Consider the following 57,671-nt stretch of genomic DNA (forward strand, 5'->3'; position numbering starts at 1 on the left):
GCCGTACAAGATGGTGAATTAGATAGCAATGAACAGCAAATTTTGTTTACGATTGCTGAAACATTAGGTATGAGCCGTTTCCAATTTGAACGAATGATCGCAATGGTTATGGCGGCGCAACAATTCCGTTCGGGGAATTTTTATCAAGAGTACCATTATCAACAAAACGACTCTCAACAATCGCAACAAGGCTCTTATGGTGGATACCGCCAAGCTAACAGTGCGCCAAGTATTGAGGCGGCTTATAATGTATTGGGCGTGAGTGCTTCTGATGATCAGAACACGGTAAAACGGGCTTACCGCAAATTGATGAATGAACATCATCCAGACAAGCTCGCAGCCAAAGGCTTACCTGACGAGATGATGGAATTAGCTAAGGAAAAAGCTCAACAAATTCAAGCCGCCTATGATTTAATTTGTAAATATAAAGGTTGGAAATAACTCACTTTTGCAACGGATAACTCAGCGTTATCCGTTATTTTTTATGATGATGACACCTAAAGTAATTTTAGCCCCAATGCAGGGGGTATTAGATCCTTTTCTGCGTAAACTTTTGACTACGGTAAATGATTATGATCTCTGCATTTCAGAATTTGTACGCGTGGTTGATCAGAAACTCCCTCGCAAAACTTTTTACCGTCTTTGTCCGGAACTTTATCAAGCCGGCAAAACCGATTCAGGAACGCCTGTACGTGTGCAACTTTTAGGGCAGTACCCGCAGTGGTTGGCGGAAAATGCCGAGCTGGCGATTGAGTTAGGCTCACACGGTGTTGATCTAAATTGCGGTTGTCCGTCCAAAACGGTTAATGGCAGTAATGGCGGTGCTTCGCTCTTGAAAGATCCGGAGCTGATTTATCGAGCGACCCAAGCGATTCGCCAAGCCGTGCCGAAAGAGCAGGTGGTTTCGGTTAAGGTGCGTTTAGGTTGGGATTCTGCCGAGCAATGTTTTGAAATTGCTGATGCAGTGCAGCGGGGCGGCGCAAATGAAATTACCGTTCACGGGCGTACCAAAACCGATGGTTATCGTGCAGAACGGATAAACTGGCAAGCCATTGGCGATATTCAAAAAAGATTGAATATCCCAGTTATTGCCAATGGCGAAATATGGGATTTTGAATCTGCAAAAAAATGCCAAGAAATTACCGCTTGCCAAGCGTTAATGATTGGGCGAGGTGCATTAAATACACCGAATTTAAGCCGAGTAGTGAAATTTAATCAGCCAAAATTAGCGTGGCGTGAGGTGCTTAAATTGCTGTTCCAATATGTGAATATGGAAAATGAGCACGACTCCGGTTTTTATCACGTGGCACGCATTAAACAATGGTTGCATTATTTGGATAAAGAGTATCCGGAAGCAATTGCTTTATTCCAAATTCTAAAAACAGAACACGGCTATGCAGGCTTAAAAAGACATATTGAGCAAGCGGTCGAAAAAGGACAATAAAATGCAAAAACAGATTTTTAGTGAACAAGAGATTCAGCCTACTTCTTTTCAAGCAAAACAAGAGTTTACGGAAGAAGAAGTTGTCATTGAAGAGGATAATTTAGAGAGTGAGTATCAGTCTGCAACCGCAGAATTGATTATTGAAGAAAGTCTAAAACCTTCCCGATTTTGGGTTAGATTGTTGTTAGCGGCACTGGCATTATTTACCGTAGCAGTGATTGCTCAAAGTATTCAATGGTTATACGACAGTTTTCAAGCGCATCAATGGATCGATTTCGCTTTTGCTATTGTATTTTTCTTAGTCAGTCTAACAGGCGTTGGTGCAATTGTTAATGAATGGCGAAAGCTTGTCTTTTTACGTAAACATCAGCAGAATCAGCAACTTAGCCAACAATTTTGGCTAGAAGAATCGGCTTCAACAAGCGGTGAAAAAACGAAAGCATTTTGTAATCAGGTATTGGCAAATTTAGAGCATATTCCGAACATTGAGCAATATCAGCAACGTTGGCTTAATCAGTTAGAGGATGGCTACAATGGTAAAGAGGTGGCTTATTTGTTTAGTGAAAATGTATTATCGCCGCTTGATAAACAAGTCAAACAATTGATTTCAAAAAGTGCAACAGAGAATGCGATTATCGTGGCAGTAAGTCCTTTAGCACTAGTTGATGTTCTGATGGTTGCGTGGCGAAATATCGCATTAGTGAATAAAATCACGCGTATTTATGGCATGGAATTAGGCTACTTTAGCCGTCTAAAACTGTTTAAAATGGTTTTGACCAATATGGTTTTTGCTGGCGCGACAGAAATCGCCACCGATGTAGGTGCAGAATTTTTCTCACAGAACTTAACTGCAAAATTATCTTTAAGAGCAGCGCAAGGCATTGGCGTGGGGTTACTTACGGCAAGATTAGGGATTAAAGCCATGGAGTTTTGTCGCCCTCTGGCTTTCCAAAAGAATGAAAAACCGAAAATTGCACACCTTCGTCAAGAGATATTAGGAGCCGTGAAATCAACAATTTTTAGTAAATCAATGGAAACAGAAAAAATAAAATAATACAGTTAGAAAAGCTCACATATGTGAGCTTTTTTGTGATAGAGATCACAAATCTTAAAATAGGAATAATTATCATTTGATTTTATTGGGTATCTCTTTTTATAATTAGCGTTATTTCATAATTACGAGAAAGGATACATTATGCTTAAATCTTCAAAGACAGTTAATATACCTGTGTTTAAATATTCAGCTATTGCGCTTACTTTATTCACTTTAAATTCCCTATCTTCAGCACAACAGAATACAATGTCCTTAGATACGATTAATATTAGTGAAAATTTAGATAGTCGAACGAGCAATACTCCTAATATTATTAAAAAAAATGTGAAAAATATCCAAACAGAGCTTATCAGGGATACTCGCGATCTTGTTCGTTATGCTACGGATATCGGGATTAGTGATAATGGACAGCGATTAAAAGGATTTGCAATAAGAGGTGTAGAAGGTAATAGGGTCGGGATTAGTATAGATTCTGTTTCACTGCCTGATTCTGAAGAAAATTCTTTATATGCTCGCTATGGAAATTTTAATAATTCGCGTCTAGCTATTGATTCTGAATTAGTACGAAATATTGATATTGTAAGAGGCTCTGATTCTCTAAATTTTGGTAGTGGATCTTTAGGTGGGCATGTTAATTATCATACGCTAGAAGCTTATGATCTAATCGAAGAAAATAAGCATTTTGGTGGTTTATTTCGTTCAGGATATAGTAGTAAAAATCGTGAATGGACCAATACTGTTGGTTTAGCTTATGCCAATGAAGTCATTGATACAATATTTGTTTATTCTCAGCGTTATGGGCATGAAATGAAAAGTGCAGGAGGAAATACTCATGTACAAAGTGAAGGATATTATGATACTCCGAGAGATATTGCGCGAAGAGCTGAAATTGGAGCGGCTAGAATTACTCCAGATCCTTCAACACATAAAAATCATAGTTATTTAGCAAAATTAGGCTGGAACATTATACCAGGGCATCGTTTAGGTCTCTCTGTAAGTGGACAAAATAATAGTAATTATATTGATGAAAAATCATATTCATTAACAACTTATTGGAGAGAGGCTGATGATGAGCAAAAACGTTTAAATGCTAATGCTCATTACGAATTTGCACCAGAGTCTACTTTATTATCACTTATCCGAACAGATATAGATTATCAAAAAACAGAAAATTCAGCCTTAAATTATAAAGGGAGCTTTGATAGAACAGGTGGTAATTGGCGAGAAGGATTTTTGTATGAAAAAGGTGCTTTACAGAACAGGGATCACCGAAATAATAAAACGGAATTCTATCGAATTTCAACACGTTTAGATAGCCAGCCTTTGCAAATATTCGGAGCTGAACACTTATTGCGCTTAAGGGCTTTCGCCGCACGTAGGGATTTTGAAAATATCAATAATGATGAGATTATTGATATAGATGGGCGCGTGAAGGGGAAAGAAACTTATACGATTCAATATCCGATGAGAACTCAACTATATGGCGTAGATCTAAAAAATGATATCACTTTTAATGATATTTTTTCTGCTCATATAGGTTTTGGTTATCATTATGAGAAGGTAAAACCTCAGCATTTAAATCCTCAAGTCCCTTGTGGAAAAAGTAGCAATTTTGGTCGGTTATGCGCAAGTGTTGATATGCATGGGAAATCATTTAAAAATTGGAATGGGCTTCTAGGATTAGATGCTCATTTAGATCCTAATTGGATGATTGGGTACCAATGGAGTACGGGATATCGAACACCTACGGCATCAGAAATGTATTTTACATTTGAAAGTGCTTATGGGAATTGGGCTGCGAATCCCCACCTAGATTCAGAAAAAAGCTCTAACCATAGTATTTTTCTGCAAGGTAAGGGTAAATATGGTAGCTTGGATTTGACGCTTTATCAGACTCGTTATCGGGATTTTCTCTTTGAACAAGAAACATCGATTACTCGTAATGATCCAACTTGTGATTGGTATGCTGCATATTATACAGGGTGTACAGGAGAAAGAACGGATTATTATCAACAGATGGTTAATTTGGATAGAGCGCGTATTAATGGTATTGAAATAAAAGGTAATCTTGATCTTCATCAATTTATAGGATTTTCGAAAGGTTTTAAATTGCATGGGGCTTTGGGTTATAGTAAAGGTAAGTTATCCACATCAGATAGTTTACTTTCTATTCAACCATTAAAAGTAGTCGTAGGTCTAGATTATGAGCATCCAAGTGAGACATGGGGGATATTTTCTCGTTTAACATATCTAGGAAATAAAAAACCAAAAGATGCACAAGTCTCAGAACTTACAGAACGTTGCGTTCTATCTGAATTTGATTATTGGGTTGGGAATCAAGTGTGCAAAAAAACAGAAAGTTACTTAAAAACAGAGTCTTATCGTTGGTTAAATGCGAAAGCATTTATATTCGATTTGTTTGGTTATTATAAACCAACAAAAAATATTACTTTAAGGGCTGGTATTTATAATTTATTGAATCGTAAATATCATACTTGGGATAGTTTGCGAGGATTAAATCGTCGCGCGACTGTGAATAGTATTGATTGGGATAAAGGACAAGGATTAGAACGTTTTTATGCACCAGGGCGTAATTATTCTGCTTCAGTAGAAGTTCGTTTCTAATATTAATTGAGAATAGGCGGAGATAATACTCCGCCTTATTACTTTAATGATTATAGGTCATCAATTACGACATAAATTTTTGAAACAGGGCCATGAACCCCAACAACTTTAATCAATTCAATATCTGCCGTTGCACTTGGACCAGAAATGATATTGACACAAGATGGCATACGTTCGCCGGCTTGCGCTTTTTCGTGAAGAATTTGAGCTAATTGGGCTACACGTGGTAACACGGTACTTTTACGAACAACAACAATCGATTTTTCAGGTAGTAAGCTTGTTGAACGACCGTTATCTTTAGTTGCAAACAAGACGATACCACCTGATTCAGCTAAACCGTATTCGCCATAAACGATACCAATGTTAGCCACAGCGGATTTCGCAATGTTTTCTTCGCCTTTTGAGAAATCCCAAACATAGCTATCAAATTTTTCTGTTACGGCAGAAGTAATCCCTAAATTTTCAAGGCGAGCATCGTTGTTTAATACGATGCTGCTTCCACCATATTTTTCACAAACGTCGACAACAGCTTGGGCAACATCAGCCTCTTTGGTTTCAACAACATCAACTAAAAGTACTTTGGCAAAATTCATGAATTCATTGCAAAGTTCATTTTGCGATAGATGTGTTAAACGTGTCGTTGGATGGTCATTCACAGGTGCTTCCATCGGTGCAGGAACTAACTGACGAGGTCTTCCCATTTTTGCCGCAAGTTTATTTAAAAAATTTTCTCTATTTTCTAGGTTCATTTTTTTATTCCTTTATTATTCTCCACCAAGCAGTGGAGAATATGTTTAATTATTTACGGTTAGCAAACCACTCACGGAAGCTTTCGCCTTCAGGTGTTGGCAGATCACGTGCTTTTGTCCATTCGCTTAAAGCACCCATTTGAACAGGCGCTTTACCATTCTTGATAAATTTACCCATCAATTTAGCACCAACTTTCACGCCCATATTCCATACGGCAGGGTGTGAGTTGGCAAAGGTAAAGCCTTTAATCTCTAATTGTTCAAGTTTTGGTGTTAGCCCTTGATCGACCATTTTTTCACGATGTTTGAGAATCAGCTGAGCCAGTGGAATTTTTACCGGACATACACTATTACACGCATTACATAATGAACATGCATAAGGCAATTCTTTAAATTCCTCATAGCCACCTAATAATGGCGAAATAACTGCACCAATCGGACCCGGATAGATAGAGCCATAACCATGTCCACCAATTTGGCGGTACGCTGGGCAGGTATTCAAACAAGCACCACAACGGATACAACGTAAAACTTCTTGGAATTCGCTTTCTAAAATAGCAGAACGACCATTATCCACAATAACAAGATGGAAATCTTCAGGTCCATCAACTTCGCCTTCTAAACGAGGGCCCGTTAGCCAAGTATTGTAAGCGGTTAATTTTGCACCTACCGCACTACGACATAGCATAGTGATCAATACGTCCACTTCTTTAAATGTTGGGGCTAAACGTTCCATTCCCATCACAGCGATATGGGTTTTAGGCACTGTTGTTGCTAAACGTAAGTTACCTTCATTTGTGACCAAACAAACAGAACCGGTTTCAGGTACAGCAAAGTTACAGCCTGAAATACCGATATCTGCTTCTAAGAAGTCTTTACGCAATACTTGGCGAATAAAGGCGTTCATCTCTTCCGGTTGTTCAGAACCTTCATAGCCTAATACTTCGTGAAGTTCTTTACGGATACGATGACGATCTTTATGAATTGCCGGCACAACAATATGCGAAGGTTTATCGCCTACGATTTGTAAGAGATATTCCCCTAAATCGGTTTCAACCACTTTCATGCCTTCTGCTTCTAGCACGTGGTTCAAACCAATCTCTTCCGTTACCATGGATTTTGATTTCACGATGGTTTTGGCTTTTTTCTCAAGAGCAACTTTACGAATATAAGCGGTCGCTTCTTCGGCAGTTTCTGCAAAAAAGACGTGCCCACCGTTTTGTGTCACTTTTTCACTTAATTGGTAAAGATACGCATCTAAATTGGCTAAAACGTGGTTACGGAATTGTTTTGAAAGATCTCGCCATTCTTCCCAGTTGCCTAATTCATCAACCATTTTTTGGCGGTTAGCCCCGATAGTTTCTTGCGCCTTAACCACCGCTTTGCGCATAATTTCGTTGTGTACTTGTTGTTCTACACGTTGTTTAAAGGGGAGCGTGCTAGTTTGTAAATGAGACATATTAGGCTTCTCCTTCTTCTTGCATTAAAACTTCCGCAATATGCATAACTTTTACATTTTTACCTTCGCGGCTTAAGCGACCGCCAATGTTCATTAAGCAACTTACATCAGCCCCGACTAAATAATCCGGTTCTACTTCGCTAATATTTACGACTTTTTCCGTAACCATTTCACCAGAAATTTCAGCCATTTTGACCGAGAATGTTCCCCCGAAGCCACAACAGGTTTGTTGATTGTGAATTGGTAATAATTCTAAACCTTTTACATTTTGAAGAAGTGTAAGCGGTTCATTTACAACGCCTAATTTACGGGTAAGACTACAAGAAGGGTGATAAACCGCTTTACCGTTTAAACGTGCGCCTACATTAGTAATTTTAAGTACGTTCACAATAAAATCGGTTAAATCGTGAAATCTTGCCGCCACTTTTTCCGCACGTTTAGCCCATTCACTTTCGCCAAAACGGTTAAAGTATTCAGGGTAATTTTTAATTGCATATACACAAGAACCCGCTGGTGCAACGATAGGATAGTCATTAACCTCAAAGGTTTCGACAAGGCTTTTCATTCCTGCGAGTGCTTGTTTGGTGTAGCCACTGTTAATGGCAGGTTGGCCGCAGCAACCTTGTTTTTCAAGGAAAACAACATTACAGCCTAGTTTTTCAAGTAATAAAACACTGTTTTTTGCGACACCGGCTTTTACCACATCAGCAATACAGGTTACATAAAAATTTACATTCATTTGAGTGTTCCCACTTTTAAATAAGAATAAGAAAAAATCGTATTTATTTAGCCAGATAGAAGAAAAGGAAGTATTGGCTACTTCCTTTTTATTTAAGTGGTAAATGCTTGATTATATTTAACCGCTTGTATGGTCTATTTTACCATAGCTTAGGTTATTTGGATTTACCACTTTATTGTTACTATACGTTGAAGAACATTGGGATTATGGTTAATGCAACGATAGCTGCAATAATGCCATAAATCATCATTGGTACAACGGTTTTCTTGATAATCGCACCCTCTTGGTTTTGAATGTTCAACACAGAGTTTACCGCAACGATATTGTTGATACACACCATGTTACCCATTGCACCACCTACAGATTGTAATGCAAGAATCAATGAGGTTGATAAGCCGGTAATTTCCGCTGTTGATAATTGAACACTACCAAAAGTTAAGTTAGATACCGTGTTAGAACCTGAGAAGAACGCACCTACTGCACCTAAATAAGAAGCAAAGATTGTCCAATATTCGCCGGTTGCTTCTGCAAAGCTCTTACCAATGATTTTTACCATTGAACCGTCGCCACCTACTAACATTAAGTTTACCATGATTAACGCACCGATAAGGGCGATAAATGGGTTACGGACTTGTTTGAGGCTGGTTGCAAAAATATCTTTTACATTGCTTGCTGATACAGAGAACAGTGGAATTGCGATTAAAACGGTAACCACGAATGGAATTAACGCTGGTACATAAAGCAATTTATAACCGGCATTCATGCCTGTACCAAAAATATTTTTTAAGCTAAAGATTAGACCTTCACTGATTTCAAATTGACCTAATGAGCCTAATTGCGTTGATACCCAAGTTGTTGCGTTGTTCATCATTGCTTTAAATGGTAGCTGTTGTACACGAGTTACAATTAAGAACGCAATGAGTAAACCGGTTGGTAATAATGCTTTTGCAACTTCTTTGGTTGTAACAGAAGTATTGTCTAGGGTGTTTTCTACTTTTGCTAAACCTACGCCTTTGTTTGCCAAGAAAATAGAGACAAACATACCAATTGCACCACCCACTAATGACGGGAATTCATAGTTTACTTGAGCAAGTAAGAAGTAAGGTACAACGCAAGCGAAGATGCTTAAATAGATAAAGACGATATTTTGGCGAATTTCTTTCCAAGTAACAATGAAGCTTAGTGCCATTACCGGAATAACTAATGCTGCAAATGCGTGAATGGTTGCTGTCATTGAACCAATTTCAAGGATTTTATCTTCACCCAAATTTAATGGACCGAAACCGAACCAAGTTGGAGTACCTACCGCGCCGAAAGAAACCGGTACAGAGTTCATAATCAAGGCTAATACCGCCACTTTAATCGGGTTAAAACCTAAACCGACAAGAATAGGTGCCGCAATTGCTGCTGGTGTACCAAAACCACTCGCACCTTCAATCATAAAGGCAAATGCCCAACCGATGATCATCAACTGAGCAACCGGATTTGGGTTAATGTTACCCAACCATTTACGTAACGTATTTGTTACACCGGAAGTTTCTGAGAAACGGTTAAATAAAATCGCACCGAAGATAACAGTAATTGGCGTTAACACATCTACAACTGCAGAAGCAATTTTTGCGCTAATTACAGTAATGTCTGTTGCAAAGAATAATAAATGAATAATCAATACCACTGCTGCAATCCAAGGAAGAGCAACATAAGAAGGTAATGCATTGCGTTTTACCATTAAATAAATGAGTAAAACAATTGGAAAGATACTAAGAAAGAGAGCCATAGGGTTCACCATTAAAAATTAAAATCACTTCTTTGATAGCGAGAGCTAATCATCGCAAATTGTAAACAAGTTATTAAAGAAAGAAAGCATAATGTTAAAGAATTGTGATGTAGATCACGAAAAAATAAGTAAATTGTTTAAAAATTAAGTTAAGAAAATGTAACTTAATTATAAATAGGTAGGTGAATATAGCTCTATTATGAGTCTAATAACCAGCTTTGTTTAAGCCCACAATGTGGATTTGCTTCAACGGAAGAAGGGAATATCTTGACGGAAGAACAACAATGGGCGAAACTGGCATTTATTCGTGATATTGTTGAAGAAGTTTGGGGAAAATAACCCACTTTGCTTTAAGGCGCACAGTTTGTGCGTCTTTCCATTTTTAGAAAAGGTATGGAATGAATTTAACTCTCCCTCCACTCAGTTTATATATTCATATTCCTTGGTGCGTTCAAAAATGCCCCTATTGTGATTTCAACTCACACGCTCAAAAAGGTGTCATTCCCGAAAAGGAGTATATTCAGCACTTACTTGCAGATTTATCGCAAGATTTAACCGCTTACAAAACGGCAATTGGCGAAAGAAAAATCCATTCTATTTTTATTGGTGGCGGCACGCCAAGCCTTTTTTCCGCAGAGGGAATTCAATACCTATTAGCGGAAATTCAAAAAAGAATTGCTTTTGAAGATCAAATCGAAATCACATTAGAAGCAAACCCAGGAACGGCTGAAGCCGAGCGCTTTTTAGGTTATGTTCAAGGGGGGGTTAATCGTATTTCAATGGGAATTCAGAGTTTTGAACCGGAAAAATTGTTGAAATTAGGGCGAATTCACAACCGAGAAGAGGCGATACAAGCGGTCGAATTTGCTAAAAATGCCGCAAGTTTGGGGCTGCGGAGTTTTAATTTAGATTTGATGCACGGTTTGCCTAATCAATCGGTTTCGCAAGCACTCTCTGATTTAAAACAGGCAATAGCGCTAAATCCACCGCATCTTTCTTGGTACCAACTGACTATTGAACCTAACACTATGTTTTATTATCGCCAGCCAACCCTGCCGGACGATGATGAATTATGGGATATTTTTGAGCAAGGTCATCAGCTTTTAACTTCGGCTGGCTATGAACAGTATGAAACATCAGCCTATGCGAAAAAAGGTTACCAATGTCAGCATAATTTAAATTATTGGCGATTTGGTGATTATCTTGCCATTGGCTGTGGAGCGCACGGGAAAATCACGTATCCGACCGGCGAGATTTATCGTTTCAGCAAGACGAAGCACCCTAAAGGGTATATGCGAGGAGAGTACCGCTATTCTCAAGAACTAATTGCTTTAGAAGATCGTCCTTTTGAGTTCTTTATGAACCGTTTTCGCTTACTCGAAGCAACGCCTAAAACGGATTTTGAACAACTTACGGGGCTCACGCTTAAATCTATTGAGCCGATAATTGCTCAAGCAATTGAGAAAAATTACCTCACAGAAACGACACAGTACTGGCAAATTACGCAACACGGTAAACTCTTTCTTAATGAGTTATTAGAAGGGTTCTTGGTTTAAATTGCAAAAAAACATAAGAAAACGACCGCTTGTGTAGTAATATACAAGCGGTTGTTTTTATTTGAGAGATAAATATGAATACATTAAAAGCTGGCGATAAAGCTCCTCAATTTACCTTATTGGATCAACACGAAAATTCTGTTTCATTAAATCAGTTTACAGGAAAAAAAGTGCTGGTTTATTTTTATCCTAAAGCATTAACTCCAGGCTGTACAACACAGGCTTGTGGTTTGCGAGACAGCAAAAGTGAGCTGGATGAACTCAATGTGGTGGTATTAGGCATTAGCCCGGATTTACCGAAAAAGTTAGCTCAATTTGAAGAGAAAAAAGCATTAAATTTTACCCTTCTTTCTGATCCTGAACATCAAGTTGCAGAGGCTTTTGGCGTTTGGGGCGAAAAGAAATTTATGGGTAAAACCTATGATGGTATTCATCGTATCAGCTTTCTGATTAACGAAGCTGGTGTTATCGAAGCGGTATTCGACAAATTCAAAACATCGGAACATCATCAAATGGTGGTAGATTTTGTGAAGGGGCTAAAATAATGGCAAATAAAGCGATTTTTTTAGATCGTGATGGTACGATCAACATTGATCACGGCTATGTGCATAAAATTGATGATTTCCAGTTTATTGAAGGCGTAGGGAAAGCACTAAAACAGTTGCAAGACAAGGGCTATTTATTGGTTATTGTCACAAACCAATCAGGGATCGCCCGAGGCTATTTTTCTGAAGAGCAATTTCATCAATTAACGGAATGGATGGATTGGTCGCTTGATGAAGATTACGGTGTGGTATTAGATGGCATTTATTATTGCCCTCATCATCCGGAAGGGAAAGGCGAATATCGAGAAGTATGCGACTGCCGTAAGCCAAATGCGGGTATGTTTTTACAAGCGATCAAAGATTTAAATATTGATCCAGCAAAATCTTATATGGTGGGCGATAAATTAGAGGATTTGTTGGCGGCGGAAGCTGCCGGCGTGAAGACGAAAGTGTTAGTCCACACGGGTAAAGCCGTTACCGAAGAAGGAAAGGCAAAAGCAGATCTTGTGCTAGACAGCCTAGTGGATTTAGTGAGATATGTTAAATAGAGAGAACCATGAATTATAATGATAAATCGCTTTCTGCTTTAAAACTTGGGCAGAAAACCGAATATAAAAGTGAATATGATCCTAATTTATTACAGCCGGTACCTCGCAAATTAAATCGTGATGGATTAGGTATTACCGATGTTCAGCCATTTAATCAAGGGGCGGATATTTGGACTTGCTATGAACTTTCTTGGCTTAACCTTAATGGATTGCCACAAGTGGCGATTGCAGATGTTGCGGTGGATTTTCAAAGCGAAAATTTGATTGAGTCGAAAAGTTTTAAGCTCTATTTAAACAGCTTTAACCAAAGTAAATTCGACTCATTTGAGCAAGTCGAGCAAGTGTTAGTGCAAGATTTGAGCCGTTGTGCAAGCGGTCAAGTTTCTGTAAAAGTTCGCAAATTATCAGAATACACCCAACAGCCTATCGTAGATTTTGATGGCGAATGTATTGATGAACAAAATTTACAAATTGATAGCTATCAATTTTCAAATGAGCATTTAGCAGGAATTGCTGAGGGCGAAGTGGTTGATGAAACCTTAGTAAGTCATTTACTGAAATCGAACTGTTTGATTACCTCACAACCGGATTGGGGAAGTGTTCAAATTCATTATGTAGGCAAAAAATTAAATCGTGAAAAGTTATTGCGTTATCTCATTTCGTTCCGTGAACATAACGAATTCCACGAGCAATGTGTTGAGCGAATTTTTACTGATTTAATGCAGTTTGCTCAACCGGAGAAATTGACTGTTTATGCTCGTTATACTCGCCGAGGCGGTTTAGATATCAATCCGTTCCGTTCTAATTTTGAGCCTTTGCCGAAGAATTTAAGAATGGCTCGTCAATAAAAGCAGGCATCACAAATAAAAGAAAAGAGTTAATTTCGATTTGAAATTAACTCTTTTTTGTTTATATGAGGTTACTTATTTGAAAATCACATCATTTTTCGGATCATAATCTGACGCTTTTAATACTTTTTTCTCTTCAAAGAATTTTTTAAGCATTTCAGCATCAATGAAACCTGTGTTTACATAGGTTGGGTGATTTTTCATGATTGGGTATCCATCTCCACCGGCTGTTAAGTAATCAGGAATTGAGATTTTATAAGTTTTATTCATATCTAATGGCTGACCTCCAATTTTGACATCAGAGATCGTTTTTGCTGTGCGATCTACAACCATTGAGATATTCGCAAACTGAGGATAACCGCCAGTATCGGTTTCTTTTAAGGCTACTGTAGTTAAGAAATCAACTAACTCTTTACCTTTTAGATCTAAAGTTGAAATCATATTACCAAATGGCTGAACCGTTAAAATGTTTTTATAGGTAATTTCGCCTTCTGGTAAAGATGCTCGGATACCACCACCATTCATGATACCGATATCTGCTTTCACACGTTCCATTTGAGATTGTGCAATTAAGCGACCAAGGTTTGTCTGTACAAAGCGTACAGATTCACGTTTGCCGTCAAAGAAACCTTCTGTATTACCAACTTTAACGCCTAATGTTTTATCGCCTTCGTCTTGGTATTTTTTCAATTGAGCATAGAGTGCTTCGTCTGCTTTAATTTCATTTGCGTAAAGTTTGTATTCTTTTGTGCCATCTTCTTTTTTGATGGTTTGTTTTAAGTTAATTGGAATTAACTCATATTTAACCAAAGTGGTTTTTCCGTTTTTGAATTCAAAGTCAGCACGACCAACATATTTACCCCATTCGCCGGCTTGCATAATCCAAGAACCGTTTTGGAAATCTGGTTTACATGCCATTGTTGGTTTATATTTCTCAATAAATTGACCTTTCTCATCAAAACAAACGGTATCATGTGTATGACCGCCGACAATTAAATCAAATGCAGCCGGTTTTAGTGTACGAGCCATGGTGACATCTCCTGGTGCGTTTGTACCGTGTTTTGCGTCTAAGTACCAACCCATATGTGTTAAGGCAATACGTACATCAGGTTTTTCTTTTTTATTGATTTGTTTTAAGACTTTATTTGCGGTTTCAATTGGGTTTTTGAAAATAACATTTCCTGTTACATCCGGGTTACCTAGTTTTGCGGTATCTTCCGTTGTTAAACCTACAACAGCAAATTTCAAACCGCCACGTTCTAACGTGATGTATGGTGTAACAAGCGGTTTGTTTGTACGTTTGTTATAGACGTTAGCAGAAAGTAATGGGAATTTTGCCCATTTTTCTTGCATGTCTAAAATTTGTAATGGTACATCAAACTCATGGTTACCTAAGGTCATAGCATCGTAGCCAATCGCATTTAATCCTTCAATATCAGGACGCGCATTTTGCATATCTGATTCAGGTACACCGGTGTTAATATCGCCTGCATTTAAGACGATGACTGAACCGCCTTGTGCTTCAACTTCTTTACGAACTTGGTCAATGACCGTTTTTTGTGGCGCTAAACCATATTCACCTTTGTCATTATTCCAGAAATGACCGTGAATATCGTTCGTATGTAATACGGTAAAGTTGTAAGTTTTATCAGCTTGATATGCCATTGCTGACGTTGAAGCTGTTAATGCTAATGCAAGGAGTGTTTTTCTAAATTTCATAATGTACCTTTTGGTTGAAAGAAAAAATAACAAGGAGAAAAAGATTAGAAAAGTAAAATGAGTAGCCAAGTAATAACAAGGAGTACCATCGCCATAAATACGGCAGCGGAGCCAATATCTTTAGCTCTTCCTGAAAGCTCGTGATAATCAGAGCCAATGCGATCGACAACCGATTCAACCGCGCTATTAAGTAATTCAGCAATGAGAACTAAAAATACGCTACCGACTAAAAGGAGCTTTTCAATAACGCCATTGCCCAACCAAAATGCTAAAGGGATAAGAATAATAGAACACCAAATTTCTTGGCGGAAGGCAGCTTCGTGAATATATGCGGCTTTTAAGCCTTTTATGGAGTAACCAGCGGCTCGAATAATACGAGCAAAATCAGCTTTGTTTGCAGGTTTCATAGTGTTTAAAAAGAGTAGTGAATAAAACGGGCAGTATTTTAGCTTAAAGGGCGTAAGAACGGAAAGAATATGTGACTTAAAATTGCAAAAAAACGTAAAAAAGAGAAATTTGCAAAAAAAGTATAAGTTCTAATCGTTTACCTATTCCATAAAGCGCATTTTTCGGATAATCTCATAATTCTTCTTTTTCGGGGGATAAATGCTTGCATTTATCTAAATAAGGTCTTATTAAAGTTAAGTATTATGAGCAATTCATTTTCTTCAAAATTACTCGGTGGCAATCTGGTATTGCGCATTTTCATCGGGTTAGTCTTAGGGATTATCCTTGCATTAGTCAGTCCTGAATGGGCTCAAAACGTTGGGGTATTAGGTCAATTTTTCGTAAAATCACTCCGTGCGATTGCGCCAATTCTCATTTTTGTCTTGGTAATGTCTACCATAGCAAATAAAGAAATTGGGTCAGACAGCAAAATTAAACCGATTTTAGTGCTTTATGTGTTAGGGACATTTGTGGCAGCATTAACCGCTGTTATTTTAAGTTATATGTTCCCAACTACATTGGAATTAGTTGCAAGCCCAGATAATTTAGCTCCTCCAGAGGGAATTGGCCAGATTATCAAAACCGTTGTGTTTAATTTAGTTGATAACCCTCTACAAGCTTTAGCGAATGCAAACTTTATCGGTATTTTAGCATGGTCAATCGGTTTAGGTATTGCATTGCGTCATGCTGCTCCTAGCACAAAAACATTCTTGAGTGATTTTGCTGATGCAGTTTCTGCGGTAGTTAAAGTAGTTATTGCCCTTGCGCCTATTGGTATCTTTGGTTTAGTGGCAGATACGTTTGCAACAAATGGTGCAGATGCGTTTGTGGGATATGCACGTTTATTAGCCGTTTTACTTGGCGCAATGGCAATCGTAGCGTTTATTTTAAATCCATTGATTGTTTGGTGGAAAATTCGCCGCAATCCATTCCCTCTCACATTTATCTGCTTACGTGAAAGTGGCGTAACGGCATTCTTTACTCGTAGCTCAGCTGCAAATATTCCAGTAAATATGGGGCTATCAAAACGTTTAGGTTTACGTGAAGAAATCTATTCGCTATCTATTCCACTTGGTGCGAATATCAACATGGCAGGTGCGGCAATTACGGTAACAGTATTAACGTTAGCGGCAGCTTATACGCAAGGTATTGTGCCTGATTTCTGGTCTGCATTATTACTAAGTATTGTTGCTTCAATTTGTGCATGTGGTGCTTCAGGGGTTGCTGGTGGTTCATTATTATTGATCCCATTGGCATGTAGCTTATTTAATATTCCAAATGATATTGCTGCCCAAGTTATCGGTGTTGGTTTTATCATTGGCGTTATTCAAGACTCAGCTGAAACAGCATTAAACTCATCAACAGATGTATTGTTTACGGCTGCAGTGAGTATTGCTGAAGATCAAAAAACAGCATAATAATAAAATAATCCCTATATTTTAGGGATTATTTTAGAATACAAAATGTAAACTTCATATTAAAATAGCATTGATTCTAATCAAAGGAGGATTATATGGGTACATTTGGTTATGCAATGATGACAGTGGTTGCGACACTCGCAATGATCTGTACTTTCGCATATTTTATTTTCTAATACAGAGGTGCGGAAACGCACCTTTTCTTTTTCTCCTTTCTTTGACAAATTATTCACTTTTTATAGTAATGGGTAACTCATGCGTAAACTCACTTTTTCTCAATTGACTTTTAATGTTAATAACACGCCTGTTTCAGAAAAATTTGACGATATCTATTTTTCAACTCAAGATGGTTTAGCGGAAAGCTATTATGTTTTTCAAGAGGGCAATCAATTGTGGGAGCGATGGCAAACACATGCAAGACCTTGTTTTGTCATCGCCGAGACGGGGTTCGGAACGGGGTTAAATTTTTTAGCTGTAGCTGAAAAATTCCAACAATTTCGTCAACAATTTCCAGAACATAGTTTAAAACGCCTCTATTTTTTATCTTTTGAGAAATATCCATTAACTTCAACACAATTAAGCGAGATACATCAGCATTACCCACAATTTGCAACATTATCAGAAAATTTAACCGCTTGTTGGCATCCGAGACAAGTAGGGTGCCAGCGTTATCATTTTGATAATATTTATCTGGATGTTTGGTTTGGCGATATTCGTGAAAATGCTGAGCAATGGGGAGATTATTATCACGAAATGGTCGATGCTTGGTTTCTAGATGGTTTTTCACCAGATAAAAATCCGGAAATGTGGAACGAAACGGTTTATCAACATATGTTCCAAACCACTCAAAAAGAAGGGACTTTTGCAACCTTTACCGCAGCAAGCCATGTCAGAAAAGGGTTACAAGCGGTCGGATTTGAGGTAAAAAAACGCAAAGGTTTTGGTAAAAAACGTGAGATGTTGTGGGGACAAAAAACATCAAGCTCGATAGAACAAAGTGTGAAATTTCCTTATTTTTATCAAAAATCTGCACAAGATTGCCAAGATATTGCGATTGTGGGGGGCGGAATTGCGAGCCTTTTTCTCGCATTATCCTTATTAGAAAAGGGAAAACAGGTTACTCTTTACTGTAAAGATGAAAATGTCGCTAAAAATGCCTCGGGCAATTTGCAGGGCGCGATTTACCCACAACTAAGTGATGACGATGAAAGAAATGTACGCTTTTATATTCACGCCTTTGATTATGCATTACAGCGGCTACAACAGCTTAAAACAGATATCTCATTTGAGCACGGATTAACCGGCGTTGCGTTATATGCTTATCACGAAAAAGTTGCTCAAAAATTAGAAAAAATGGCAACACAGACAGACGATGAAACACTCTTTAAATTGTGTAATGCGGACGAACTCAGTGAAAAAATAGGTTTAAATGTGGTGCATGGCGGAGCCTTTATTCCCTCTGGGGGATGGTTATCGCCCGTGCAATTTGTTCAAAATACGTTTGCCTATTTACAATCAAAGGGGGTAAAGATCGTTTTAAATCATGAAGTTACCCAACCTGATTTTAAAGAGGGAAAATGGATGTGGCAACATGAAGGCAAAACATTTAAACATGAAGTGTTAGTGTTAGCAAATGGGCATACCTTAAAAGATTTTGCACAGGCTAAAGGTATTCCTTTGTATCCTGTACGTGGACAAGTTAGTTCTGTGCCAAGTAATGAGCAATTAGCACAGTTAAAATGCGTGGTTTGTTATGATGGCTATATTACCCCTATTTCTCAAGCCGGACGTCATTGCATTGGCGCTAGCCATCTTAGAGATAGTGCAGAAACGCATTTTAGTTTGCATGAACATCATGAAAATATTGCAAAACTCCAGAAAAATTTGACCGCTTGTGAATGGACGCAACAGATTGATGCTTCAGAAAATCAAGCAAAAGTTGGAATTCGAGCGGCTTTACGTGATCGTAGCCCCATTGTTGGCGCTGTGCCAAACTGGGACGTGCAAAAAGAGCAGTATCAGAATTTATATAATGCGCTTCGCCGTAAAGAGAACGTTGAACTTGCAGCTTCTTTTCCGCAACTTTATCTAGTTAATGGGTTAGCATCTCGAGGATTAACTTCTGCGCCATTACTTGGTGAGCTTTTGGCAAGCTTAATCACGCATGAACCGCTTCCTATCAGTGAAGATATTTGGCAGATCTTAAATCCAAATCGGAGCTGGATTAGAAAATTATTAAAAGGTAGCCGAGTAGAGTAACGTTCAAAAAACAAACGATCAACATCGAGTTTATGATTTGAGTGTATTTTTTGCTTGCGATCTCCAAAAAGATAGATTACTTTTGTACTAGTTTACTAGTTCATTATCTTCGAGGTTCAAAATGAAAACATGCAAAACATTACTTGTCTCAGCATTAGCCATTTTTAGTTTAAATAGTCTGGCTCAAGAATTACCAAATGTAGCTATTACTGCGATTGTTGAGCACCCGGCTTTAGATACAATTCGTAAAGGGGTGGTTGATCAGCTAGAAAAAGAAGGCTTTGTGGATGGGAAAACGGTCAAAATCAACTTCCAATCAGCACAAGGCAGTACCGCAACAGCGGCACAGATTGCACGTAAGTTTGTTGGAGATAAAGCTACTGTCATTATTCCAATCTCAACACCTTCAGCACAGCCTGTTGTTGCAGCAACGAAAACCATTCCTATCGTATATTCAGCGGTGACCGATCCTGTTGCTGCTAAATTAGTGAAATCTTGGGAGCCAAGTGGCACCAATGTAACGGGAGTATCCGACCATAAACCGATGCAACCGCAGTTGGAATTAGCACAAAAATTAGTGTCTAATTTACAATCAATTGGTTATGTATATAGTGCCGGGGAAGTGAATTCTGCGATTGTCTTAGAAGAATTAAAAGAGGTGGCTGCGAAGGCGGGGATAAAAGTTGTGCCGGTTGCGGTACAGCGTAGTGCCGATATTGGTACAGCGGCTCGTAGCTTAAATGGCGAAGTACAAGCCATCTATATTTCAGAAGACAATGCTGTAGTATCCGCTTATGAAGCATTGCATAAAGCAGCATTGGAGATTAAAGTTCCAGTGATTGCTTCTGATAGCGATACGGTCAAACGAGGTGCTTTAGCCGCTTATGCGGTAAACCAATATGATATTGGTGTTGAAACCGGGAAAGTTGCCTCTCGTATCTTAAAAGGAGAAAAAGCCGGAAATATTCCAACTCATGAAGTGAGTAAAATGTCTCTTTCTCTTAATCAACAAACGGCAAAAGAGTTTGGTATTTCTATTCCAGAGCCTTTAAAAATAGAAGCAAAGGATATTTTTTAGAAATAAGTAAGTGAATTTTTGGTGTAATAGACAAAATAGTTGCTAAAAAGTGGCTTAAAGCCTTATAGTACCGGCATTATGTAGCAGTTGCACAAAATATATGTATGGATGCCACGCTGGCGTCTATTTCAGAGTAGCTGATAAAATACATGACAGCATGACTATCATTTCGCAGATGTAAAATTATTTATCTATATTGTGTTTATGACGGACGCCAGCGTGGCGTCCCTTGTATTAGAATATGGGTAAAAGAAAACCCCATTACGAGTACCATCATAATGGGGTTAAAGAGAAAGTAGAGTTGTGGCGTCCCTAGTGCTATTAAGCACGTAGTGTAGATATAAGCCTACTTCCTCATCCACTATCACCCCGAATGGTATCTCAGGCACGTTTTCCGTAGCCCGCATTCACAAGGTTTGGAGGTCAAATGGATAACCCATTATATTACGTTGGCATTGATATTGCCAAAGCTAAATTTGATGTTGCCATTAAATTACAAAACGGCAAACATAAGCATAAAGTGTTTAAAAATAATCCGGAAGGATTTCAATCACTTATGCAGTGGCTCAATACATTTGGTGAAACTTTTCACTGCGTAATGGAAGCCACCAATATTTATCACGAAGCCCTAGCTGATTTTCTGTTTCAACAGCAAATCACCGTTAGCGTAATTAACCCTAAATGTAGTGCAAATTTCACGAGAACCGATAATTTACGCTCTAAAACCGACAAAATCGACGCCAAAATGCTTGCCGATTATGCCGATGAAAAGCGTCATAAATTACCGATTTATCAGCCAATTTCCCCTGCTCAACGGGAATTGTTGCGTAAAAATCGCCAACTTGACCACCTGAAAAAACAGTTGGCACAAGAAAAAACACGGCTAACGATGTTGATTGATAGCGATTGCATTGCTTCAACACAGCAGATGATTGCCTTCATCAAAGCGCAGATTAATGCTTTGGAGAAAACGATTAAACAGTGCGTTAATGCAGATAACACATTGAAAAACAATGTAAAATTGCTTTGCACTATTCCTGCTATTGGCTTTGCAACCGCCGTTCAACTGATTGCCCATTTAGGTGATGGCAATCGTTTTAAAAATGCAAAAGCTGCAGCCACTTTTACAGGCTTAACCCCGATGATTAAAAGTTCGGGGAAAAGTTTAAATACCGTTATTGGTATCTCAAAAATCGGGCAATCCGACATTCGCAAGGCGCTCTTTTGTCCTGCAATGAATTTTGCCTTTGGCTGCTACAAAAATAGCGTATATCGCTCGTTTGTATTGCGGTTGCTTGAGTGTGGTAAGCCTAAAATGGTAATTATCACTGCTTTAATGCGTAAATTAGTCACTATTGCACAGGCTGTATTGCAAAAACAGACGGCATTTAATTTAGATACATTTATGAAATAAAATTTGTTGTGTCTTATGGTATCTACTATATCGTTTTATCAAATTTAAGGAATTGTGCATTTGCTACATAATACCGTATAGTACAAGGCTTTAATCCCTCTTTTTGAAATATGAACAAAATAACTGTCCATTTTGCCAAAGTACAAGAATAAAGAAATATAGCACATCAAATAATATTCAACGATATTTCGTCATAAATGCTATAAAACATCTTCCTTCAAGAATAAATTAGCTCCAATTAAAATTTGGGCAGATTACGCTTCTGGAAAACAAACCTTTCAACAACGCGCCGTTAAATATCATTGTTCAGTCAGAACTTCAAATATAATTGATAAAGCTCCTAAAACGTCTTTAAAGCATCCTTTAAATAGAAATATTATATCGCAGTTACAAAAAGGGCGGTTAGATACGTTAAAATACGTTCGATTTGTTATTTAAGAGTAATAAAAAAGCCTTTCTAACTAAGCTACACAAGGATTTTGCGAGCGGTTACGAAAGGCTATGATATGAATAATGGTGCAACTAGCTGGACTCGAACCAGTGACCCCCACCATGTCAAGGTGGTGCTCTAACCAACTGAGCTATAGTTGCTTTAACGCTTTGTATTATAGTTTAATAGATTAAATATGCAAGAGGCATATTGTTATATTAGTATAATAATACAGCAATCATTTAAGTGTTCGTTCGTTTATTAGGCTTTTTTCGCTTTTAGGTGTGCGACTTTATGTGCACGATAAATTGCGTTAATGGCGTGGATCAAAGCTCGAGCTGATGATTCAACAATATCGGTTGCCAAGCCTACGCCGTGGAATTTACGACCTTCGTGTTCCACCACAATATCTACTTGCCCTAATGCTTCAGCGCCTTCGCCCTTAGCTGTTAGGTTATAATGCGACATTTTTAAGTCTAAGCCGGTAATTTTTAAGATGCTATTAAATACCGCATCTACCGGGCCATTACCGCCATTTGATACCTGACTTAATTTCACACCATCAAGCTCAACTTGAACAAAGGCAGAAGCTGGTAAGGTGCTGATAGTTTGTGAGGTAATCACATCTAATTTTAAGCGATCTCCATCGCCAGCTTGCATATCAATGAAAGCGAGTGCTTCAAGGTCGTAGTCAAAGACTTGTCCTTTTTTATCCGCTAATTCTAAGAAAGCGGTATAGAGTTTGTCTAAGTCATAATCGCTATCTTGATAGCCCATTTCAGCCATATGGTTGCGTACCGCAGCACGTCCTGAGCGAGCGGTTAGATTTAATTTCTCTTTCTTCAAACCAATCGTTTCAGGCGACATAATCTCGTAGGTGTTTTTATTTTTTACCATACCATCTTGGTGAATACCCGATGAATGTGCAAAAGCATTAGCGCCCACAATCGCTTTATTTGGTTGAATTGGCATATTACAAAGCTGGCTGACCATTTGGCTTACACGATGAATTTCCTGGGTATTGATACGAGTATCTAAGCCGTTGAACATATCTTGACGGGTCTTAATAGCCATTACTACTTCTTCTAATGCGGTATTACCGGCACGTTCACCAATGCCGTTAATGGTACATTCAATTTGTCGTGCACCATTTAAAACAGCGGTAAGAGAGTTTGCAGTTGCCATACCTAAATCATTATGACAGTGAACCGAAATTACAGCCTTATCGATATTCGGTACACGGTTCATTACATCTGCAATAATGCCGCCATATTGGGTTGGTAAACAATAACCTACGGTGTCCGGAATGTTTACCGTGGTTGCGCCTGCTTTAATCGCTGCTTCAACAATACGGCAGATATTGTCAATACCGGTACGACCTGCATCTTCACAAGAAAATTCCACATCATCGGTATAACCTCTCGCACGTTTAACAGCATGGATAGCCATTTCTACCACATCTTCAAATGAACGTTTTAGTTTTGCTTCCACGTGTAAGGCAGAGGTTGCAATAAAAGTATGAATACGGAATGCTTCAGCAACTTTTAATGCTTCAGCTGCAACATCAATATCTTTATCGACAGCACGAGATAAAGCACAAACGCGGCTGTTTTTAATATTTTGAGCAATGGTTTTGACCGATTCAAAATCGCCGGCAGAAGAAACAGGGAAACCCACTTCCATCACATCAACACCTAAGCGTTCTAACGCAAGTGCAATTTGTAGTTTTTCTTTTACGGTTAAACTCGCTTTAAGTGCTTGTTCGCCATCACGAAGCGTGGTATCGAAAATAATGATATTGTTTTTGTTCATAATCAGTTCCTCATAGAAAATTAGCTCTATTATCCTCTTTTTGATGGATAAAAAAAACCCGCAAGAAATATGCGGGCTAAAGTTTGGATAGTGAACAGACTTTCTTCAGATAACCTTAGTCCTCGCATAAAAAATACGATAACAGAGATAATCGGAGTGAAAGTTGTTTTTCCATTGTGTTGTGTGTGTTTATGTTTGCATTGTTATTCGGTAATGGTGCTATCATAACTTCAAATGGAGTTATGTCAATAGAATTTCTCACTTTGCGCAAACGTTTACCTGCGTAAAAACCATTTTGTTTTAGATATATATTTTGTTTATTTTTCATTTTTTAGTTTTAAAAGCTAATGAGTTATTCTCCGACCAAAGAAAAGAAAACGATTTAGTCAAAAAAAAGTTTTTTACGCTTTATTCTCGATTGGGTGAAATTTGTGCTGTTTTGATTTTGGTTATAAATATCGGCTATTTTCTTTGCGGAGAAATATGAAATTTGATAGCCTTACGACAATATTTTTCACTAGGGAAGAAAATCAGATGAACGTACCTTTTCGCGCGATTATTTCAGATTTAGATGGCACACTATTAAATGGTGACCATAAAATTGGTCAGTTTACGATAGAAACGCTGAGTAAATTATCTCAAAAAGGTGTTGATATTTATTTTGCCACGGGAAGAAATTTACCAGATGTAAAACATATCATTAGTAAAGTAGATGTAAAAGAAGCGATGTTAGTGACTTCTAATGGCGCAAGAGCCAATTTCTTGTCAGGCGAGCGAGTTATTAGTCATTATTTACCTGAAACATTAGCTTTTGAATTGATGAATTTGCCTTTCGACCCAACTAAAGTTTGTGTGAATAGTTATCAGGGCGATGAATGGTTTATCAATATTGATTTAGAGCAGCTCAAAAAATACCATAAAGATTCCGGATTTAGCTATCAGGTTGTGGATTTTAGCAAACATCATGGCGAGCAAACAGAAAAAGTCTTTTTTATCGGGAAAACCCTAGCGGATTTGCAGCCGCTTGAGCAGAAAATTCGTGAAACTTATGGCGATGATGTTTATGTTGTTTATTCTACGCCACAATGTTTAGAAGTGATGAATAAAAATGTTTCTAAAGCGAATGCACTAAGTGAATTAACACAACGCCGAGGTTATGGCTTAAAAGATTGTATTGTTTTTGGTGATGGGATGAATGACTTTGAAATGTTAAGCCAAGCGGGGAAAGGATGTATTATGGCAAATGCTGATCCGCGTTTGAAAGCCTCACTTCCACAACATGAAATTATTGGGAATCATAAAGATGAAGCTGTAGCAAGTTATTTGCGTGCCATCATGGGGATTATTTAGTATTTCGGTTATATCTCGTTCATTATGAACAAATTTGCAAATAAGCGGTCAAATGTAACCGCTTATTCTTAATTTAAATATGATGTATAAACAATGAAACTGAAATTAAAACCCCTTATTCTTATTTTAGCTTTAGGCGTTGGTGTTGGGAGCTACTTTTATATCAATAAAACGGAAGAAGCTAATCAAGTTCACTATATTACAGAACCGGTGAAACGTACCACGATTGATAAAAATGTACTCGCCACAGGTTCAGTTAGAGCAAGTCAAAGAACGGAAGTTGGCGCACAAGTTTCGGGTAAGATCATTAGCTTGAATGTTAAGCTTGGACAAGCGGTTAAAAAAGGCGATTTAATTGCAGAAATTGATGCGAGTAACCAAAGTAATAGTTTGAGTACAGCAGAGGCAAGTTTAGCCTCTTATCAGGCTAAGTTAAAATCGGCGCAAGTAGCGTTAGAAGTTGCGCAATCTAACTATGCTCGTTTAAGTAAACTGTATAAATCGGATAGTGCTTCATTAAGTGATCTCGAAACGGCTAAAAATACGCTAGCTTCAGCAAAAGCAACCGTCGATGAAGTGAAATCACAAATTCAAACTGCACAAATTTCGGTTAATGATGCGAAAACAAATTTGAATTACACACAAATTATCTCGCCAATGGATGGGATTATTGTCTCGGTTCCGGTGTCTGTGGGGCAAACGGTAAACTCTAATCAAACATCGCCAACAATTGTACAGGTTGCAGATTTATCGAAGATGTTGATAAAACTGGAGATTTCAGAGGGCGATATTGCTCAGGTACAAGAGGGGCAAGAGATTCGCTTTACGACTCTTGCAGAGCCTAATCGTGCCTATCAAAGTAAGATCGATACGGTTGATCCGGCTTTAACCACATTGACGGACAATAATTACACAGAAGAGTCTGGAAATACCGAAGCGATCTATTATTATGCAAATGCATTGGTCGATAATGCAGATAATCGTTTACGAATTGGGATGACTGTGCAAGGTCAAGTGAATATCGCTAAACGAGAAAATGTTTTAGTTGTGCCGACTTCGACTTTGAAGAAGAAGGGAGATAAAACAACGATTCAAGTGTTGAATAATAATCAAGTGGAAGAAAAAGACATTCAAACAGGGTTATCCGACAGTCAATATACCGAAGTAATTTCGGGTATAAATGAGGGAGAGCAAGTTGTTGTTACTCAACGGGCAGATAGTGAAAAAGTGAGCAGCGAGCCTCGCCGCCGTATGTTCTAGATGAAGATGTAAAAATGCCCTTAGTGTTTGCTAAGGGCATTTTTGTCTCTATTTCATTTGAGATTAGATTTCTAATAATAGACGTGTTGGATCTTCAAGTAAATCTTTTACCGCCACTAAGAAACCAACGGATTCACGGCCATCAATGAGGCGGTGATCATAAGAGAGCGCTAGATACATCATAGGGCGAATAACCACTTGTCCATCAACTGCCACTGGGCGATCTTTAATAGCATGCATGCCTAAAATTGCACTTTGAGGCGGGTTGATAATTGGGGTAGACATCAGTGAACCAAATACGCCACCATTGGTAATTGTGAAATTCCCACCAGTTAAATCTTCAACGGTTAATTTACCATCGCGACCTTTCTCCGCAAGTGTTTTGATTGTTTTCTCAATTTCCGCCATAGAGAGTTTATCGCAATTGCGAATAACCGGTGTGACTAAACCACGAGGGGTAGAAACAGCAATGCTGATATCGAAATAGTTGTGATAAACCACATCATCGCCATCAATCGAAGCATTGATTTCAGGGTAGCGTTTGAGTGCTTCAACAACAGCTTTAATATAGAAAGACATAAAGCCTAAACGTACACCATGCTGTTTCTCAAATTTCTCGCCATAGGTTTTACGTAACGTCATAATTGGCTGCATATCAACTTCATTGAATGTTGTTAGCATTGCCGTTGAATTTTTAGCTTCAAGTAAGCGTTCTGCAATGCGTTTGCGTAGACGGGTCATTGGCACACGTTTTTCGCTACGAGAAGAGTAAGCCACAGTGCTTACCGTATTTTGTTCTGTCGCCATGGCAGATTTTGCTTGTTGTGCTTCACGTTTTGCAAGGTAAGCATTGATATCTTCACGAGTTAATCGGCCGCCAACGCCAGTACCTTGAACTTGATTTGCTTCAATACCGTGCTCAGCCAGTAAACGGCGAATTGCAGGACCTTGTGAATCGGCATCAGAATGATCGTGTTCAATCGCAGAGGTCTTTCTATCCGCTGGTGTTGCTTCTACACTGTTTGTTGCAACATTTTGGATAAAATCGCCCGCTTGTGTGGTTGAAATTTTGCCTAATACTTGCGAAGAAACAACGGTAGATCCGCTTTCTTGTAAGATTTCACTCAATATACCATCCACCGGAGATGGGACTTCAAGTACGACTTTATCTGTTTCTACTTCAACTAAAACTTCATCGCGTTTTACGCTATCGCCTGCCTTTTTATGCCATGTTGCGACAGTCGCATCAGCCACAGATTCAGGGAGAACAGGAGTTAGGATTTCAGTTGTCATGTTTTTTTCCTTTTTAAATTTCATTTCATTCTCCCTATTTTGATAGGGAGAAAATGTACTATTAAAGCGTTAAAGCCTGTTCAACAAGCTCTCGTTGTTGTTTGTTATGTAATGAGGCATAACCGACTGCCGGTGCTGCAGAGGCAGGGCGTCCGGCATAATGTAATTTGGCTTTTGCCGGAATAACCGCTTCAAAATTATGTTTACTGCAATACCATGCGCCTTGGTTTTGAGGCTCTTCTTGACACCAAACAAAATCTTTTACATGTGCATAAGGCGCAAGCACTTTTGCCATGTCTTCGACTGGGAATGGATAGAGCTGTTCAATACGGATAATCGCAACATCCGTTTGCTCTTTTTTACGGCGTTCTTCAAGCAGATCGTAATAGACTTTACCCGAACACATGACGACACGTTTCACTTTTTTCGGGTCAATATTATCTATTTCGCCAATCACATTTTGGAATTGTCCATTCACCAATTCATCAAAGGATGAAATAGCAAGCGGATGGCGTAAAAGCGATTTTGGCGAAATAGCTACTAACGGACGGCGCATTTTACGAATCGCTTGGCGGCGTAACATATGATACACCTGAGCCGGTGTACTCGGAACACAGACTTGCATATTTTGTTGTGCGCAAAGTTGTAAATAGCGTTCTAAACGAGCAGATGAGTGCTCCGGTCCTTGCCCTTCATAACCGTGAGGAAGCAACATCACAAGACCACACATACGTCCCCATTTTTGTTCGCCTGAGCTGATGAATTGGTCAATCACAATTTGTGCACCATTTGCGAAGTCACCAAATTGCGCTTCCCAAATCGTTAATGTTTTTGGATCTGTGGTTGCAAAGCCATATTCAAAAGCTAAAACCGCTTCTTCAGAGAGTACAGAATCCCAGACTTGGAAGCGACCTTGGTTCGCATGTAAATGGGTTAATGGTACAAAACCGGTTCCATCATTTTGATTATGCACAACCGCATGGCGGTGGAAGAATGTACCTCGTCCGGCATCTTCGCCCGAAATACGCACATGCGTCCCTTCATCTAAAAGGGTTGCGTATGCCATGGTTTCAGCCATACCCCAGTCAAAAGGTTTAGAACCTTCTGCCATTTCTTTACGGTCGTTATAGATTTTTTCTACACGAGAATGTGCTTTTACAGAAGCCGGATATTCTGCCACACGTTTTGCTAAAGTGGTAAAACGGTCTGTTGGGAATCTGTTTTCATAAGGCGCAGTCCAATCATAATTTAAGTATTGTAGCCAATCGACTGCTGCCATATCCATTTCACGCCACTCAGGTACAACACATTCGCCATGATCAAGTGCATCACGGTATTCATTCGCCATTGACGTGACTTCATCTTGATTTAATATACCTTCAGCCACTAAACGATCTGCATAAACTTTGCGTGGAGTAGGGTGTTTTTTGATAATGCTATACATCATCGGCTGTGTTGCTAGCGGTTCATCTGCTTCGTTATGCCCATGACGGCGGTAAGAAATTAAATCGATGAAAATATCACGTTTAAATTTAGTGCGATATTCAACCGCCATACGAGCCGCAAATGCAACGGCTTCCGGATCATCGCCATTAACGTGAATGATCGGCGCTTGAATCATTTTTGCAATATCAGTACAAAATTCGGTAGAACGGGTATCGTTTGGGTTTGACGTGGTAAAACCAATTTGGTTATTGATCACAATGCGGATTGTTCCACCCACGGTATAGCCACGCGCATTTGCCATATTTAACGTTTCTTGCATCACACCTTGTCCGGTAACAGCAGAGTCGCCGTGAACGGTAATGGCAAGCACTTTTTCGTGAGCGGTATCACCCAAACGTTCTTGACGAGCACGAACTGACCCGATAACCACTGGGCTTACAATTTCAAGATGAGAAGGGTTAAATGCAAGGGTTAAATGCACACGTTTATCATCAACGGCAAAATCAGATGAGAAACCTTGATGGTATTTTACATCCCCCGTACGGTTGTCATCAGCGTGTTTTCCCGCAAATTCATCGAAGAGTTCGCCCGGTTTTTTACCGAGAACATTGACGAGCATATTTAAACGCCCACGGTGAGCCATCCCCATTACCACATCATTCATACCATTACGGCTTGCGTGACGAATGATCTCTTTCATCATCGGAATAAAGGCATCTGAACCCTCAAGAGAGAAACGTTTTGCCCCAGGGAATTTCGCCCCAAGATAACGCTCTAAACCATCGGCAGCTGTTAATTCTGCAAGAAGGTTGATTTTTTCTTCTTTCGTAAAGAGAGGTTTATTCAGCACACTTTCCATTTTAGCTTGAAGCCAATTGCGTTGTTCCATATCGTGAACATGCATAAACTCAAGCCCGATAGAGCCTAAATATGTCTCTTTTAATGCTTTGACAAGATCGCCAAATTTCATGGTATCTTTGCCGTAAACATACTTTCCTAAAGTAACGGTTTCGTTTAAATCCGCATCACTAAAGCCATGAAAGCGATAATCTAACTCAGGGACTTGCGACGTTTTCCAACGATAATAGTTTAGAGGGTCAAGGTTCGCTTGTGTGTAACCACGAATGCGATGAGCATTGATCCATTGAAGTAATTTTACCTGTTTAGCGCTTGCTTCAGGATCAACGACAGAAACGGCTTCAGGGAGATTTTCTCGCGCCAGCTTGCGGAAGTAATCACGAACTTGAGAATGAGGTTGTTCTGCCACGGTTGTTGCAGGGAAACTGTCAAAAATAGCTTTCCACGAAGCATCGACAGAAGCAGGATCTTCAAGATACTGCTCGTAGATTTCTTCAACATAGGCTTGATTTGAGCCACCAAATGGACTCGAAGCGAGCCAATCATCAAAATTTTTATATTGATATTGCATATAGACCTAACCTGTTTGGTTGTGGATTTCTATAGCATTATACTTTAAATTATGAAATAAGAATGTGAGCTATATCAGATTTTCAACATTTAAGCGGTTTTTTTAACAAAAAATTAGCAAATTTTTAGTATATTAAAAAAATAAATAATGAGGAAATTTACTTAAAATCCTTTTTGATAAGCATATGTAGATATTGTAAAATTAAAGAAGAATTTAACCGCTTTAGTCTCAGAAAAATGAAAAATTTCGCAAAAAATATTTATACAGTAATTCTAGGTTCTAGTTTTTCTTGTCATATTTTAGCCAACCAACCTGATTTCTCTCGCTTAAACCAAATAGATGCAGCGCAACAGCAACGCCAGAAACAATCTCAGCAGGTGCAAGATAAGGCTTTGCAGCCACAGGCAGATGTCCGTTTAGATACCGCTCAGCAAACTTTAACGCTTTCCAACCACGAATATCCTTGTTATCCCATTCATCAAATTTCACTGTCAGATTATGACTCGCCAACCTCAAAAAGCCAATTTCAATGGGCATTTGAACAAGCCGCTCGAGATTTAAAACTAACCTTGCCGCACTGTTTTGGTGGGGAAGGTTTAGGTATTTTAATGAAGCAAATTCAAAATCGAATTATTGAAAAAGGTTATGTGACAACCCGTGTGGTAACTCCTGAGCAGGATTTGCGTGGTGGGCAGCTAAATTTAACGGTTATCCCCGGGCGGATTGGCAATACCATTGTAGCCGATAGCGGTGTAGTACCTCGTTTTACGCGTTTACATGCGTTAACGGGGTTTACTTTTTCTAAAGGCGACTTGTTAAATGTGCGTGATATTGAGCAGTCTTTGGAAAATTTAAAACGCATTCCGAGTGCAGAAGCAAACATTGAGATTCTACCGAGTGAAAGCGAACAAGCACAGCTTGGTGAGAGCGATTTAAAAATCAGTTATGCACAAGCCTTTCCTTTTCGGCTGAACATTGGTTTAGATGATGCCGGTTCAACCTCTACGGGGAAATTTCAAGCCAGCGGAACGTTGTCGTTTGATAATATGTTCTCGGCAAATGACCTATTTTATACCGCTTTCACGCATAGTTTAAAAACGCATAATGATGATAAAGGCAACCGTGCCAGCAAAAATCTAACCTTCTATTATTCAATCCCTTTTGGTTATTGGACACTTTCTGCTTCACAAACTTACAGCCGTTATCATCAAGAAGTCTTCGGAGCCTTTGATAATAACTACCTGTATGCCGGTGAGAGTAATACCACCAAAGCAACACTTTCTTATCTACTCTATCGAGATAGCAAACGCAAAACGTCCATTTCGGGGAGTTTTTGGTCTCGTCAATCACATAATTATATGGATGGTTCGGAAGTTGGGGTTCAACAACGCCGAATGGCAGGCTGGGAAGCTGGGCTTTCACATAAAGAATATTTGGGCAGTGCTACATTTGAATTATCAGCGAATTATAAACGAGGAACAGGTGCAAGGGGCGCATTATCTGCACCGGAAGAGCTTTGGGGCGAAGGGACATCTCGTCCACAAATCATCTCGGCTTCAATCGATTTTACCCAACCGTTTATGTTAGGCGAACAACCTTGGCAATATCAAACCGGTTGGAATGCGCAATGGAACAAAACACCATTGATTGCTCAAGACCGTTTTAGTATTGGTGGGCGTTATACGGTGCGAGGATTTGATGGCGAATTAACGCTTTCTGGTGAACGGGGCTGGTTATGGCGTAATGAATTGGCTTGGAACGTGAATGGCAAAGGGCAACAGCTTTATTTCGCTTTAGATGGTGGACGAGTGATGGGCTGGGCAACCGAATCGCAATTAGGTCATCATTTAATGGGAATGGCGATGGGCATTAAAGGTAGCTGGCATGGCTTTTACTACGATGTTTTTGTCGGTAAGCCAATCAGCAAACCACAAGGTTTTAAAACATCTAACGCTGTAGCAGGCTTTAATGTAGGTTATAGTTTCTAATAAAAATTTTTGAAATAAGGATTTAAAAATGAATAAAAAATGTTTCCGTGTGATTTTTAGCAAAACGCTTCAGCGTTTGGTGGTAACCTCTGAATTAGCCAAAACAGAAGGCAAATCCTCGGAGCAGGCAAGCGGTGGGTTTTCGTCATTGTTTTGCAAAATTCGACCGCTTACCTTTAGTCTTTTTTGTGCTTTAGGCTTTGTCGCTTTTTCTAATACGGCGTTGGCGAACCTGATTATTCAAGCGGATAAATCTGCCCCGAAAAACCAGCAACCGATTGTGCTGCAAACCGCAAACGGTTTACCGCAAGTGAACATTCAAACCCCGAATGATAAAGGGCTTTCCCACAATAAATATGCCAAATTTGATGTCGATACCAAAGGGGCGATATTGAACAACAGCCGTACTAATGTGCAAACACAGCAAGGCGGTTTAATTACGGGCAACCCTTATTTGGCAAGAGGGGAAGCGAAGGTCATTTTAAATGAGGTCAATTCCTCTGACCCGTCGGTGTTAAAAGGCTATGTCGAAGTGGCAGGCAAAAAGGCGGATGTGATTATTGCCAATCCGTCCGGTATTCATTGCGAAGGGTGTGGGATTATCAATTCCGACCGTGCGACCTTCACAACAGGTAAACCACAGATAAAAAACGGCAACTTAGAAAGCTTTGTGGTGGAAAAAGGGAAGGTCAAAGTATCGGGCAAAGGGTTGGATAACAGCCGAGTAGATTACACCGAGATTATTGCCCGAGAAACGCAAGTCAATGCTGGTGTTTGGTCGAAAAAAGAAGCCAAAGTGATTACCGGTAAGAATACCGTCAAGCGGTCGGAAAATTCGACCGATTTGCAAATTATTCACAGCAATCAACCGCTTGCGGATGAAGCTCGTCCACAGGTGGCGGTGGATGTTGGCGAGTTGGGCGGTATGTACTCAGGTAAAATCCACCTTATCGGTACTGAACACGGTGTCGGGGTACGTAATGCAGGACATATTGGAGCGAGTGCGGAAACCCTCAAAATTGACAGCGAAGGTCGCATTGTCAATACCGGTACGTTAAATGCCAACCACGCCGTTCAACTGGTAGGCACAAAAGGCATTGAAAACCGAGGCAAAATCGAAAACCGCCAAGGCGACATAACCTTTAACACAGCAGCTGATATTCAACAAGACGGCTCGGTGGTGGCTCGTAGTGGCAATATTCATCAAACGGCACATCAAGCGATCACGCAACAAGGCGAAACGGTGGCAAAAGGGCGTATTACCTACAAGGCGCCCAAGGTTACCGCTTCAACCTCGTCCTTAATTGCCGCCGGTGTAGAGATTCAAGACACTCCAAACGGCGAAACCCGTACTCTTGAAAAAGCGAGTGCCCAAGGGCAATCGATTGTAGTCAACACGACCGGAAAAAGCACGTTACAAGGCAAAGTGTTGGCGTCGAATGTCCAAGTCAATGCTGCTGAGGCGAACCTCGATAACAGCCAAATCTACGCCTATGCCCTGAATGTACAGGCGAAAGCGGGCAACATTCAAGCGGATAATGCCGTGCTGATGGCGGAAAAAACGCTCAATCTTACCACGCCAGCCCAACTTCAAACCCAAAACAGCGTGCTGAAGGCGGAAACGCTGACCACCCAACAACGCTCACTGAATACCAAAGGTGCCATTTGGGAGCAAACCGGCAGCGGCGAATTAAAGCTCAATGTTGCCGATAAACTGCAAAATCGTGGCGGTACTTTTAAAACCCAAGGGGATTTAACTGTTCATGCACAGGGAATGGATAACCAACAAGGGCGTTTGTTGGCGAAAGGCAAGCTGACGGTCAATGCTGCTCAAGGTAAAGTAAATTCTAGCGGTGGGATTTTAGTTTCTGAGCAAGATATTACACTGAATTCAGGCGAATGGCTTAATGACGGCGGTTTAATTCAGTCTCATCAAAATGTGACGATAAATACCCACGGGCAAGCGCTCTCGAACCAACACACCTTAACAGAGGCGCAAGATAAAGGCATTGTGGCGTTGGGGCAGTTAAATATTCAGTCGTCCAATCTTTCCAACCAACAAGGGCGAGTGGTCAGCGGTGGCAATCAGCAGCTGACTGCCACGAACGTCAATAACGACCAAGGTTTGGTTTATACCCAACAAAACCTCGCCTTAAACGCACAAAACCTGACGAACCACCACGGCATGTTCAATGCCACCCAACAGGCAACCTTGGCATTGAGTGGGAATTTAAGCCAAACGGCAGGCACGGTTGAGGCGGAGCGTATCACGCTTTCGGCGCAAAATCTGCACAGCCGTGAGCATAGCCGTATTGTGGCAAATCAAACGGATTTAACGCTGGCGAATCAGTTGGATAACAGCAACAGCTTGATTCAAGCGAAAACGGCAGCTTTAACGATTTCAAGCCAAGCATTAAATAATACAAAAGGGGATATTCAGAGTTTACAAGGTCGTGCTGATATCAATACCCATCAACAAACGCTTGATAATACCGCCGGTAAAATTCGCTCAAAATCTACGCTGACGTTAAATAGCGGAAAATTAGATAACACCCAAGGTGCGATTCATAGCGAAAGTGATATTTGGCTTGATACCCATCATCAAACATTAACCAACCAGAACACCCTTTCATCAGAACAAGGGATCGTGGCATTGGGTAAATTGACGCTAAAAAGCGCAGATTTGGTTAATCAACAAGGTTATATTGCAAGCCGAGAAGCACAAACGTTAAACGCTCGTGCGGTTGATAACTCGCAAGGTTTGATCAAGGCAAATCAGGCATTGACGTTTGTTGCACAGTCAGTTGAAAACAAGGAAGGGATCATCTCAGGGAAGACGGTCGCTAATATTTCTGTTGCTGATCATTTTACACAAACAGCCGGGCAGCTTGGGGCGGATACACTGTTGTTAAATGCTGCTCGTTTAACGAGCGAAGAGGGCAGTTTGATCTCGGCAACGAAGGCAGATATTCAAGTCTCAGGGCAGTTCAGTCATCAACAAAGCCGTTTAAATACGGTTGGGGATCTTACGGTTCAAAGTCAGGACTTAAACAATCTGCTTGGGGTTATCAATAGTGCTGGAGGAAATATCGCTATTCAGACCCAAAAACAGCAGTTGAATAATACTCGAGGTCAAATCACGGCAAAAGGTAAACTGACGGTTAATTCAGGCGAATTGCAGAATCAGGCAGGTTTGCTTTATAGCGAGCAAGATATCAAGATTAATACGCATGGAAACACGTTAAATAACCAACAAACCCAAGGTCAAAATCAGGGAATTTTAACGCTTGGCAATTTAACGGTGAATTCAGGGAAATTAGATAATACTCAAGGCGTGATTTCCGCTAAATCTGTGCAATTGAATAGCACGGCATTAACCAATCGTTTAGGTCGTTTGCAAAGTAATGAAGATTTATCGTTGACGACTCAACATCTTGAGAACAGCCAAGGGATCATTTCAGGTGCAAAAAAGGTGACTTTAACGGTTGCGAAAAGTTTACAGCAAACGGCGGGACAAATTGGTGCGGGCGAATTAATCCTCAATGCCGGCTCACTCCAATCAACAGAAAAAAGTGTGATCTCGGCAGATAATGCCACTTTAACGGTTCAGCAGGCATTAACCAATACGGACAGTGAAATCTCTGCGACTCATCATCTTGCGATAACAAGCCAAGCACTAGATAACCAACGAGGTTTATTGCTTGCTGAGCAAGGCAATTTAACGCTTAACACTCAACAACAGCAGATCAATAATCAGCACGGTAAAGTGGTTGCCAACCAGAAACTACAAGTTGAAAGTGGCGCATTAAATAACCAAAACGGCTTGGTGCAAGGGAAAACCGGTGTCAGTTTAAATACGCACCAGCAATCGTTGGATAACACCTTAGGCAAAATTATCAGCCAACAAGCCTTAACGATTGCCGCCGGTGAGTTAAATAATCAGCAAGGTCATATTCAATCTACGCAACAAGCCGACATTCATTTGGGGCGTGCGACATTGAATAACGCATTGGGTGTGATGAAGTCTGAAGCGGATTTACGTTTAAATGCCGGTGTCGTGCGTAACCATCAAGGTGTGGTGGATGCAAAAAATCTGCAAGCGGATCTCATTGCTCTTGAACAAGAAGGGGGCGTGATTCAGGCGAATCAATCGCTCAATTTAACGGCAAGCGGTCAAATTTCTTCCACAAATCACAGTTTGATACAGGGCGAAAATCTGCAGCTTGCGGTTGCCGGTCAGCTTAATAATCAGAAAAGTGAAATCATTGCTAAGCAAAATGCAACGCTTAGCAGTGGACTGCTCAATAACAATCAGGCGGCGATTGTGGCAGAGCAAGGTAATCTTGAGATCTCCACCCACCAACAAGCCCTAACAAACCAACAAGGGAAGTTAAGTGCCGGCGCGAATTTGACGCTTGAAAGCGGCGATTTAGATAACACCGCCGGTTTGATTCAAAGTCGCCAAAATATGACGATTCACACACATCAAGGCAATTTGAATAACCAACAAACGCAAGTCTCTGCACAAAATAAAGGGATTATTGCGTTAGGCGAGTTAGCTTTAACAACGCAAAATTTCCTGAACCAACAAGGTTATTTATTAAGCCAAAAAGCGCAGACGGTAAGCGCACGCAACATTGAAAATGAATCAGGTGTACTCGCTTCATTGAGCGGACAAAAGGTCTCGGTGCGTGAAAATATCACTAATCGCCAAGGCAGAATCAGTGGGGAATCAACAACCCTTACTGCACAAGCCATTGATAACCAAGCCGGTTTATTGCAAGGCAGCCAAGATCTCACCGTTCAAGCGCAAGGTAATTTGAACAATGCGAAAGGACAAATCAAAGCACAAACTGCACTGGACGTAGCCGCTCACACTATTCATAACCGTGAGGGACAAATTCGAGCAACGGCAGGAACGTTATCGCTTGCCGCAGTCTCCGACCTTGATAACACTTCGGGGAATATCACAGCAAAACAGCAAGCAACCGTTGAGGCGAAGGCGTTAAACAATCAACAGGGCTTGGTGTATAACGAACAAGGTTTACTCCATCTCAATGTGAAGCAAGCCCTTGATAATGCAAACGGTAGCGTGATCAGCAAAGATACGTTTGTGATCAAAAGCGATTCATTCAACAACCAACGAGGCACGCTCTATGCTGAAAACCAAGGCAACATTCACGTCAATGGTTTATTGGATAACCGACAGCTGGGCAAAATCCACGGTTTGGGCGAAATGGCAGTTCAAGCGAACCAGATTGATAACCGAGGTGGCGAAATTCGTACCCAACATAAACTGGTACTGAATGCAACGGCGGATCTCAACAACCAAAAAGTGAGTAACACCGGCTCGTTTATTGAAAGCGGCAATATCTTGTCTATTCATACCGCACAACTGAATAACAGCCAAACCAAAGCCACGAATGAAAAAATGAGCCAAGGGATTTTAGCCTCGGCGCTAACGATTTCAGCGCAGGCGCTGGATAACCAACAAGGGAAAATTCATAGCCGTGTGCAAGGCGATTTACAGATACAATCGAACCTGAATAATCAGCAAGGCGAAATAACCGGCGGTGGCAATGTCGCGATTCAGGGTAAAGCACTGACGCTTAACAACCAAAATGGGCGTTTGCAAACGGTGGATTCGCTTTCCCTTTTTGCAGATGAAGTGACGACCAACGGGCATATTGAAGGGCGAGATATTACGATTCGCCAGCAAAAAGATTTTGTAACGAATAACCACATCAATGCCGACCGAAGCTTATCCATTAGCACGGCAGGTAATCTGACCAATCAGCATAACTTATATGCCGATGAGCAAGTTACCTTAAATGCCAACCATATTACCAACCGTATTGATGGGCGCATCAGTAGTGCCAACACGCACATTACTGCAAAAGGCGATTTAACCAATGAAGGGTTAATCAACAGCGTGAGTGCCGATGAAAATGCCCAAACCGTGATTAAGGTGGGCGGTCGTTTAACCAACACGGGCAAAGGACGCATTTATGGCGATAATATTGCCCTGCAAGCGGATAAGTTTGAAAACCGCGATAAAGATTACGGCAACGGCGAAATTCTCTCTGCGGTGGTAGCTGCACGTGGGCGTTTAGATATTGGTGCACGAGAAATCGAGAATAACACCAGCTATTACCTTTCAGATAACCAAGTGGGTGCAACACTTTTCAGTGTGGGCGATATGAGCTTTGGTCGCATCTTAAATGGGAATAATCAAGTAGAAGGCAAAGCAGATGTGTTGCGTAATAACAGTAGTGTGATTGAGTCAGAAAGCCGTATTCGTTTTGGGGTGGATAAGGTTTATAACAATAATACACACTTTACAGTGGAGCATGTTGAAGAAGGTAAACCCAATAAGGATATTACGTTATTACAAGATAAAACAAAACCAATCAATGAGCACTATATCATTCCTAAAGATGGCTATGATAAATTACCTGCAACGTTCATCAACACCTTGAAAGAAGAGAAAGGCGCGCTTTCTAATAGTCCGTTTATCCCTATGAAATATCTCAAATGGGTTGGTTGGAGCCGAGCAGGACAATTAGTTTACCAAAGTGATGGTACGAAACCTGTAGAATTAAAAGCAGGAGATAAGATTACACCTGATATGGTGCTTGCTGTTCGCAACCAAATGAACTGCGATGAATATGGTGGAGAGAAGGCAAAATGTAACTACGATCCAGCGGGTCAATATGGGATAGATAGTCCAATTTGGGCACATTTTAATGCAACAGCTCCAGCTGAGGCTGCACCATTATTTCCATTTGATAAATTAGAAGCTCAGCCTTGGTACAAAGAAGCCGATTGGTTCTCACTTGATGATAGCACAAAAGAATTTGATACCTTTAAAGTACCGGAAGATCCGGGTAGTGCGCCAAGCAAGCCTAGAAAACGTTTTTTTGAGAAAGAAGAGGTTTATCAGAAAAGAGTTGAGGAATATGAAAATCAACTTGTTGCATATACATTAGCAAAAGAAAAATGGGATTTCTATCGTACGCATATTGAACCTTATACGATATGGGAAAATAAATATAAGGAGGCTTTGACAAAAGTAGATGAGGGTATACAAAAACATAACCAAGATCGTATCGATAAACTCAAATTACCTTATTATCGTCGTTTTTGGGATATTAAATTAACCCATCATCGTGAAGATGAAAGTAAAGTCTTGACGACCGTTGCAGGGCAAATTATTGCTGGCGGAAATTTAGAAGCCAATAGTCAGTCTTTTGTGAATAATCGCAGTGTGGTGATTGCCGGTCAAGATATGTTGCTCGAAAATAAAATTAAAAATGAAGATGAAGAGGGCAGACATCGCATAACAGATACAGGTAAAAGTGAATACACTTACAGCCGTTGGCGTGGAGGATTTAGACGTTATCATCAGCGTAAATGGGACGGTGAAAATGATTACACCCGCATTATCGAAACGCCATTTAATATGCAGGTGGTTCGAACAGAAAAATACGTAAATTATGCTGATAACAAACAAACCGATGATTCACTCAAAAACAAAACGCTTCATCAACTTTCGTTAAGCAATGTGAGCGTACAGAATGACGTGCTCTCTGCACAAGGGAACAAAACGCTGGGGGGATTAAACTCGCTCGGTTCGGCTTCGTTTACCTCATTGGGCGGAACGGTGCATCAGGTGGATGCATTAGATGCTTGGTCGGGCAATGGGACGACTGTAGATGTTCAAATGCCGGCAGGGAAGCAAGATGCCTTCCAAACCTTGCGTGATGATGCCTTCAAACCGACCACGGTGGCGAATAACAATGCCAATACCCCGGCTCGCCCACTGGTACGCATTGCCCTGAATGAACAGCAAGAAGTGCGGAGTATTCAGCCGAATTTAGTGATTCCGCAGAATGTGCTGTATCGGGTAAATGCAAATCCGACCAACCGTGTACTTGTTGAAACCGACCCGGATTTTACCAATCAAAAACGTTGGTTAAGCTCGGATTATATGTTCAACGCCTTACGCTATGAGCCGAATGCGGTGCAAAAACGCTTAGGCGACGGTTTTTATGAGCAGCGTTTGGTGCGTGAGCAAATCAACCGTTTAACGGGCAGAAATTTTGTGGGCAACTACACGGATTTTGACAGCCAATATCGTGGCTTGATGGATGCCGGTGTAACCTTTGCGCAAAAATTCAACTTACGCCCGGGCATTGCCCTTTCGCCAAACCAAGTGGCACAGCTGACGGCAGATATTGTGTGGTTGGAAAGTGAAAGTATTACGTTACCAAACGGCAAAGTGGAAACCGTGTTAGTGCCGAAAGTGTACGCCTTGGCGAAAAAAGGCGACATCACGGGCAACGGTGCGTTGCTTTCGGGTAACAAAGTGATTCACAAAGGTGGCGAGTTTATCAACAGTGGCACGGTTGCCGGTCGTGAACTGGCGCAGTTTGACAGCGAGAGTATTCGCAACAGTGGCAACATCAGCGGCGGTGCAGTTGTGGGCAATGTGCGTGGCGATATGGAAAACCTGGGTGGCACAATAGAAGCCGACCGGGCGATATTGCTGAATGTTGCCGGCAACTTTAAGCATTCCAGCCAAACGCATACGACTTCTGTGAATGAACAAGGCTATCAACGCACCGACACTACGATTGGTCGCAAAGGCTTGTTACACGTCAAAGGCGAGAACGGCACGCTGCAAATCCAAGCGAACAACATTACTCTTGCCGGTGCAGACATTATCAATGACGGACAAGGTCAAACCTATCTTTCTGCAAAAAACAACTTAAATCTGACCGCTTTATCGGTGGGCTTTGACGAGAAAATGGGTGGTGGAAACCACTACCGCAACGAGGCAGTACAAAGTGTTGAAGTCAGCCGTGTACAAGGCAAAGGCGATGTGGTGCTAAGCGGTCAAAACATTTACAGCGAAGCGGCACAGTTGGAAGCGAAACAACGTTTAGCCTTGTTAGCGGAAAATGATGTTGTACTAAGTTCGGCAACCACCTCCAGTGCGCTAACGGAATATCACCACACAAAAAGCGGTGGGGCGTTCGGCAGTTCGAAGAAAACAACGTTAGATAGCAATCAAGACAAAACCCAAGTTGGCACCACATTGGGCGGTGGCGAGATATTGGTTTCTGCCGGTAATGACCTAAAAGCGCAAAATCTTCAAGCGATTGCCGATAAGGATTTACACCTACAAGCGGTCAATAACGTCGACATTTCTGCGGATACGAACTACTTTAAAGAAACGCATTTTGAGCAAAAATCGAAGTCGGGCGTATTCTCGGGCGGCGGCATTGGCATTACCTTTGGCAAAAAATCCGAAACCCACGAAAGCGAAGCGGAAGGCTGGCAACAAAGTCAAGCACGCAGTACGCTGGGCAGTGTGTCAGGCAATGTGAGTGTGAAAGCCGGCAATCACGCCCATCTTTCAGGCACAGATTTAATTGCTTCTAAAGAACTCGACAAAGCCATTACGATTGAAGGCAAATCAACTTACATTGGTGCAAGCGAAGACGAGTTAAGTTCAAAAGAACGCCACGAGTATAAACAGTCGGGCTTAACGGTTGCGTTCAGTTCAGCAGTCACCGATGCGGCAATGGCAGTGCAGAGTAGCTTAAAACGTTCGGGGCAAGTCAAAGACGAGCGTTTAAGCCAACTGCTGAAAGTGAAAGCGGCAAATGAAGCGGTTGAAACGGTGCAAAAAGCCAGCCAAGCGATTGACGCAATACAGAAAGCAGGTAACGTGAGCGAGGCGCTAGCCAATAGCGATGCGAAAGTCTCGGTAAGTGTTGGGGCAAGCAAATCCGTCTCCACCAGCCATACTCAACAAACGACTCACCAAGGTAGTGAGTTAAGTGCCGGCTCGGTTACAGTTCGTGCCACTGAGGGCGATAACACGATTGTGGGCTCAAAAATCAACGCCAAAGAAGCGACCTTGGAAGGCAACAACGTTACACTACTCGGCACCACCGACAGCCAAACCAACCGCAGCGACAACAAGAGCAACAGTTGGAGCCTGGGCGTGTTTGTGGGCAAATCGGGCGGCTCGACCGGTTTAGGTATTGAAGGGGCAGCAAGTGTAGGCAAAGGGCATGCTAACAGCGACTCGCAGGTGCAAAACCACACGGAAATCAACGCCGACCGCTTAACGATTAACGCGAAAGAAACCACGACCTTAAAGGGCGCGACGGCGAATATCAACCACTTAGCACTTGATACGAAAAATCTGCATATTGAAAGCGTGCAAGATATTGAGAAATATGACAGCAAGCAAACGCAAGGTGGGGTAAAAGCGGCATTTGCGTGGGGAAGTGGTGCAAGTGGCTCAGCCCAATTTAGCCAAAATAAGGCGAATGTGGATTATGCTCAGGTTAATCAACAATCGGGCTTTAACATCAACGAAAGCTCAAACATCAACGTTGAAGAAAACACCCACTTAAAAGGCGGTGTTATCAATGCGGAAGGACAAAAAGAAAACCACCGCTTAACCACAGGCACGCTCACGACAGAAAGCATTGAAAACCGCAGTGATATCAAGGTTAGCACCATCAGTGCCGGTGTAAGTTCGGACATGACACAAATGGCAACTTCAGCCATGGGTGCGGCATTAAGTGCGTTAGGTAATATGAACGAAAGCGAACGTAGCCAAACGCAATCGGCGATTAGCTCGAATATCAACGTGCAAATTACCGACAGTGAGAAACAAAAATCCCTCACCGGAAAAACGGCTGAAGACACCTTACAAAGCCTAAACCGAGATGTGGCAAATGCGAATCAGAAGTTGGAGAAGCAGGATTTACAGGCTCTGCAGGAACGCCAAGAAGCAACCCAAATTGTGGCAGAAATGGGAGCAAAAGCGGTCGGTGATTTAGCTAAAATGATGAAGTGGGAAGACGGCAGCCCACAAAAAATCGCCCTTCACGGCTTGATTGGCTATCTTTCAGCGAAAGTCGGCGGAGGGAACACCGCAGCCAGCGCACTTTCAGCAATGGGCAGTGAATACATCAACACCGAAATTGCAAATTATCTGCAACAAAACACCGCTTTAACGGCAGACCAACGCAATGCGATTCAACAGGCAAGTGCGGCAGGCTTGGGGGCGTTAATTGGTGCGAGTTTAGGCGGCGACAGCAACACGGTAAACCAATCGGCACAAATGGCGTGGAGAACAGAGAAGTTTAATCGACAGCTGCACCCTGATGAAATGAAATGGATTAAAGCGCATGCAAAAGAATTTGCTGAGCAGGAAGGATTAACTGTTGAAGAAGCAGAAAAACGCTTGAGCCAACAAGCGGAAAGAGATCTTGATATTCTTTGGTTCTTAAAATTAGATTTTACCACTGATGATAAAGCAAAAGCTTTTTTAGCCTCTCAAAATAATGCCACCTTCATTGATAGCAAAGGTGATGTTCAACATTATTTTGTAGCTAAAGATAATGATTTTTGGACACCAAGAAAATATGCAAGTGATGCGTATGACTATATGCAAGCCACAGGCGATAATTTCTATGGCAGAAACTTACAAACTGACACAACAGTTTGGGAAGGAACCAAGGATAAATTAGGTAAAGCTTACGACCATATTTCTGAAAATAAACTTGAAACTGCTAAAGCTGTGGGAAATGCTGTCATTGATGGTGTAGTGGAATGTAGTTCTGATGTCACGGGGTGTTTAGGTAATTTTGTTGCTGAACTCTGGACTAAAGGAACATCTAGCGCATCAGAAATGGGTAAAAATCTTGTGTTAAGTGATCAAGAAAAAATCAATGCACTTTATGGTCAAGATGTTGAAAAAGAAATGGTTGCTGTATCAAGTTCTCAATTTATTGGAACCTTAACAGAAGCATTAGGTATTGGTAAAGTAGCTAAGATAGGAGGTGAGGCTGTTGTTGATGGAATGGGAACTATTGTAGAAAAAGGATTGAAATCTATTGATTTACAAAATCTATCTAGAGGAGCGACACTCAAACTTCCTGATGGCAAATATACATATTTAGGCGATGGTGTATTTGAAGGTCCTGATAAGGGGAAAATTATTAATACGGGTAAAGTTGATCCTGCTACGGGAAATTCTATTTATCAGAGAATAAATCCTAATGGAAGTTTTAGTTCATCTTTCTTAATGATTTCGGATGATGGAACTCAGATTAGAACAAATAAACCCAAAGAAGATAGATTAACAATACATCAAATAGAAAAGAATAAATTAGCAGGAGAACAATTTGAGCAAGAACAATATGAAAAATTAGTCTCTGAAGGTTATTCACCTCAAAAACAAGTAATAGTTGAAACTCCTAGTGGAGTAAGGACTATTTTAGATTTTGTTATAAAAGAAAATGGGATTGATATTTGTATTGAGTGTAAATCATCTGCAACGGCACCATTAACTAAGAATCAAAAAATAGCATTTCCTGAAATAAAAGAAAAAGGAGCTATTGTTATAAGTAGTGATAAAGAGGGATATCCAAAGGGAACCCTTATTCAACCAACAGAAATTAAAATAGAGAGAAAATAAAATGAGTATTTTAGATAAAAATAGCATTGATATTATAAATATTGAGGGTAACCAGTGTTTTTTAATTATTACCGACCATTTAGAATGGAATGATGAGCATCTCTATTTTCTCAAAGATAAACTAAATCTATACCTTTATTATTTGGAGAGTGGAGAGGTGTATTTAAATACTTCAGAAGCAAAAGAGAAAGAGATGGTAATAAAACTAATATGTAAATTCAAACCAAGAAAGTACGATATGATTATCTTGAATAATATTAAAGATGCTCTAAAAACCCAAAATGTGGATTTTATATATGAGATAGCGATTAAGTAGAAAGTGTTCCATAATGTATGCAGTTTATAATTTTACCTTTTTAGAAGCCTTGAAAATACAGGTTTTTTCATTATAAGAATTTTTCACAGCATACAATGTGGAACACAGGAGTGATACAAGTGATTAAAGGTATGTCACAGGAAGTATATATTGATCTAAGAGGGCAATCTTATAGTAATAAAGATCTTATTGATAGCCTTGTTAGCGGAAAATGATGTTGTACTAAGTTCGGCAACCACCTCCAGTGCGCTAACGGAATATCACCACACAAAAAGCGGTGGGGCGTTCGGCAGTTCGAAGAAAACAACGTTAGATACCTATCAAGACAAAACCCAAGTTGGTACGACATTGGGCGGTGGCGAGATATTGGTTTCTGCCGGTAATGACCTAAAAGCGCAAAATCTTCAAGCGATTGCCGATAAGGATTTACACCTACAAGCGGTCAATAACGTCAGCATTTCTGCGGATACGAACTACTTTAAAGAAACGCATTTTGAGCAAAAATCGAAGTCGGGCGTATTCTCGGGCGGCGGCATAGGCATTACTTTTGGCAAAAAATCCGAAACCCACGAAAGCGAAGCGGAAGGCTGGCAACAAAGTCAGGCACGCAGTACCTTGGGCAGTCTTTCAGGCAATGTGAGTGTGAAAGCCGGCAATCACACCCATCTTTCAGGCACAGACCTCATTGCGTCTAAAGAACTCGACAAAGCCATTACGATTGAAGGCAAATCAACTTACATTGGTGCAAGCGAAGACGAGTTAAGTTCAAAAGAACGCCACGAGTATAAACAGTCGGGCTTAACGGTTGCGTTCAGTTCAGCAGTCACCGATGCGGCAATGGCAGTGCAGAGTAGCTTAAAACGTTCGGGGCAAGTCAAAGACGAGCGTTTAAGCCAACTGCTGAAAGTGAAAGCGGCAAATGAAGCGGTTGAAACGGTGCAAAAAGCCAGCAAAGCGATTGAAGCAATACAAAAAGCAGGCAGTGTCAGCGAAGGGTTAGCCAATAGCGATGCGAAAATCTCGGTGAGTGTAGGCTCAAGTAAATCCGTCTCCACCAGCCACACTGAACAAACCACCCATCAAGGCAGTGAGTTAAGTGCCGGTTCGGTCACTGTTCGGGCAATGGAAGGCGATAACACGATTGTGGGTTCAAAAATCAACGCCAAAGAAGCGACCTTGGAAGGCAACAACGTTACGCTACTCGGCACAACAGACACTCAAACCAACCGCAGCGACAACAAGAGCAGCAGTTGGAGTGTGGGCGTGTTTGTGGGCAAATCGGGCGGTTCGACCGGTTTAGGTATTGAAGGGGCAGCAAGTGTAGGCAAAGGGCATGCTAACAGCGACTCGCAGGTGCAAAACCACACCGAAATCAACGCCGACCGCTTAACGATTAACGCGAAAGAAACCACAGCCTTAAAAGGCGCAACGGCGAATATCAACCACTTAGCACTTGATACGAAAAATCTGCATATTGAAAGCGTGCAAGATATTGAGAAATATGACAGCAAGCAAACGCAAGGTGGGGTAAAAGCGGCATTTGCGTGGGGAAGTGGTGCAAGTGGCTCAGCCCAATTTAGCCGAAATAAGGCGAATGTGGATTATGCTCAGGTTAATCAACAATCGGGCTTTAACATCAACGAAAGCTCAAACATCAACGTTGAAGAAAACACCCACTTAAAAGGCGGTGTTATCAATGCGGAAGGACAAAAAGAAAACCACCGCTTAACCACAGGCACGCTCACGACAGAAAGCATTGAAAACCGCAGTGATATCAAGGTTAGCACCATCAGTGCCGGTGTAAGTTCGGACATGACACAAATGGCAACTTCAGCCATGGGTGCGGCATTAAGTGCGTTAGGTAATATGAACGAAAGCGAACGTAGCCAAACGCAATCGGCGATTAGCTCGAATATCAACGTGCAAATTACCGACAGTGAGAAACAAAAATCCCTCACCGGAAAAACGGCTGAAGACACCTTACAAAGCCTAAACCGAGATGTAGCAAATGCGAATCAAAAACTGGAGAAGCAGGATTTACAAGCTCTCCAAGAAAGTCAAGAAGCGACACAAATTGTGGCAGAAATGGGAGCAAAAGCAGTCGGTGATTTAGCTAAAATGATGAAGTGGGAAGAGGGTAGCCCACAAAAAATCGCCCTTCACGGCTTGATTGGCTATCTTTCAGCGAAAGTCGGCGGAGGGAACACCGCAGCCAGCGCACTTTCAGCAATGGGCAGTGAATACATCAACACCGAAATTGCAAATTATCTGCAACAAAACACCGCTTTAACGGCAGACCAACGCAATGCGATTCAACAGGCAAGTGCGGCAGGCTTGGGGGCGTTAATTGGTGCGAGTTTAGGCGGCGACAGCAACACGGTAAACCAATCGGCACAGATGGCGTGGAGAACAGAGAAGTTTAATCGACAGTTGCACCCTGATGAAAAGCAAAGAATTAAAGATCTTGCCAATGGCGATAAAGAAAAAGAAGCACGTTTAACGGCGGCTGCTTGTGCTTTAGTACATTGTTCAGCTCAAATTCCAAGTGATGATCCGGAATATGCCAAAGCGAAGGCATTGGAAGATTTGGGGAATAGTGCGGAATTTGCGAGTGAAAGAGCATTACTTTCTAAACAATTTGGTACGATTGGTGATGATGCTTTTGCTGCCGGTACATTAAAACCAATGTTTAATTACAACAATGTTTACCGAGCCAAAGATTATGATGATGCAAATCTGCAGGTGCTGACACGAGTAGGAGGAGCCGCTCAGTCGGTTGGAGGTGCAGCGGCAACTGTTTTTGGTGTAGGTATATGTGAAACGGGAATGGGTTGTGTTGGAGGTGTGCCAATTGCTGCGTATGGTGTAGATAATGCGGTGGCAGGTGCAAGAACAATATATTCAGGCAAATATCACTCGACAATCGGCGCAACAGCATTAGCGGATTTGACGGGCATAAATCCGGAAACGGCGGAGCTTATTTATAGCTCTCCATCAATGGTGTTTGGTGCAAAACCAATCGCAATGGGTACGGCTAAAGCAACAGGTGCAGTGGCTAATGAAGTTGCTCGTGTTGGTAGAGATGTTAAATATGTTGCTGGAGAGTTAGGGAAGGATATTAAGGTAGGGGCAAGTTATATTAATAATTCAGCTCAGACAATGTATGTTCATTCTATCAATACAGCAAGAGATGTTACAGAGCAAGGACTGAATACGGGAGCTATCATTACCAGAAATTTAAATAATGCAATAGAAAATACAGGCACCAAGAAATTTGGATTAGGTGTTGTCGGTGGTGGAGTTGGAGAGCTTGTTGTTGAAAGCCGTTCTTATTCAGAGGGTAAAAAAGACATCACACCAACAAACTTAATCGGAACAACAAATAACATTTTGAAGTCGGGATTAACGGGAGGGATTACAGCTAATACAAATACATTACAGGCTTTAGGGATAAATACGGTATCTAGCATAACTTTAAAAAATCAAAGCGGTAATGAAGCGTTTAAGGAAAATATAATATCATCTTCAGTTGGTAGTGCTCTTGGATATAGAGGCTTTTTATCAGAACCTCTGTCAGGTAGTATTAATTCAATATTGACTGATGAAGCAAAGAAAAAATTGGAAAAATATAGTAATAAAGGAGTTGAGTGATATGAAAAAACTTTTTATTGCTATATCTCAATGTGTTTTGGCTACCGTAGTATTTTATATAATGATAGTTATTCTTTCCGGTTTTGATTTTAGTATAAGTTTTATATCAATTTTCTTTGATGTTTTTCCTATAGTTGTAGTTATAAAAATACTAAATTTTCTTGCGGGAAGTAAAAAAATATAAGGAGTTGGGAGGTGTTCCACAAAGTATGCTGTTTATAATTTGACCTTGTTAGAAGTCTTGAAGATACAGATTTCTTCATCATAAGAATTTTTAATAGCATACAATGTAGAACACAGGGGTAATACAAGCGGTTGTTTATGATTAAAATTTTGCAAATTCTAGCGGTAAATTTACCGCTTGTATTCGATACAAGTGGCGTTTCGCTTGCTCGCCCACTGGTACGCATTGCGCTGAATGAACAGCAAGAAGTGCGGAGCATTCAGCCGGGAGGTGTTCCACAAAGTATGCTGTTTATAATTTGAACTTGTTAGAAGTCTTGAAAATACAGGTTTCTTTATCATAAGAATTTTTAATAGCATACAATGTGGAACACAGGGGGTAAAATAGGATTTATTTTTCATGATATTAGTATGATTTATGAGCTGTTTTACGCCTATCAGTTGTCCTAAATGTTCTTCTTGTCAAATTAAGAAAAACGGTAAAAAGCCGAATAATAAACAGAACTATTTATGTAAATGTTGCGGTAGGCAATTTATTGGCGATCATGCTTTAACTTATCGGGGGTGCCATTCAAAAATATCACAACGTATTCTAATTATGCTCGTTAGAGGCTGTGGTATTCGGGATGTTGCGGCAATTGAAAAAGTCAGTTGTACAAAAGTATTATCCGTTTTGTTAAACGTTAGAGATGTTGAATTGCCTCATCACTGTTTTTATGAATCCATTGAAATAGATGAGTTTTGGACTTTTGTAGGACGAAAATCAGAAAGGGTTTGGCTTATTTATGCTTTTGATCGAGTAAGTAAGAAGATTATTTCTTATGTATGGGGGAAACGAAATTCTGAAACGGTAATGCGGTTGAAAATACAACTTTGTAAATCGCAAATTTCATTTCGTTATGTTTATTCGGATAAGTGGATCTGTTTTAGAAAAATATTTAAGGGATATCCTCATTATTTGGGGCGAAAATATACGATTGGAATTGAAGGGAATCATTGTTTATTAAGACATCGTGTTCGCCGTTTTTTTAGGAAAAGCTGTAATTTCTCGAAATCATTAAAATATCATTTTAGTGCATTTAGGTTAATGATTTGGTTTTCTCTTTCGGGTTGTTTAAGCGGTTTAATTTTGTAAATTTTTTGCAAAATTAAACCGCTTTTTGCCTAAATTCTGATTCTTTATTTACATTGACAAAGACCATTACAAACATCGCCACGTAAATTATGATGGTGGTTATGTTGATGAGAATAAAATGCGACATTTTTAGCGAACTGATCACCAAAGAAATGAATAAAATGCGGATCATTTGTAACCATTTCAGGTGTGCCGGCACAGCAAATGTGGCGATTTACGCAGAGTACTTCGTCTGTATTCGCCATTACGATATTTAGATCATGAGAAACCATGAGAATGGCGCAATTTAACCAATTGCGAGTATTGTTAAGCAGTTGGTAAAGCTCTGTTTGACCATTTATATCAACGCCTTGCATTGGTTCATCTAAAACTAAAAGTTGTGGGCGATCTAAAATGGCTCTCGCTAATAATACGCGTTGTAGTTCTCCACCCGAGAGTTTTTGCATGCTATTATTTGCAAGATGTTCAATAGAAAATAAACGTAGGGCTTCAGCAATAGCATCTGATGTACAGCGTGGTTTTAATGATAAAAACTTAGTTACCGTAATAGGCATTGAGTGGTCAAGATGCAGTTTTTGTGGCACATAACCGATTTTCAGCCCTTTTTTGTGTTCAACAACGCCCTGAGTTGGTGCGAGTAATTTGAGCAAGACTTTAAGTAAGGTCGATTTCCCTCCACCATTAGGGCCAACAATAGTTGTGATTGAATTAGCGTGAATGGTTAAATTGATATTTTGTAAAATGTTATTGCCATTAAAATTGACATTGATTTCTTTTAAACGAACCAAAACATCGTCTTTGTTTGGTGTTAAGGTTGTTTGTTGTTTAGGCATGATTTTGTTAATTCGCATGACAGATAAAGGATAAATACTAATAAGCGGTCAAATTAGCGGATTTTTCTGTAAATGACAAGATGGAATTTTTCTTTTACAATCTTGTCAGAAAATTTTGTAAAGATTTAAGAATAAAGCGAGAGATATTTTGCAACATGTTATTTTAGCTAGGGATCGTAGAAGAAAAAAGAAAAGAATAAAAATTTTCTTATTCTTACTTGCGATGCTTTCGGTTTGTATTGGGATAGCCCTTTCATTTAAAGATAAGGCATCCTTACAAACACCAGAACAAGAAAAAGTCGTAATTTTGGATGATATAGAAGAAAATCAAGTTGATGATCAAGTCGAAACAGCGGAGGGCGTTTCAGAGACCTTTGTTGATTTAGCAGATAAAACCGCAGAAAGCGTACCGACTATTATAGAAAAAGAAAGTGTGACAAACGAAGCTGTTCCTAATGATGATCAAGCTGATGAGCAGGAGCAACATGTTCAGGAAGAAGATGTCAATGCAACATCTTATGATGACGAACTTGCATCTGAAGATGATGAGGAATCTGAAGACGGTATAGTAGAAGCTAAAAAATCTCTAGAAAAGTTACCGGAAGAAGCTGAAAAAGTGATTTCAGAGGTTATTGATATTGCTGATGAGGCTCTGCGAATTCAAGATCAATTTAGCTATGTCGTGACCAAAGGGGACAAATTAAGAAATGTTTTAGAGCAATCAGGTTTAGGTAGTTCGGTAGCTAAAGCATTGATTCGTCAATATCCAGCATTAGGGGATTTAGAAGCCGGGCAACAATTCTACTGGATTTTGGATAATCACGGTGAATTAGAATACATGAATTGGCTAGTTTCTGAAAAAGAAGAACGAATTTATGAAAAACAAGAAAACGGGAAGTTTTCATATCAAAAAATTGAGAAAACCGGTACTTGGCGACAAGATGTTGTAAAAGGTATTATTCAAGGAAGCTTTGCTTCGAGTTTAAAGGATGTGGGGTTGTCTGATCGTCAAGTGAACCAGTTGGCAGTTGGATTGCAATCACAAATCGCAACAAGTAAACTTAAAAAAGGTGATCGATTTGCGATATTGGTTAAACGTGAATATATCAATAATACAGTTACCGATGTCGGTAATGTTGAAGGGATATTGATTGTTAGTGGAAATAAGCGTTATTACGCAATTCAGGCAGATAATGGACGTTATTATAGCAATTATGGTGAAAGCTTAACGAATGGGTTTGCTCGTCATCCATTATTATCTGCAGTAAGAATTTCATCGCCTTATAATCCGCGTCGCTTACATCCTATTACTAAGCGAGTAAGACCGCATAATGGCGTTGATTATGGTGTGCCAACGGGGACGCCTGTTATTGCTCCAAGTGATGGTGTTGTAGAACATGTTGCTTATCAAGCAAGAGGTGCTGGGCGCTATATTAAAATTCGCCACGGACATATTACGACCGTATATATGCACTTAAGTAAGTCGCTGGTTAAAGTTGGTCAATCGGTTCGTAAAGGGGAGCGTATTGCATTATCGGGAAATACAGGGGGATCGACAGGGCCTCATTTGCACTATGAATTCCATATTAACGGCAGACCGGTTAATCCAATGACAGTAAAATTACCAGGATCTAGTTCTGGTATGGAAAATAAAGAGCGTAAAAATTTCTTAGCTCGAGCGAAAAGTATCGAAGCGAAATTAAAACTTTAATACAAGGAATCATTAATGAAGAAAACTCAATGGGCAATGTTAAGCCTTGCATTTGTTATCAATCAAGCAATGGCAGATGATGCTAATTTAAAAAGTACTTTAGAAAAAATGGGCGCAACCAATGTGAAAATCACGGACTCAGCTATCCCTGATTTTCGTATGGCAACTTCAAACGAGGGTGTAGTTTATATTAGCAAAGATGGTCGCTATGTCTTAAATGGGCAAATTCAAGTGCTAGAGTTAAAAGATGGGAAAGCTACCGATGTTACTCATAAAGCACAGATGAGTGAATTAAATGCACTAAGCAATGAGATGATTGTTTATCCAGCAAAAAATGAAAAGCATGTTGTTACGGTGTTTATGGATATCACTTGCCATTATTGTCATTTATTACATCAACGCATTAAACAGTATAACGAGCAAGGCATAACGATTCGTTATCTGGCTTTTCCTCGTGGTGGCATGAACACCCAAACGGCTAAACAAATGGAAGCGATTTGGACATCTGAAGATAAATTGAAAGCGTTAAATGATGCGGAAGACGGGAAATTACCAAGTGCATTGAAAACGCCAAATATTGTCAAAAAACATTATGAGCTAGGTATTAAATTTGGTGTAACAGGAACGCCTTATATGGTAACGGATAAAGGTGAAGTGATTGGTGGATATGTAGAGCCCAAAGAATTGGCAAAAATGTTAGCTGAATAAATATATCTAAAATCATTTGGACACAAGCGGTTTGATTTTGTAAAATTTTTGCAAAATTAAACCGCTTTTTTAATAGAATTTATTGTGCAAAAAATTATTAAACAACGTCCTGTATTAACTCATCTCCAATTATCGGATCACCCGCTGCTAAATCGGCTATATCAAAGCCGAGGGGTACAATCGACAAAAGAGTTAGAACGAACACTTCAACATTTACACCATCCACAACAACTTTCAGGCATAGATCAAGCAACCGATTTATTGGTTGAGGCTTATGAGCAACAAGCCAACATTATTATTGTCGGCGATTTTGATGCTGATGGTGCAACAAGTACCGCATTAACTTTACTTGCCTTACGTCAACTGGGGTTCCAGCATGTTGAGTATCTTATTCCAGATCGTTTTTCTCAAGGCTATGGCTTGAGCCTTGATATTGCCAATATGATTTTGGAAAAAGAGGTGGATTTAGTTATTACGGTAGATAATGGTATCTCTTCATTTGAAGGCATTGCATTGTTAAAAGAAAATGGGATCAAAGTATTGGTTACCGATCATCATTTACCGGCAGAACAACTGCCTAATGCGGATGCGATGGTTAATCCGAATTTATCTTATTGCCCGTTTCCTTCCAAATCTTTAGCTGGTGTGGGCGTTGCGTTCTACGTGATGTTGGCATTGCGTAGTAAAATGCGTGAGAAAAATTTATTTCAAGGTAAAGAACCTAACTTAGCCGAGTTATTGGATTTGGTTGCATTAGGCACGGTGGCAGATGTTGTGCCTTTAGATCATAATAATCGAATTTTGGTACACCAAGGTTTAAATCGTATTCGTTCGGGTGCATGTCGTGTGGGCATCAAAGCCTTAGTGGAAGTAGGAAAACGAGATTTAGAAACATTACAAGCTGCCGATCTCGGTTTTGCGATTGCTCCAAGACTTAATGCAGCTGGTCGTTTGGAAAATATGTCGTTAGGGGTTGAATTACTCACGGCGGATAATATGGACATCGCCCGACAATTAGCTTTTGAATTAGACAGCTTAAATCAGACACGTAAAGAATTTGAGCAAGAGATGAAAACGGAAGCATTAGCCATTTGTGCGAAATTGCCAAGTCTGGCTCAAAAGGAACAAGCGCACGGTATTGTTTTGTATCAACCCGATTGGCATCAAGGTGTGATTGGGATTTTAGCTTCTCGAATTAAAGATCAATTCCATCGCCCGGTGATTGCGTTTGCACAAGAAAATGAGGATAGTCCATTTATTAAAGGCTCCGCACGTTCTATTAATGGGTTACATATGAGAGACTTATTAGAACGTATTGATAGCCATTACCCTGAGTTGATCGTTAAATTTGGTGGGCATGCAATGGCAGCGGGTTTGACGATTCATCAAGATAATTTTCTCAAATTCCAAAAAATCTTTGATGAAAAAATTGATGAAATGATTGAGCCAGAGTTATTGCAAGGCATCATTTATACGGATGGCGAATTGCAAGCGGATGAATTTACACTTGAAATTGCAAATTTATTACAGCAAGCCGGACCGTGGGGACAACATTTTCCTGAACCGACTTTTGAAGGTAACTTTCGAATTTTACAGCAAAGATTACTAGGTGGAAAACATTTAAAAATGATGCTAGAAAATGAAAAGGGAACCTTACTTGATGCGATTTGGTTTAATATAGATTTAAGATCATTTCCTGATATGTCAGTGAAAAAAGCCAAAATAATTTACAAACTTGATATAAATGAATACAAAGGTAATAAAAATTTACAATTAAGAGTGGAAAATGTAATTGTATAGTAATTACCTAACATAGATGTAGAATTTAATAAATTTGTATTGTAGAATTCGATGGTCTCATATTCCTCAAAGGATTCATGAGTCCTTGAATAAAATTTCTACCTATATAAGGAATAAACGATAATGAAAAAAACAACTATTTTTCGTGGCTTGTTATTATCAAGCGTTGCAGTTGCAGTAGCTGCTTGCGGTAATTTAAGCAATGTATCTGATGAAGGTCAGATTGAAAATCCAGTTTTTCCAAAAATTTCAGAATCAGAATTTAACCATGATGGTTCACAATTCGGTTCTTGGCCAAACTGGGAAAACGTTCGTCAAATCGAACGTGGTATGAATAAAGACCAACTTTACTACTTAATTGGTCGTCCTCATTTTGAAGAAGGGCTATACGGCGTTCGTGAATGGGACTACGTATTTAACTATCGTGAAAATGGTGTCCACAAAATTTGTCAATTCAAGATTGGTTTTGACAAAAACATGAATGCACAAAGCTTCTTCTGGTATCCAAATGGCTGTAATGGTAACTCATCATTCAGCTTAAGCGGTGACTTCTTATTTGATTTCGATAAAGATACATTAACTACTAAAGGTAAAGAAGTGGTTGATAATGTTGCTGCACAATTAAAATCATCTAAAGCACAACAGGTTAAAGTTGCAGGTTATACAGACCGTTTAGGTTCAGTAAACTATAACTTAGATTTATCACAACGCCGTGCTAACATGGTTAAAGCTCGTTTAGTTCAACAAGGCGTAACAGCTCAAATTGAAGCAGTAGGTTACGGTAAAGCAAATCAAGTTAAAGCATGTGATGGTGAATCAGGTCAAGCATTACGTGACTGTTTACGTCCAAACCGTCGTGTAGAAGTATCAGCTAACGGTGGTGTTTTAAAACAAAGTGAAGGTGGTAATGTTGCAGGTCCAAATGGTCCAGCTCCGTTATATCAAACACCAGCATACAACTCTGGTAAATAATTTACAGTTCTTTAAGAACTGAGTAGAATAAAGGGTAATCTGAATGGGTTACCCTTTATTTTTTATGTATGGAGAGATTTATGACTTACCAAGCAGTAGCTTTTGATCTAGACGGCACTTTACTTTCCTCGCAAGCAACCATTTTAGAATCAAGCAAGCAAGCTATTCAACGAATAAGAGACAAAGGCATTAAAGTTTTTTTTGTGACAGGTCGTCATCATACAGCTGTTCGACCATATTACGCAGAAATTGGATTAGATACTCCCGTAGTTTGTTGTAATGGCACTTATTTATATGATTTTAAGCAAGATAAAGTGCTTGAAGGAAATCCTTTATCTGCAGAGCTCGCTTCACAATTGATCAATCAAGCTCAAGCTGAAGGCATTCATACAGCAGTTTATTTTCGTGATGCAATGACCTATGAGCAACTCAACCCACATTTCACTAAATTCAAAAAATGGGTAGATTCTTGTCCTGAATCGGTTCGTCCGGATGTTCATCAAGTTGAAAAATTCCAAAAAGAGATTGATAAAGGCACATTAGTTTGGAAAGTACTTATCAGTGATCCTGATTTAGAAAAAATGCAAAGTTTTGTGAAAACATTACCGCTTGATCAAGTTAGCCCGGAATGGTCTTGGGTAGATCGTATTGATATTACGGCAGTAGGGAATAGTAAAGGGGCAATGTTGGCTAAATTACTTGAACGTGAAGGCATTTCGCCTCAAAACGTTGTGGCATTTGGCGATAATTTTAATGATATTTCGATGTTAGAGCTTGTTGGTTTAGGCGTTGCAATGGGGGGCTCAGAAGCCGAAGTTCAGCAACGCGCGAAGAAAACCATTGGTTCTCACGATCAAGATAGTATTGCACAAGAACTCACGACCCTGTTTAATCTTTAATGAATACGTTCGTCATTAACCCTAAAAATTCAATCGCAAGGCGCATCGGATTATATTTCTTTATTATTATCGGATTTGCCACGTTAATTAGTGGCATTTCGCTCGGTATTATGTGGAGCAATAAATCCGATGCTAGCCTTATCAACGTATCGGGCTCATTACGCTACCAAAGTTATCGTTTTTGGCACGAGATGAACCATGCGCCTGAAAATATTGAATTAAGACTTGAAGAGTATCGAGCAAGTCTAAATTCTCCGGAATTACAAGC

General features: G+C 40.1%; 38 protein-coding genes, 1 tRNA gene and 1 pseudogene (2 of these 40 cut by a window edge). 29 read left to right on the plus strand and 11 right to left on the minus strand.

Features of this window, described 5'->3' with window-relative positions; all coding sequences use genetic code 11:
- The 4 genes from djlA to DDU33_RS07165 form a co-directional block, all read left to right on the plus strand.
- Window positions 1-441, plus strand: the 3' portion of a protein-coding gene (djlA, locus tag DDU33_RS07150) for a co-chaperone DjlA (protein WP_108924062.1). 429 nt of this gene lie to the left of the window's left edge; 441 of the gene's 870 nt are visible here — the last part of the coding sequence; the start codon falls outside the window, past its left edge; the stop codon is at window positions 439-441.
- Between the two features lie 43 nt (window positions 442-484).
- Window positions 485-1,444: a tRNA dihydrouridine(16) synthase DusC gene (dusC, locus tag DDU33_RS07155; RefSeq protein ID WP_005818528.1), complete on the plus strand. Its 960-nt coding sequence runs from the start codon at window positions 485-487 to the stop codon at window positions 1,442-1,444.
- A 1-nt stretch (window position 1,445) separates the two neighbouring features.
- Window positions 1,446-2,498 carry a TIGR01620 family protein gene (locus tag DDU33_RS07160; protein ID WP_108924064.1) on the plus strand — a complete coding sequence of 351 codons (1,053 nt, stop codon included), beginning with the start codon at window positions 1,446-1,448 and terminating at the stop codon, window positions 2,496-2,498.
- A gap of 141 nt (window positions 2,499-2,639) precedes the next feature.
- The gene (locus DDU33_RS07165; RefSeq protein ID WP_005818532.1) at window positions 2,640-5,123 is read left to right on the plus strand and encodes a TonB-dependent hemoglobin/transferrin/lactoferrin family receptor; all 2,484 of its coding nucleotides are present in this window, start codon (window positions 2,640-2,642) and stop codon (window positions 5,121-5,123) included.
- Between the two features lie 50 nt (window positions 5,124-5,173).
- On the opposite strand, the gene DDU33_RS07170 is transcribed toward DDU33_RS07165, so the two are convergent.
- The 4 genes from DDU33_RS07170 to DDU33_RS07185 all read right to left on the minus strand — a co-directional run bounded on the left by DDU33_RS07170 (window position 5,174) and on the right by DDU33_RS07185 (window position 9,847).
- Entirely contained in the window at window positions 5,174-5,872 is a 699-nt protein-coding gene (locus DDU33_RS07170) for a LutC/YkgG family protein (protein WP_005818534.1), read from the minus strand.
- Window positions 5,873-5,921: 49 nt separating this feature from the next.
- Window positions 5,922-7,331 carry a LutB/LldF family L-lactate oxidation iron-sulfur protein gene (locus DDU33_RS07175; RefSeq protein WP_108924066.1) on the minus strand — a complete coding sequence of 470 codons (1,410 nt, stop codon included), beginning with the start codon at window positions 7,329-7,331 and terminating at the stop codon, window positions 5,922-5,924.
- 1 nt (window position 7,332) lies between these two features.
- On the minus strand, window positions 7,333-8,070 hold the full coding sequence (locus DDU33_RS07180; RefSeq protein WP_108924068.1) for a (Fe-S)-binding protein: 738 nt from the start codon (window positions 8,068-8,070) through the stop codon (window positions 7,333-7,335).
- A gap of 181 nt (window positions 8,071-8,251) precedes the next feature.
- Window positions 8,252-9,847 carry a lactate permease LctP family transporter gene (locus DDU33_RS07185; protein ID WP_108924070.1) on the minus strand — a complete coding sequence of 532 codons (1,596 nt, stop codon included), beginning with the start codon at window positions 9,845-9,847 and terminating at the stop codon, window positions 8,252-8,254.
- Between the two features lie 198 nt (window positions 9,848-10,045).
- Here DDU33_RS07185 and DDU33_RS07190 point away from each other — a divergent pair.
- The 5 genes and pseudogenes from DDU33_RS07190 to queF all read left to right on the plus strand — a co-directional run.
- Window positions 10,046-10,186, plus strand: a pseudogene (locus DDU33_RS07190) (5-methyltetrahydropteroyltriglutamate--homocysteine S-methyltransferase); the annotation flags it as partial.
- Between the two features lie 59 nt (window positions 10,187-10,245).
- A complete protein-coding gene (gene hemW, locus DDU33_RS07195; protein ID WP_108924072.1) occupies window positions 10,246-11,403 on the plus strand; it encodes a radical SAM family heme chaperone HemW in 1,158 nt (385 codons plus the stop codon).
- 74 nt (window positions 11,404-11,477) lie between these two features.
- Entirely contained in the window at window positions 11,478-11,948 is a 471-nt protein-coding gene (gene bcp / locus DDU33_RS07200; protein ID WP_108924074.1) for a thioredoxin-dependent thiol peroxidase, read from the plus strand.
- Entirely contained in the window at window positions 11,948-12,496 is a 549-nt protein-coding gene (gmhB, locus tag DDU33_RS07205) for a D-glycero-beta-D-manno-heptose 1,7-bisphosphate 7-phosphatase (RefSeq protein WP_108924076.1), read from the plus strand. The genes bcp and gmhB overlap by 1 nt, the downstream gene beginning before the upstream one ends.
- Before the next feature lie 8 nt (window positions 12,497-12,504).
- Window positions 12,505-13,344 (plus strand): NADPH-dependent 7-cyano-7-deazaguanine reductase QueF, encoded by an 840-nt coding sequence (gene queF / locus DDU33_RS07210; protein WP_108924078.1) that lies wholly within the window; start codon window positions 12,505-12,507, stop codon window positions 13,342-13,344.
- 75 nt (window positions 13,345-13,419) lie between these two features.
- Here queF and ushA read toward each other — a convergent pair whose 3' ends face one another.
- Together ushA and DDU33_RS07220 are read right to left on the minus strand one after the other, a co-directional pair.
- A complete protein-coding gene (gene ushA, locus DDU33_RS07215; RefSeq protein WP_005818549.1) occupies window positions 13,420-15,063 on the minus strand; it encodes a bifunctional UDP-sugar hydrolase/5'-nucleotidase UshA in 1,644 nt (547 codons plus the stop codon).
- A gap of 44 nt (window positions 15,064-15,107) precedes the next feature.
- On the minus strand, window positions 15,108-15,470 hold the full coding sequence (locus DDU33_RS07220) for a diacylglycerol kinase (protein ID WP_108924080.1): 363 nt from the start codon (window positions 15,468-15,470) through the stop codon (window positions 15,108-15,110).
- A gap of 243 nt (window positions 15,471-15,713) precedes the next feature.
- Between DDU33_RS07220 and sstT the strand changes: the two genes are divergently transcribed.
- The 5 genes from sstT (at window position 15,714) to DDU33_RS11040 (ending at window position 21,911) form a co-directional block, all read left to right on the plus strand.
- Window positions 15,714-16,928 (plus strand): serine/threonine transporter SstT, encoded by a 1,215-nt coding sequence (sstT, locus tag DDU33_RS07225; protein ID WP_108924082.1) that lies wholly within the window; start codon window positions 15,714-15,716, stop codon window positions 16,926-16,928.
- 255 nt (window positions 16,929-17,183) lie between these two features.
- A complete protein-coding gene (gene mnmC, locus DDU33_RS07230) occupies window positions 17,184-19,187 on the plus strand; it encodes a bifunctional tRNA (5-methylaminomethyl-2-thiouridine)(34)-methyltransferase MnmC2/FAD-dependent 5-carboxymethylaminomethyl-2-thiouridine(34) oxidoreductase MnmC1 (protein ID WP_108924084.1) in 2,004 nt (667 codons plus the stop codon).
- 121 nt (window positions 19,188-19,308) lie between these two features.
- Window positions 19,309-20,265 (plus strand): ABC transporter substrate-binding protein, encoded by a 957-nt coding sequence (locus DDU33_RS07235; RefSeq protein ID WP_108924086.1) that lies wholly within the window; start codon window positions 19,309-19,311, stop codon window positions 20,263-20,265.
- 427 nt (window positions 20,266-20,692) lie between these two features.
- Window positions 20,693-21,679, plus strand: a complete 987-nt coding sequence (locus DDU33_RS07240; RefSeq protein ID WP_108922914.1) for an IS110 family transposase — start codon at window positions 20,693-20,695, stop codon at window positions 21,677-21,679.
- Between the two features lie 103 nt (window positions 21,680-21,782).
- Window positions 21,783-21,911 (plus strand): transposase-like zinc-binding domain-containing protein, encoded by a 129-nt coding sequence (locus DDU33_RS11040; RefSeq protein ID WP_420807408.1) that lies wholly within the window; start codon window positions 21,783-21,785, stop codon window positions 21,909-21,911.
- A 282-nt stretch (window positions 21,912-22,193) separates the two neighbouring features.
- Here DDU33_RS11040 and DDU33_RS07250 read toward each other — a convergent pair.
- Both DDU33_RS07250 and leuA read right to left on the minus strand, forming a co-directional pair.
- Window positions 22,194-22,270: transfer RNA gene (locus tag DDU33_RS07250), tRNA-Val, on the minus strand.
- A gap of 100 nt (window positions 22,271-22,370) precedes the next feature.
- Complete coding sequence (gene leuA, locus DDU33_RS07255) at window positions 22,371-23,921, minus strand: 2-isopropylmalate synthase (RefSeq protein ID WP_108924088.1); 1,551 nt, start codon at window positions 23,919-23,921, stop codon at window positions 22,371-22,373.
- A 534-nt stretch (window positions 23,922-24,455) separates the two neighbouring features.
- Here leuA and DDU33_RS07260 point away from each other — a divergent pair.
- The gene (locus DDU33_RS07260) at window positions 24,456-25,271 is read left to right on the plus strand and encodes a Cof-type HAD-IIB family hydrolase (RefSeq protein ID WP_108924090.1); all 816 of its coding nucleotides are present in this window, start codon (window positions 24,456-24,458) and stop codon (window positions 25,269-25,271) included.
- A 93-nt stretch (window positions 25,272-25,364) separates the two neighbouring features.
- Window positions 25,365-26,531, plus strand: coding sequence for an efflux RND transporter periplasmic adaptor subunit (locus DDU33_RS07265; protein WP_108924092.1), 1,167 nt, complete (start codon window positions 25,365-25,367; stop codon window positions 26,529-26,531).
- Between the two features lie 63 nt (window positions 26,532-26,594).
- On the opposite strand, the gene odhB is transcribed toward DDU33_RS07265, so the two are convergent.
- Both odhB and sucA read right to left on the minus strand, forming a co-directional pair.
- A complete protein-coding gene (gene odhB, locus DDU33_RS07270) occupies window positions 26,595-27,824 on the minus strand; it encodes a 2-oxoglutarate dehydrogenase complex dihydrolipoyllysine-residue succinyltransferase (RefSeq protein WP_005819519.1) in 1,230 nt (409 codons plus the stop codon).
- A 61-nt stretch (window positions 27,825-27,885) separates the two neighbouring features.
- Window positions 27,886-30,699 carry a 2-oxoglutarate dehydrogenase E1 component gene (gene sucA / locus DDU33_RS07275; RefSeq protein WP_108924094.1) on the minus strand — a complete coding sequence of 938 codons (2,814 nt, stop codon included), beginning with the start codon at window positions 30,697-30,699 and terminating at the stop codon, window positions 27,886-27,888.
- Between the two features lie 236 nt (window positions 30,700-30,935).
- On the opposite strand from sucA, the gene DDU33_RS07280 reads away from it, so the two are divergent.
- The 7 genes from DDU33_RS07280 (at window position 30,936) to DDU33_RS07305 (ending at window position 50,480) form a co-directional block, all read left to right on the plus strand.
- Window positions 30,936-32,687, plus strand: coding sequence for a ShlB/FhaC/HecB family hemolysin secretion/activation protein (locus tag DDU33_RS07280; protein ID WP_108924096.1), 1,752 nt, complete (start codon window positions 30,936-30,938; stop codon window positions 32,685-32,687).
- Between the two features lie 28 nt (window positions 32,688-32,715).
- Window positions 32,716-45,195 (plus strand): two-partner secretion domain-containing protein, encoded by a 12,480-nt coding sequence (locus DDU33_RS07285; RefSeq protein ID WP_108924098.1) that lies wholly within the window; start codon window positions 32,716-32,718, stop codon window positions 45,193-45,195.
- Window position 45,196: 1 nt separating this feature from the next.
- Window positions 45,197-45,511 (plus strand): DUF6572 domain-containing protein, encoded by a 315-nt coding sequence (locus DDU33_RS07290; RefSeq protein ID WP_108924100.1) that lies wholly within the window; start codon window positions 45,197-45,199, stop codon window positions 45,509-45,511.
- A 189-nt stretch (window positions 45,512-45,700) separates the two neighbouring features.
- Window positions 45,701-49,162 carry a hemagglutinin repeat-containing protein gene (locus tag DDU33_RS07295; RefSeq protein WP_108924102.1) on the plus strand — a complete coding sequence of 1,154 codons (3,462 nt, stop codon included), beginning with the start codon at window positions 45,701-45,703 and terminating at the stop codon, window positions 49,160-49,162.
- 1 nt (window position 49,163) lies between these two features.
- On the plus strand, window positions 49,164-49,346 hold the full coding sequence (locus DDU33_RS07300; RefSeq protein WP_108922510.1) for a hypothetical protein: 183 nt from the start codon (window positions 49,164-49,166) through the stop codon (window positions 49,344-49,346).
- 137 nt (window positions 49,347-49,483) lie between these two features.
- Complete coding sequence (locus DDU33_RS10880; RefSeq protein ID WP_157951831.1) at window positions 49,484-49,648, plus strand: hypothetical protein; 165 nt, start codon at window positions 49,484-49,486, stop codon at window positions 49,646-49,648.
- Window positions 49,649-49,763: 115 nt separating this feature from the next.
- Window positions 49,764-50,480: an IS1 family transposase gene (locus DDU33_RS07305; RefSeq protein ID WP_108924104.1), complete on the plus strand. Its 717-nt coding sequence runs from the start codon at window positions 49,764-49,766 to the stop codon at window positions 50,478-50,480.
- A 44-nt stretch (window positions 50,481-50,524) separates the two neighbouring features.
- Here the strand turns inward: DDU33_RS07305 and znuC are convergent, their stop codons facing one another.
- Window positions 50,525-51,313 (minus strand): zinc ABC transporter ATP-binding protein ZnuC, encoded by a 789-nt coding sequence (gene znuC / locus DDU33_RS07310; protein WP_108924106.1) that lies wholly within the window; start codon window positions 51,311-51,313, stop codon window positions 50,525-50,527.
- A gap of 223 nt (window positions 51,314-51,536) precedes the next feature.
- Between znuC and mepM the strand changes: the two genes are divergently transcribed.
- The 6 genes from mepM to narQ all read left to right on the plus strand — a co-directional run.
- A complete protein-coding gene (gene mepM, locus DDU33_RS07315) occupies window positions 51,537-53,024 on the plus strand; it encodes a murein DD-endopeptidase MepM (RefSeq protein ID WP_108924108.1) in 1,488 nt (495 codons plus the stop codon).
- A gap of 15 nt (window positions 53,025-53,039) precedes the next feature.
- On the plus strand, window positions 53,040-53,732 hold the full coding sequence (dsbC, locus tag DDU33_RS07320; RefSeq protein ID WP_005819479.1) for a bifunctional protein-disulfide isomerase/oxidoreductase DsbC: 693 nt from the start codon (window positions 53,040-53,042) through the stop codon (window positions 53,730-53,732).
- A gap of 84 nt (window positions 53,733-53,816) precedes the next feature.
- Window positions 53,817-55,532 (plus strand): single-stranded-DNA-specific exonuclease RecJ, encoded by a 1,716-nt coding sequence (gene recJ, locus DDU33_RS07325; protein WP_108924110.1) that lies wholly within the window; start codon window positions 53,817-53,819, stop codon window positions 55,530-55,532.
- A 123-nt stretch (window positions 55,533-55,655) separates the two neighbouring features.
- Window positions 55,656-56,504, plus strand: coding sequence for an OmpA family protein (locus tag DDU33_RS07330; protein ID WP_005819477.1), 849 nt, complete (start codon window positions 55,656-55,658; stop codon window positions 56,502-56,504).
- Between the two features lie 80 nt (window positions 56,505-56,584).
- Complete coding sequence (locus tag DDU33_RS07335) at window positions 56,585-57,403, plus strand: pyridoxal phosphatase (protein WP_108924112.1); 819 nt, start codon at window positions 56,585-56,587, stop codon at window positions 57,401-57,403.
- Window positions 57,403-57,671 carry the start of a nitrate/nitrite two-component system sensor histidine kinase NarQ gene (gene narQ / locus DDU33_RS07340; RefSeq protein WP_108924114.1) on the plus strand. Its footprint extends 1,450 nt past the window's final position, so the window shows 269 of its 1,719 coding nt (coding positions 1-269); the start codon lies at window positions 57,403-57,405; its stop codon lies off the right edge, out of view. The genes DDU33_RS07335 and narQ overlap by 1 nt, the downstream gene beginning before the upstream one ends.

Source organism: Actinobacillus porcitonsillarum (assembly GCF_003101015.1).
Lineage (GTDB): Bacteria > Pseudomonadota > Gammaproteobacteria > Enterobacterales > Pasteurellaceae > Haemophilus_A > Haemophilus_A porcitonsillarum.

Excerpts from the sequence above, each read along its gene's own strand:
- DDU33_RS07235 (WP_108924086.1), top strand. The coding sequence starts at position 19,309 with ATGAAAACATGCAAAACATTACTTGTCTCAGCATTAGCCATTTTTAGT.
- odhB (WP_005819519.1), bottom strand. The coding sequence starts at position 27,824 with ATGACAACTGAAATCCTAACTCCTGTTCTCCCTGAATCTGTGGCTGAT.
- hemW (WP_108924072.1), top strand. The coding sequence starts at position 10,246 with ATGAATTTAACTCTCCCTCCACTCAGTTTATATATTCATATTCCTTGG.
- DDU33_RS07220 (WP_108924080.1), bottom strand. The coding sequence starts at position 15,470 with ATGAAACCTGCAAACAAAGCTGATTTTGCTCGTATTATTCGAGCCGCT.
- DDU33_RS07330 (WP_005819477.1), top strand. The coding sequence starts at position 55,656 with ATGAAAAAAACAACTATTTTTCGTGGCTTGTTATTATCAAGCGTTGCA.
- queF (WP_108924078.1), top strand. The coding sequence starts at position 12,505 with ATGAATTATAATGATAAATCGCTTTCTGCTTTAAAACTTGGGCAGAAA.
- sucA (WP_108924094.1), bottom strand. The coding sequence starts at position 30,699 with ATGCAATATCAATATAAAAATTTTGATGATTGGCTCGCTTCGAGTCCA.
- dsbC (WP_005819479.1), top strand. The coding sequence starts at position 53,040 with ATGAAGAAAACTCAATGGGCAATGTTAAGCCTTGCATTTGTTATCAAT.
- leuA (WP_108924088.1), bottom strand. The coding sequence starts at position 23,921 with ATGAACAAAAACAATATCATTATTTTCGATACCACGCTTCGTGATGGC.
- ushA (WP_005818549.1), bottom strand. The coding sequence starts at position 15,063 with ATGAAATTTAGAAAAACACTCCTTGCATTAGCATTAACAGCTTCAACG.
- DDU33_RS07170 (WP_005818534.1), bottom strand. The coding sequence starts at position 5,872 with ATGAACCTAGAAAATAGAGAAAATTTTTTAAATAAACTTGCGGCAAAA.
- DDU33_RS07285 (WP_108924098.1), top strand. The coding sequence starts at position 32,716 with ATGAATAAAAAATGTTTCCGTGTGATTTTTAGCAAAACGCTTCAGCGT.
- bcp (WP_108924074.1), top strand. The coding sequence starts at position 11,478 with ATGAATACATTAAAAGCTGGCGATAAAGCTCCTCAATTTACCTTATTG.
- DDU33_RS07185 (WP_108924070.1), bottom strand. The coding sequence starts at position 9,847 with ATGGCTCTCTTTCTTAGTATCTTTCCAATTGTTTTACTCATTTATTTA.
- mepM (WP_108924108.1), top strand. The coding sequence starts at position 51,537 with ATGCTTTCGGTTTGTATTGGGATAGCCCTTTCATTTAAAGATAAGGCA.
- DDU33_RS07160 (WP_108924064.1), top strand. The coding sequence starts at position 1,446 with ATGCAAAAACAGATTTTTAGTGAACAAGAGATTCAGCCTACTTCTTTT.
- dusC (WP_005818528.1), top strand. The coding sequence starts at position 485 with ATGATGATGACACCTAAAGTAATTTTAGCCCCAATGCAGGGGGTATTA.
- sstT (WP_108924082.1), top strand. The coding sequence starts at position 15,714 with ATGAGCAATTCATTTTCTTCAAAATTACTCGGTGGCAATCTGGTATTG.
- DDU33_RS07240 (WP_108922914.1), top strand. The coding sequence starts at position 20,693 with ATGGATAACCCATTATATTACGTTGGCATTGATATTGCCAAAGCTAAA.
- DDU33_RS07265 (WP_108924092.1), top strand. The coding sequence starts at position 25,365 with ATGAAACTGAAATTAAAACCCCTTATTCTTATTTTAGCTTTAGGCGTT.
- gmhB (WP_108924076.1), top strand. The coding sequence starts at position 11,948 with ATGGCAAATAAAGCGATTTTTTTAGATCGTGATGGTACGATCAACATT.
- mnmC (WP_108924084.1), top strand. The coding sequence starts at position 17,184 with ATGCGTAAACTCACTTTTTCTCAATTGACTTTTAATGTTAATAACACG.
- DDU33_RS07335 (WP_108924112.1), top strand. The coding sequence starts at position 56,585 with ATGACTTACCAAGCAGTAGCTTTTGATCTAGACGGCACTTTACTTTCC.
- DDU33_RS07260 (WP_108924090.1), top strand. The coding sequence starts at position 24,456 with ATGAACGTACCTTTTCGCGCGATTATTTCAGATTTAGATGGCACACTA.
- DDU33_RS10880 (WP_157951831.1), top strand. The coding sequence starts at position 49,484 with ATGATTAAAATTTTGCAAATTCTAGCGGTAAATTTACCGCTTGTATTC.
- znuC (WP_108924106.1), bottom strand. The coding sequence starts at position 51,313 with ATGCCTAAACAACAAACAACCTTAACACCAAACAAAGACGATGTTTTG.
- DDU33_RS07280 (WP_108924096.1), top strand. The coding sequence starts at position 30,936 with ATGAAAAATTTCGCAAAAAATATTTATACAGTAATTCTAGGTTCTAGT.
- DDU33_RS07180 (WP_108924068.1), bottom strand. The coding sequence starts at position 8,070 with ATGAATGTAAATTTTTATGTAACCTGTATTGCTGATGTGGTAAAAGCC.
- DDU33_RS07300 (WP_108922510.1), top strand. The coding sequence starts at position 49,164 with ATGAAAAAACTTTTTATTGCTATATCTCAATGTGTTTTGGCTACCGTA.
- DDU33_RS07290 (WP_108924100.1), top strand. The coding sequence starts at position 45,197 with ATGAGTATTTTAGATAAAAATAGCATTGATATTATAAATATTGAGGGT.
- DDU33_RS07305 (WP_108924104.1), top strand. The coding sequence starts at position 49,764 with ATGAGCTGTTTTACGCCTATCAGTTGTCCTAAATGTTCTTCTTGTCAA.
- DDU33_RS07165 (WP_005818532.1), top strand. The coding sequence starts at position 2,640 with ATGCTTAAATCTTCAAAGACAGTTAATATACCTGTGTTTAAATATTCA.
- DDU33_RS07175 (WP_108924066.1), bottom strand. The coding sequence starts at position 7,331 with ATGTCTCATTTACAAACTAGCACGCTCCCCTTTAAACAACGTGTAGAA.